Consider the following 57,671-nt stretch of genomic DNA (forward strand, 5'->3'; position numbering starts at 1 on the left):
GTTTATTATCAATGCCATATTGTTTATCGCCCATCAGCGATTCGCCGCTAAGTTTTAGTAGGATTCTTTTATAAGCCATGAGGTAGTTGAGAGTTTGTCAAAAATATAGAAATATAATCAGTGTTAAAATTTTATGTCGACTTTGTTAAGTAATCGACTTTTTTACGCCTCACCTAATCCTCTCCAAAGGAGAGTACTTATCTTCGCGTATTTTACAACCCTCTCCACCGGAGAGAGTAGGGTGAGGCCGTTAAGCATTGTTTGTTAAGTAATCACCCTTAAACACAGTTGCTTGTACCTCAAAGTGGGTATTAAAAACAATCAGGTCGGCATCAAAGCCTGCGGCAACTTTTCCCTTTTGCGGGAGCGAAGCTAACTGGGCAGGGTATAAAGAAGCCATATTAATAGCCTCGGCAAGGGTGATACCTGCATGCTCCACACAGTTTTGTACGGCTTTGAGCATAGTAAGGCTTGAGCCTGACAGCGTACCATCGGGCATAACGTAACGATCGCCGGTAAATTTATGCTGGTAAGCGCCTTCGGTTGCTGCGGTAACGGCATCCGTAATTAAAAATAGTTTATTGCCCAGTTCGCGCTTGGCTAAACGGATCATGGCGAAGTTTACATGGATGCCATCTGCAACGATGCTGGTGTAAGGGCGTTCCTCAAAAATTGCAGGTATGTATCCCGGGTCGCGGTGATGCATCTGCGGCATGGCATTAAATAAATGCGTTACTGCTTTAATGGGGTTGTTTAAAAATGATTTGCCCTGCTCATAAGTAGCATTGCTATGCCCGCTGGAGATAATAACCCCATGATCATTCAGGTAATCAATCACCTCCTGATCCTGCAGCTCTGGCGCAATGGTTATCATTTTAATCACACCATCGGCCTGCTCTATCCAGCTTTTAACTTCGGCAAGGGTAGCTTTTTTAATAAATTTTTCAGGATGTGCGCCGCGTTTTATGGGGTTAAGATACGGGCCTTCCAAATGCAGCCCCCAAAAGTTGCCTTTGCATTTATCACGGTATGTTTTAGCGGCTTCAATGCCTTGCTCAACTATTTGGTTGGTATTTGTACCTATGGTAGCAAAAAAGCCGGTAGTGCCCTGGCTTAACAGGTCGGTTTCCATACGCTCCAATGCCGCTACTTCCGGTGTTCCGGCAAATAGTTTGCCGCCGCTGCCATAAATCTGGAGGTCAATTAAACCGGGAGCAACAAATGCACCGTTAAGGTTTATCTTTTTAACGCCATCAGGCATGGCGCTTTCGTCAGTAATGGCAACTATTTTATCGCCGGTAATTAAAATTACCTTACCCTGGGTAATATGACCATCAGAGATGATCTGCAGGTTGTGGAAAGCTGTTATCATAACAAGTAAGATTAGCTATCGCTATTAGGCGGGAAAGTGAAAATTATTATTCCAAAAAAAATCCCCCTCGCTAAAAACGAGGGGGATAATATATTTAAGCTCCTAAAGCAACCCGCTTGAAGGCGGTTACAGTTAAACCTTTTTCAACAGTGCTCAAAAATTGGGCAACGTTTTTTGATGGATCTTTAACAAACTCCTGGTTTAATAAAGTTGAATCTTTGTAAAACTTGTTTAGTTTACCTACAGAGATTTTTTCAACCATTTCTTCAGGTTTGCCTTCTGCACGGATCTGATCTTTTGCAATTTCAAGCTCACGCTCAATTGTAGTAGCATCAATACCGTCTTTATCAATAGCAATAGGGTTCATGGCAGCAATTTGCATGGCAACGTCTTTACCTGCTTCATCAGCACCGGCAACGTTAGCACTTAAGCCAACCAATACACCTAAACGGAAGTTACCGTGAATGTATGCAATAACTTTTTCGCCTTCAACAACAGCGTATTTAGATACACCGATCTTTTCGCCGATTTTACCAGTTTTGTCGATGATAACTTCGCCAATTTTAGCGGTAGTTGAATCAACGTCAATATCAAGGTCATAAAGGGCTTCAATTGTTGCAGGTTTTGCTTCAACAGCTTTGTTAGCTATCAGGTTAGCAAATGCAATAAACTCAGCATTTTTAGCCACGAAATCAGTTTCGCAGTTTAATTCGATGATCACACCAAATTTACCATCGGCAGATGAACGTGCAATAACTACACCTTCGTTTGATTCTCTGTCCTGGCGGCTTGCTGCTACTTTAGCACCTTTTTTTCTTAAAAAATCGATAGCTGCTTCAAAATCACCATTGGTTTCAGTTAAGGCTTTTTTGCAATCCATCATACCGGCACCAGTTTGCTGGCGCAGTTTATTTACGTCGGCTGCAGATATTTGTACTGTAGACATTGTTTAAATTTTTAAAATGTTGTAGAAACTATAAAGGTTGCAGGCTGCAAGCAAAATATACCCGCAGCCTGCAACCTATAACAATTGAATTATTCTTCAGTTTTCTCAGCTGTTGGAGTAGTAGTATCTTCAACCGCAGCATCAGCTTCAACAGCTACTTTACGGTTTCTTTTTCCGCCTTCGTTAGCAGAACGGTCAACTACAGCCTCAGGCGCATCGGCTTTCGCTTTAGCAACTGCTGCTTCTTTTTCAGCTTCGTCTTCTTTCTCGCGTTTGCGCTCATCCAAACCTTCAATAATTGCCTGTATAATAATACCAGTAATTAATGAGATTGATTTGGTAGCATCATCATTCGCCGGGATAGGGAAATCGATGTTTGAAGGATCAGAGTTGGTATCAACCATAGCAAATGTAGGGATGTTCAACTTTAATGCTTCTGAAACTGCGATATGCTCTTTCTTAACGTCGATAAGGAACAATGCAGCAGGTAAACGGTTTAAATCCGCAATACCACCTAACAATGATTCTAATTTGATACGCTCACGTTGTATCATCAGTCTTTCTTTTTTAGAAAGGTTGCTGTAAGTACCGTCTTTAGTCAATTTATCGATGTTTGACATCTTTTTGATCGACTTACGAACGGTAGCAAAGTTGGTTAACATACCACCTAACCATCTTTCGGTGATGAAAGGCATGTTTACACTTTTTGCATAATCAGCAACAATATCTTTCGCTTGTTTCTTTGTAGCTACGAATAATACCTTACGGCCTGATTTTACAATTTGTTTTATAGCTGCAGCAGCTTCTTCAACCTTAGTTAAGGTTTTATTTAAATCTATAATGTGGATACCGTTACGCTCCATGAAAATGTACTGTGACATTTTCGGGTCCCATTTGCGGGTAAGGTGACCAAAGTGTACACCTGCATCCAGTAAATCCTGATATGTTGTTCTTGCCATTTTGTTGTCCTCCGTTGATTAGCGTTTACTGAATTGGAATCTCTTACGTGCTTTCTTGCGTCCTGGTTTTTTACGCTCAACCATACGGTCATCACGTGTCATTATACCTTTAGCACGCAGGGCTGGTTTCTTTTCAGGATCAAGTTCAACAATGGCTTTCGCTATAGCTAAACGAACGGCTTCTGCCTGTCCTTTAACACCACCACCTGCAACATTTACTTTAACATCAAATTTTCCGGTTGAACCAGAAACCTCAGTGCTCTGAGTTACGATGTATTGTAATGGCAATGTTGGGAAGTACTCTTTGTAATCTTTACCGTTTACGATAATTGCACCGCTGCCATCTACCAGATAGATGCGGGCAACAGCTGTTTTTCTTCTGCCTGAAGTGTTAGTTGTTGGCATTTTTTCTTTTCTCCTTTAAAATTAAAAGTTAAATGGTTGTTGGGTTTTGTGCTGTGTGAGGATGCTCAGCACCTGCATATACATGCAAATTGCCAAACAATGCTTTGCCCAAACGATTTTTAGGTAACATACCACGCACTGCTTTTTCAATTACACGTGTTGGATGTTTTGCCATTAACTCCTTAGGAGAAATGAATTTCTGACCACCTGGATAACCAGTGTAAGAAACATACTGCTTTTCGCTGAATTTGTTTCCGGTCAGTTTTACCTTGTCTGCATTGATAACTATTACATTATCACCGCAGTCTACGTTCGGGGTGAAATCTGGCTTAGTCTTACCACGTATGATCATTGCGATCTTGGTAGACAAGCGCCCCAAAATCTCGCCTTCTGCATCAACAACAACCCATTGTTTGTTGACGGTTTTTTTGTTGGCTGAGACAGTTTTGTAACTTAACGTATTCACTTGCTTTAAATTAAATTAATTAAACGTTTATTATACCCCGCATTTTCGGGACTGCAAAGATACGGGAATTTACTTTAATTGCAAATGCTTTTTGTGATTAGTTGATTGATGTTGATGAAGTTGCCCCGCCAGCTGTTTTTATATTGATTTATGCCTGCAACACCTATCCGGAGTAAACTTACCCTTCCGCCTCAACGTATAAATGCTTGTTGTTTTTAATTTGATGTTGCAGAAAAACAGTAACTTGTACAATAACAATCTAAATCATCATGACCAAAGCCCCTGCATCCCGTAATTATGGCCTGGATATTTTAAGGGTAATTGCCTGTTATATGGTAATACAGGCCCATGCCGGCGAGTTTTATTATATAGGCAATGGCGGAAAGATCACCAACACCGTTGATGCTTACTGGGTGGGCTGGTACAACCCGATATGTATTATATCTGTACCGTTATTTATAATGATCTCGGGGCTTTTTCTTTTCCCGGTAACTGATGTTTCTGCATTTTTTAAAAAACGGTTCAGTCGTATCTTAATCCCCTTTGTTATATGGTGCGTATTTTATGCACTTTATTATTACTTGCGGGGTTATGCTGATCTGGCCACCACGCTTACTAATATCAGCAATATCCCGCTTAATTATGGGGCGCACATAGGTCACCTTTGGTTTGTATATATGCTGCTGGGTATTTATTTGTTTGCACCAATTATTTCGCCGTGGATCCAAACGGCCAGCCGCAAAAGCATGGAGTTTTACCTGGTACTGTGGGCTGTTACCCTTACTGTTCCCTATATCCATTTATTGGTGCCTGAAATTTGGGGCGAAACTTTTTGGAACCGCACCCCAATGCTTTATTACTTTTCGGGCTTTTTGGGGTATGTAGTGATGGCCAACTATATTAAACGCTACCACATGGAACCCCGGCGATGGAACTACATTGCGGGTATTGCGCTGTTGATTGCAGGGTATGCCATAACGACCTACGGCTTTATATACCGCCTGCCCACCGAAAAATTTATAAGCAAGCTGGCGCTTACCTGGGGCTTTGAAACCATTAACGTTGCCATGATGACCGCCGGGGCATTCCTGATGTTCAAAAACATCAAGATAAAAAATCCTGATTCGGCCTTTATGCGGCTGATGATTGATATTGCGGCAAAAAGCTACGGTATCTACCTGGCCCATATCCTTATTTTAAATGCGGTACATTCTTTCTTTGATCATCGTTTGGGCAGCGCAGCCCTCAAAATACCGGTTATGGGCGTATGTACCTTTATAGCTACATTTATAGTAGTTAAACTATTGTCTTTTCTGCCTAAAAGTAAATGGATAGTGGGCTAAATTAATTTCGTGGTTTAAAACGGTAAAAAGCAGCTAAAAACTGCACACAGTAATTTCACAATATCCCGCAGTTTATTACTTTTACGGCACGATTATTAAGACCACTTTTAATAAAGAATAAGCTATATATGGTAATTATTAAAAACTACGCTGAGTTTGAAAGCCTTTTGGGTAAAGAAATTGGCACTTCGGGCTGGCATACCATTGACCAGCAGCAAATAAATAAATTTGCAGAGGCCACTATTGATCATCAATGGATCCATACCGATCCTGAAAGAGCAGCAACTGAAGGCCCTTTTAAGGCTACTATTGCACACGGTTACTTAACGGTATCACTATTGCCTTATTTTTGGCACCAGATAGCCGATGTACAAAACCTTAAAATGGAGATCAATTACGGTATTGAGAGCATCAGGTTTGCACAGCCGGTTAAAGTTGATAGCCAGGTTAGGTTGATAGCCAAGCTTGTTGCCATAGCTAACTTGCGTGGTATTACCAAAGCCACTATTGGCGTTACGATGGAAATTGATGGCGAGAAAAAACCGGCCTATACAGGCGAGGTTGTTTTCCTTTACCATTTTTTGAATTAGCGTATTAATTTATTGGGGTGGGGGGCCTAAAGTTACAACGGCCCCCATGTCATAAATTACCCAACGATCAAAGCCATAACTTGAATCCCCACGTTTTAATAAAGGGTTATATTCTTTAAGATAGTCATCAAATAATGATCGATAAATTGTATATTCTTCATTGTTGTTGTATGGGTCATATAAACCATCAATTAGCATAAAGTTTAAAGTAAATGGAATGAATGTATATCCCTTAAACTTTTTTTCTATTTTGGATTTTAAAAAATTAAAATCAGCTTCAAATTCCTTATAAGGCGAAACGGTCACAATGTTGATTGATGCATATTGTCGACGTTCATCTGTAATAATAGTTTCATCAAACCCATATATTGTAAAAAATGGACCTACAAGACTAACGGAATAGTGTAACTTTTTAAAATGTATTAAATCTTGATGCTTGTGTTTTGAAAGTATTAAGTTTGAACTAAAACTTGGCCTGAATGCACCTGTTACAGCTTCAGTTTTTTTCTTAGACTCAACTCTAATTTCTTTGTTGAAATCACTCCATCTTGATTTGTAGTTTTTCCGGTTATGGATGCTGTCAATAACAATATCACCCAATTCAATTTGTCCTGGAAACTTATCATAAGCGGGATCATCACCTTTAACACCAATAGGATAATATTTCAATATAGCATCAAATATTCGCCCATAAAAATCATTTTGTTGTTTAGTTAGCGGAAAATGGAATTTCATTTTTAAATTATTGTTTAACTTAAAGATATGAATATATTAAACTTATAGGGCCTGCTTTACAATAACCCCTCCCCAAAAAAACTTTACAATCTATCCACAAGCCCTTGTGTATTTTTGTGTTCATAAGTTATGGACACAAAAAACATCAGGCTAAGCGTTCTTGATCAATCGCCCATTCGTAAAGGCGCAACTGCCGAGCAGGCGATACAGGAAACCGTAGCATTAGCAAAATATACCGACAAATTAGGCTATACCCGCTTTTGGGTATCAGAACATCATAATACCAGCAGCCTTGCAGGCTCAACCCCCGAGGTACTGATGGCTCACCTTGCCGGGCAAACCAAAAATATCCGTATCGGATCGGGGGGCGTAATGATGCCTAATCATAGCGCCTTAAAAGTTGCCGAAAACTTCCGGATGCTGGAAGCCTTGTTCCCGGGCAGGATAGATCTGGGCATGGGCCGTGCCCCGGGTACCGACAGGATAACCGCATCCATGCTGAACCCATCGAACCAGTTTCGCGAGCAGGACTTTATCGAGCAGCTTTATGAACTCAATAATTATTTTCATGACAGGGGCGAACCCGGAACACCGCAGTTAAAGATCAGGGCAATTCCGCAGATCCAAACCGTGCCTGAGATGTGGCTGCTAAGCTCAAGCGGGCAAAGCGGGCTGTTTGCCGCGCATTTTGGTATGGGCCTTGCATTTGCACATTTTATAAATCCATTTGGCGGCCCCGAAGCTGTTGCTTTATATAGGGAGCGTTTCAAACCATCAGAAGATATGCCTAAGGAGCAGGCCAACCTTGCCATTTTTGTTTTTTGCTCAGAAGATGAAGAGAAAATAAGACAGCACCAGGCTTTAATGGATTACCGTTTTAACCAGTTTGAAAAGGGTGGTGGTTTAACGCCTGTTGGTTACCAGGATATTAAAGATACCGTTTATTCGCCGGCCGAAATGGACCGGATCCGATATAACAGGAGCAGGGTTGTTACTGGCACACCAACCGAAATGAAGCTGAAATTAAAGTGGCTGGCGGAGGATTATAAGGTGGATGAAATAATTGCAGTTACCATTACCGAAGACTTTGAGGACAGGCTTAATTCCTATAGGTTGTTGGCCGAAATATGCGATATTGGAAAATAAATATATTTTAAGTTAAATTTTAATCTTGGCAAGATAGTTGATTATGCTTTTATATACAAAAACTATCTATATGGAAACCATCGAAAAATCAATTGAAGTGTTAAATGATCTGATTGAGATCAATAACGACCGTGTTGCAGGCTTTGCACATGCTGCTAAAGAATTGGAAGCAAATGACAACGATCTGAAAATTATTTTTGAAACATTGAGAGACGAAAGTCGTGAAAATGTACATGAATTAACTAATGCCATTAACCAAAATGGTGGCGAAGCTGAAACAGGTACAAGCGGAAGCGGCGCACTGCACCGTGCATGGCTTGATGTAAAAGCTACCTTTACCGGCCACGACCGTAAAAGCATTTTAGAAGAATGCGAACGCGGTGAAGATGCCATTAAAAAAGCGTACCAGGATGCTTTATTGCCTGATAGCGGTTTGTCACCAGCGTTTACCAGCATTGTATCTCGCCAGCAGCAAGGTATAATAATAGCACACAATAAGATCAAAGCGCTACGCGATAGCCAGGCTTAATTGTCTGCATAATAATCATAAAAAAGGCCGGATGAACCGGCCTTTTTTATGATTATTATTTTATCCCGTAATGGTCGTTCATTAGTTTTTCAAACAATCCACCCGGTAGTATGGCTTTAAGTGTGGGTACAATAGTTTGCCCTATAGCGCCAACCAGGTAGCGGTGTGCCGGGCTTGAGGCATCAACTATCTGGCAAAGTTTTTTGCCGATCAGATCGGGGCTGGCACCTATGCTTTCGTCTTTTTCCATTGCGGCAACTGCTGCGTTGTACTCTTTCTCCAGCATTTCATTTTTTATAGGGAAAGGAACTTTTTCGCGGTTTTGGGTAAAGTCTGATTTAAAGTCGCCGGGATTGATGAGGGCTATTTTAATTCCTGTATTTTTCAATTCCATCCTTAAACTCTGGGAGTAACCTTCCACTGCATATTTTGATGCGCTGTACATTCCCTGGTAAGGCAAACCAAAAAGGCCCGCTAATGAGCTGATGTTAACTACTAAACCTTTTTTGGCTGCTATCATTTTTGGTAATACGGCACTGCTAACGCGCACCACACCAAAAAAGTTAACCTCAAATTGTTTTTTAGCAAAATCAACAGGCATGGCATAAGCCGGGCCTGTTACACCATTACCGGCATTATTTACCAGTACATCAATCTTTCCTTCGGCCTTAATAATTTTATCAATGGCAGCATTTACTGATGCATCGTCGGTAACATCTAATTGTATTGGCTTAAATGATACTGATTTAAGGCGGTTAACATCACGTGCCGAACCATAAACTGTATGCCCCTTAGCCTGTAGTGCGGTTGCACACGCCAAACCTATGCCAGACGAAGCGCCGGTTACAAGAATTACTTTACCCATTGTTTAATATGCTTAATGTATTGATTTATAATACTGAGCCGTAAAAATGCAAATTAATAGGGAAGTAGAAAAATTGTTTGTTGAATTTTAATTTAGTGAATTAATAACAAAGCGGTTAAATTGCCAACATGCAAACCCCGCTTCAAAAACTTTACGGCAATATTGATATTTACCTGTTTGATCAGTTATTGAAAGGCACTTATACTGCTTGCCATAAGGTACTGGATGCGGGTTGTGGCGGTGGCCGTAACCTTGTTTATTTTTTGCAGAACGGTTACGATGTTTATGGTATTGACCCAAACCCCGAGGCGGTTGAGGCCCTGAAGCAATTAGCAAAAGAGCTATCGCCCAAAAACAATAAAAAAAATTTTAAGGTTGCGGCTGCGGAAGACCTGCCTTTTGAGGATGCAACTTTTGATTTAGTGATTAGCAGTGCGGTGCTGCATTTTGCAAATAACGAGGCGCATTTTGATAGTATGCTGCTTTCCATGTGGCGGGTATTAAAACCGGGCGGCTATTTTTTTGCAAGGCTGGCCTCTGATATCGGGATTGAAAACCTGGTTGAGGATTTAGGCAACAGCCGGTATGTTTTGCCGGATACCTCCGTACGCTTCCTGGTGAATGAACAGCTATTGCTGGGCTATACCGAAAACCTTAATGCCTACCTGCACGAGCCTATTAAAACAACCAACGTACAAAACCTGCGCTGTATGACTACCTGGTGCCTGCAAAAGCTTTAAGCCTGTGGTTTAACCGGAGGGACAACGTCGAGGTCCATGTTTTTCATTACCACCCGGTTTAATGGCAAACTTTCGGGGTGGTTATCTCTTACAAACCTGATCAGCCCTTCGCGGATATAGCAGCGCAGATCAAACGCTTGTGATGAATCGCGGGCGCTCATCAATGCCCTTACTTCTATTGTTTTTTCTTTGGCATCAGTTACTTGTATAACTTTTACGCGCTTATCCCATAAAGGGGTTTTACTTAGCAGGTCATCAAATGCAATACGCAAAGCATCAATGGGTGTATTATAATCAAGGTATAAAAACACGGTACCCAATAACTCTGATGTAGTACGCGTCCAGTTTTGAAAGGGTTTTTCAATAAAGTAATTAATGGGGAGTATCAGCCTGCGCTGATCCCATATATTGAGCACTACATAAGTAAGTGTTATATCTTCCACGCGCCCCCACTCTCCCTCAACAACCAATACATCATCCAGGCGGATAGGCTGTGTAAAGGCTATCTGGAAACCGGCTAAGAAATTGGCCAATGATTTTTGAGCGGCAAAACCAATTATTATTCCGCCAATACCAACGCCCGTTAGCAGGCCGGCGCCTATCTTTCGCACGTTATCAAAGCTGAGCAAAATAACGGCTACGGTTATAAATATAATAAGCGTGGCCATTACCTTTTTTATAAACTGCATTTGCGTGCGTATTTTACGCTCTTTCAGGTTATCTGCTTTGTTTAGGTCATAAGTATGGTAAACAAAATCTTCAAAAACATCAACGGTGTTTATTAACAGCGTGGCAAATGATATAACCAAAGCTATTTCAACCACGCGGCTTAGCATAGCAATGTACTCAGGGCGCATATCCATCAGCGGGATCATCAGGTTCAGCACCAGGAGCGGCACAAAATGATTTAAGGGCCGGCTAAGGTGGGTAATTATACTACGAAACAGGGAGTAATCTTCTGTTTGCTTGTAAAAATTAAGCAGGCCTTTAATAATAAACTTAACAATTATGCCGATAATTATTGCTGCTGCAAAAATTATCGGATTCCAAACTAAAGGGTCAATTCTACCCGACCAGCTTTCAATTAATTTTTCCATACGATGCCAATTGCCCTTATAACACCGGGCTAATGATTTTGTTGGCCTTAAGTATATATGGGGTTTATCAGCGTAGAAGCATAGGTTAGGGAAGCCTTTTTTAATATAATCCCGATGAAAGTAATATCATATATTTAATACTTGCTTATTATGAAATATAAATGCCAGATGAAACTTAATTTATAGGTTTGCAGTGTATCAATTTTTACAGAAATAAAACTTTAAGTGAAATATGGGGCGAATTAAAATATTGGATGGTTTTAGATGTGTAGCAATATTGATTGTGATTTTATTTCATTTTACAAGCGTTTATGCAAACCAAAATACGCTGATCTATTGGCCATATATAGTAAAAAAGCTTTACCCGTATGGGTCTAAGTACGCCGGTTATTTTGAATTTGGACATTTAGGTGTACAGTTATTTTTTATGATCTCTGGCTTCGTAATATATATGACGCTCGAAAAAACCAACTCTTTTTCAAGGTTTATTATAAAACGTTTTTTGAGGCTCTTTCCATTGCTGTTATTATGTTCTATAATTACTTATATCGCTCCCTTTCTGCTTGATCCCGAAAAAAGATATTTAATTTTTCACAGGCCGGCGCATAACTTTTTGCCTAGTTTAAGTTTTACCGACCTTTGGATGTGGAATATAATTTTGAAAACAAAAAGTGTTGAGTATATATAATGTTTACTGGACATTAGGGGTAGAGATGAAATATTATGTGTATGCGGCCATCATATACTTCGTATCTAAAAAGAATTTTTTCAGGAACTGGCTTTATGTTAACCTGCTTGTAATTTGCATATACGCTTTTATAATATTTTTACTCCGGTCTCACCCGGGGTTAATGAGCATAAAAAAAATATTTGAGGTAGAATTTTTTGCAGAACAAATTATCTTTTTTACACTTGGTTCATGCTTTTATAGGCTTTATCAATCCATAAGCATTCAAAAGCAAGAGTATTTTTTAGTTATAATAGCAATAGTTATGTGCGCCAGCTTTTTGCATGTAAGTAGTTATGTGGCTATGTTTTTCTTTTCTGCATTATTCGTAACTTTTTAATGCAAGCCCGAGTACCTTGCTTTCATGTCGAGCAGGCCAATAGTATTTATTGGCTTAATCAGCTACCCCTTATATTTAATACACGAAAATATAGGCTTATTATTGATAAACTTTTTAGCAGATAAATCAGGGTTCAGGTTTTCCGAAATTTTTATATTGGTTGTGATCGTGCTGCTTATACTGTTTGCCTATATATTACATATATATGTTGAAAAACCCTCGGGCAGGCTGGCAAAAAAATATTTGTCATAGCATTAAATCAATGGCTTATGCCAATTTTAATAATTGCAGAAAGCACTAAAAACAGAAACGGGGCTGTATCTCTTTTGATACTGCCCCGTTTTGTTTCCCCACATGGACTCGAACCACGATTGTCTGAACCAGAATCAGAAGTGCTACCATTACACCATAGGGAATTATATGGTGTTTATTGAAAAGCTGTTACCGCCTTGCGCTGCAAATATATAAATAATGCTATTTATATGCTTACTTACCTGCTATTGATTTTTTGATAGGCTACCGCTAACAGTGTTACCGCGTAGGCAGCATCATCTTTTGTGCGGATATAAAAACTTATCCACCCCGAAATAGCAAAAGTGTGATGATCGCTGATCCTTCCCTCGGCCATCAGTTGCTGTTTCGCTTTTTTGCTGAGCAGTATATCCATTAAGCCATTGCTGTGGATATGACCAAGCTCGCGGCCCCGGCAATTAAACTGTAAACCGCCATATTTATGGATGCCGGTGCTCAGGCCCTGCCAGCATAAAACTTTGCTTTCAATTTCGTCAATATAATCAAGCAGGGTGGGGTGGGTTATCAGCGTCCATACCTTTAGCTGGCTGTCAAACACTTTTGCAACCAAAGGCACGGCCTTTAAAAAACCAAGGTATTTAATAATCCACTTAAACATTTTAGGGTTGTTCGCTTAATTCTTTAATGTGCTGCATGACCCTTAAATGTACATTGCGGGTAATGCTTTTTGCCCAAACATCATAATACCATATCGGGAACACGTACAATTTATACCAGCTGTTGCCAATTAAGGTAGTAGTGCCGTTGCCATTATCCTTTAATAAAAACTGACCGCGTTCAATATCAATATGATTCATGATCTCGGGGTCTTTAGGCTGATCAATCACATCAAAAGTAAGGTTCTGCCCCGGTTCATAGGTGGCTATCCGTTCGCCAAAAACATAGCCGTTGCTAAAAATACATTTGCGGCCCGCGCCTTTGTAATACCCTTCAACGGTTGATTCAATGGGGCTGGGCATCCCCATTTTAAACAGCCAGTAAGTAGTTGGCTCTTGGATCCGTTTAAAGGCCACTACATTTTTCCATACCTTATTGGGCGGGGCATTTACAATAATGGTATCTGATACCATATTTTCATACTCGTGCTTTGAAAGGGCATCACCCATAAAAATAAAGATCAGCAAGGCAAATACACTTACATTTAAGGTGTTATTATCCCTTTTATACATGTTGCGCCCTATAAATGCACCCGTTACTATAAAGCAAAGTATCAGTGGCGATACAATAACCAGGCAAATTATGCCCTCGCCTAAAAAAATTGAGCTCAGCACTATAGCCAGCAGGCCGTTATAGCAGGAGTAAACGGTGAGCTTTTTACTGCTTAACCTGAGATCCTGCCAAAACCAGCCGCTGATCATACCCATCAGGATAGGAACAATCACAAATTCCGAAAAAATAAAGATCCCGCCACCTTCCTGCGGGATGATATATTTTGACAGTCCGATAATAGCCATCCCTATTAAATTTGAGATCAAAAACCCCTTTACTTTTGAGCTGAGGATATTTTTAAGCATGGATTTTATTTTTTATGGTGATAGGATTTATTATGAATTGAACTTTCAGTAATAATTGAAATGTAAGGTGATAAAAAAAGATCTATTTAAAGATCTTAAAAATAGACTTCCAAAACCAGCTTTCATCAGCCTTTAACATGGTTTCCAATGTTTTGTCGACGTTTTTAGCCAGCTTGTTTATATCTGTTACTGATTTATTAAATGTTTTATAAGCCGGGTCTTTATTGTCGCCCTTTATTTTCGACAGTTCATCCAGTATTTTAATCACCGGGTCAAGCTCTCTTTTGCGGCGCTCTTTTGCTACCTGCCGGGCAATGTTCCAGGTATCTTTATCAGCAAAAAAATACTCTTTACGTTCGCCCGGCTTGTGCTGTTTTTCAACCAGTCCCCAGCCCATTAAATCTCTTAGGGTCATGTTGGCATTACCGCGCGATATGCTTAGCTCTTCCATAATCTCTTCGGTGGTCAATGCATCGGTTGTTACCAATAGCAGGGCATGTACCTGTGCCATGGTACGGTTTATACCCCATTCAGATCCCAGCTTGCCCCATGCCTCAATAAACTTTTGCTTTGCCTCAGGTAGTTCCATATACAAATATGGATAATGTTATTAAACTTTCAAAATATTTTGAAAGTTTATTTTTGTCACGTTTGTAACTATTTAAGCGTCATAGGTAAACAACACAAATTCGTTACGCTTAGCTATTGTAAATCAACAATCTATTATATAGATTTGATTACCCAACTGATCGAACCAATTAGTTCCAGACCTATAAAATATTTTTATTGAGATGAAAAATCAAACCGTTTCCAGGCGCCAGTTTATTGGCGTGGGGATGCTTGCTGCTGCAGGTATAGCCCTAACATCAAAAAGTTCGTTTGCAAGCTCCATACTTGCCCCAACCAAACCTAACTCCATGATAAATGGTGTACAGATAGGTGTAATAACTTACTCTTTTAGAAGCATGCCAGGCAGTGCCGAACAGTTGCTGCAATACTGCCTTGATTGTAACATAAATGCAATTGAGCTGATGGGTGATGCTGCCGAAGCTTATGCAGGTGCACCCAAATGGGATAGCAACGGTGGCTTTGCTGCTAAAATAGCCGACTGGCGCGCTAACGCCCCTATGGACAAGTTTATTGAACTGCGTAAAATGTACAATGATGCAGGCGTTAATATTTATGCCTGGAAACCCAATGCACTTGGCGAAAAAAACATCGATGCCGAAATTGATTACGCCTTTAACGCCGCTAATGCGCTTGGCTGTACCCACGTAACCGTTGAGTTGCCAGAAGATCCTGAACAAACCCAGCGCCTTGGTGATAAAGCTGCCGAACATAAAATAATGGTAGGCTACCACGCGCACGCACAGGCAACCCCTACTTTGTGGGATACCGCTTTGGCACAATCAGACTATAACGGGATTAATTTAGATATTGGGCATTATGTAGCAGGTACCAGCAGCAGCCCGGTTGATTTTATTATCAAGAACCATAAAAAAATTGTGAGCATGCACATTAAGGACCGTAAGTTTAAAGACGGGCCAAATATGCCCTGGGGTCAGGGAGATACCCCAATTAAAGAAGTGCTTGCTTTAATGAAAGCTAAAAAATATAAATTCCCGGCTACTATTGAGCTGGAGTACAAGATACCTGCAGGCTCTGATGCTGTTAAGGAAGTTATAAAATGCCGTGATTATGCACAAGGTGTTTTGGCTTAATAGCTTCAAGGCTTTTATAAAAATATGTAGTATTAAATTGCCCTGTAAGTACCGCCCGTTTTTGTTAAGGGCAGCACTTATAGGGCATTGTTCAATAGAACCCACCTCTCCTTCCCCAGGGAAGGAATCGCAGTTGGCCACCGCTTTTAAAAGCCTCACCTAAATCCTCTCCAAAGGAGAAGCCTTGAAAACTAATTCAATAAACTCTATAACATGCGCATGCAAATCAAAAGCGGGTAAAGGCCTGTCAGAAAAGCGGGCCTGGGTGTATGGCCTGCAGCAGGGAAGCTTTTTTCTGACTTGATCTTTGGTTAATTCCATCTAAGGGGAAGTAACTAACTCCCCGCGGCTATGAGCGGGACGATGATGTCATGAAGTATCAATATTTTGCAACGCCTAAAACCCCTACCTCCCCTTCCCGATGAAAGAATCGCACAGGGCCAGTGCTTTTAAAGCGTTACACACTGTTTTTATGATACGGCTTTTTCCAAATAATCAACTGCCATATCAGTTCGGCACTTGAGAGTACTGCAATTGCAAAAACTGCTGCCCATACCGCATTTCCGGCGGAAGAAAATGCACCTGCAAGGGCCACAAAATAAACTGTTACCGGTAATAACACCATCACACATAAACCGGTAACACCTAATGGGATCTTAAAAGGGCGGGGCATATCAGGTGCCGTTATCCGGAGTTTGATCAATGCTATATACTCTAATGATAAACCTGCCCCGTAAACGGTAACATCAATAATGAGCAGATCGGCAAAGGGCCAAAGGATCATCAGGCTTACAATTAAGGAGCATACAATAATAGATATATAAGGCGTTTGAAAACGTGCGTGCTGTTTGTTCAAAACCTTTGGCAGCAGGTCGTCATCAGCCATAACCTTTGGTACCCGGGATACCGAGAGCAGCACCGCCGCATAGATACCTAAACTGCTGGCCATACCTGCAAACGCCAGTAAACCGCCAAGCCATTTGCCGCTCAGTAATTCGCCAACGGCGGGGAAACCTTTAGTTTGCAGATCGGCGGCGCTGATTCCCGATTGCTGCGAAACCAGTATCACCAAAAAGTAAAGTACAATTACCAGCACAAAGGCCGAAAATACAGAGATGAGGTACGACCGTACCGGTTTTTCAACTTCTTCGGCATAAGTGGTAACGTTGTCCCAGCCAAGGCAATTCCACATCACGGTGTACAGCGCCATTCCCATCGACGGAAAAGGTATGCCCTTTAATGACGGCGACGGGATATTGATACTGCCCGTATGATGGTAAAAGAACAGCACAAACAGTATAATAAAAGGCGTTATTACCGCTGCACCCAAAAACAGCGAGGTTTTGCCAACAGGTACTATCCCTAAAATATTTAACCCTGCCGATGCCCATACCACACAAAGGCAAATAGGGATGCGGTAATCCATCAGTGGCGGATAAAAGTAGGAGGCGTAAAGCACAAATAAGCCAGGGTATATGGCCAGGTCCACAAAGGTATAAAGCCAGGTCCACCAGCCTTCGTAAAATCCCCAGCGGGTACCCAGAGCGTGTTTAACCCATTTGTAATAACCGCCGGTTATGGGCATCATGCTGTTAAGCTCCAAAACGGTAAATATGGCAGGTACATCCCATAACAATGGGGTAACTAACAGGATAAGCAAGGCTGCATGCTGGCCCGCATAGGTAAGCAACGACTCTAAGCCATAAGGCCCGCCCGAAACGGTGAAGAAGATAACAGCAATTAGCTGTATCGGTCTTATTTTACGTAGGGTGCGCGTTGCTGGCATAAGCTATAAAAATATTGTTTATGACCCTTAAAAGTTAAATTAGTTTTACTTTTTATGCTCACAGATGATAATAGCTTGTATTGTTACAATTATGAGCAGCCATGTGCTTGCCGGGCATTGCAAAAACCCCTTAAAAAGTTTAGTATTGTAGTGTTAGTAACAGTTTAAACAGACCCTATTATTTGATCAATCCCACTACATGAAAAAATGCCTTATCGCCTTTGCAGCCCTTTGCTGTTCCGCAAGCATGGTTATTGCCCAGCGTGCACCGTCTGAACCATCAAAAAACACACTACCCATTACCCGCAGCCGTATTTTACAGGTTGACTCGGCCGTGGTTACCAAGCATACGGTAACTATTAAAGGGCAGCTTGTGCCTTACACTGCCACTGCAGGCTGCATGCCCATTTGGGATGAAGACGGCAGGCCCATTGCCGGTGTATTTTACACCTATTATGAAAGAGATAACATTGCCGACAGATCAACCCGCCCGCTGGTAATTTCTTTTAATGGCGGCCCCGGTACACCATCTGTTTGGATGGAGATTGGCTATACAGGCCCAAGATTATTAAACATTGATAACGAGGGTTACCCTATACAGCCGTATGGCATCAGCGAAAACAAGAACTCGATACTTGACGTTGCCGATATTGTTTACCTCGATCCGGTTAATACAGGCTATTCGCGCATTGTAAATAAAGATACACCGGGCTCAAAATTTTTCGGTGTAAATGAAGATATTAAATACCTGGCCGAGTGGATAAACACTTTTGTTACCCGCAAAAACCGCTGGGCATCACCTAAATTCCTTATTGGCGAAAGCTATGGTACTACAAGGGCATCGGGACTGGCATTAGAGCTGCAAAACTCACAGTGGATGTACCTTAACGGAGTTATCCTGGTATCACCAACTGATTTAGGTATTGAGCGCAGCGGCCCGGTACAGGCAGCTTTAAAATTGCCTTATTTTGCTGCTACAGCATGGTACCACGGCATGCTTGCACCCGAATATCAGCAAAAGGACCTTACCGCCTTTTTACCCGAGGTTGAAAATTTTACCATTAATGAATTGATCCCGGCTTTGTCAAAAGGTGGTTTTATTGATGATGCACAGCGCACGGCAATTGCTGCTAAAATGGCTAAGTACAGCGGCCTGTCGCAAAAATTGTTTATTGACAATAACCTTGATGTATCGTACGACCTGTTTTGGAAAGAATTGCTGCGCGATAAAGGCTTTACCGTTGGCCGGTTAGATTCGCGTTACAAGGGGATAGACAGGCAGGCAGGTGGCTTAAGCCCTGATTATAACGCCGAGCTTACTGCATGGCTGCATGCCTTTACCCCGGCCATAAACATTTATCTCAGGAATGAGCTGAACTACAAAACCGATCTTAAATACAACATGTTTGGTGATGTTTGGCCATGGGATAACAAAAACAACCATGTAGGTGAAGATTTGCGCCAGGCAATTGCTCAAAACCCATACCTGCACTTATTGATCCAATCGGGGTACTACGATGGTGCCTGCGATTACTTTAATGCCAAGTACAGCCTTTGGCAGCTTGACCCAAGCGGACGCCTTAAAGACCGTCTTAAATGGGAGGGATATAAAAGCGGCCACATGATGTACCTGCGTAAAGATGATTTACCAACAGCAACCGAAAACCTGCGTAAATTTATCCTTGAATCTATCCCTAAACCAGGTACGCCTGCAAAGTATTAGTCAGGAATAAATAAGATAAAAAAAATCAGTAGTGCTGAGTCGATATAAAAATGACCCTACGCTACTGATTTTTTTATTTTAGGACTTATCCTGAAGCTTAGTTATTCTTTAACCCGATCCGGTGGTTGGTATAATCAAGTAAAAACTCGTTGCTGATAAAGAAATCGATACTAAAAATAGTACGCGGATCATTAGTGAACGATGGCTGCACCACCTGGGTTAAGTTATAAGCCCCAGTAGTAGTGTACGAATAGCTGAACCCGCCACTGGTAGTAACCTTAACCGTTGTGTTTGGCGGTAATATGGTATCAGCCTTTACGGCATTGCCATCGGCAATAATATAATAGGTTGGGTTACCGGTATCAAACACAATTATGGCGTTAATATCACTGCCGTTATAGTTAATGGTTGCCTTAATTTCTGATGAGTAGCCACCTACCGAATAATAGGTAAGCGGGTGCATCACAAAGCCAGATGATGAAGAAAGATCATCAGGTACCAGGCCAATGGTTAATAATCCCGGCACAAATGTGCCCTGGCGGCTAAACATTGACGAATTAAGCATTGATAGCTTAAAACCGCTTGTTTGTCCGTTACTTAATTTAAAATAGCTTAACGGGCTGCCAATAGCACTGTTGGTATAGCTTACACCCGGCCCTACGCCAAACACATCATTTTGATGCGGACCATAAATCTGCCCGGTAGTAATATTTTTTACCTGGTAATATAAAAATATTGGGATACGGGTGGTGGTAATATCATTGCCCGGCTCGCCAATAGTTACGGTGGTGTAGGCTAAGTTACCATATTCATCTACCTGGCCCTGGGCATTGCCATAACTCATGGTTGATTTTTTGTTGGTGATGGTAATACCATTTACCACAACCGAATCGCCGGTGAACTGAATACCTGAGCTGGTTATCATTGAAGCAGGTATTATGCCATTGGCATCAATAGTCATCCCGGTTGATCCGGTATCAAAAACACCATCGTAATTTACGGTTTGCGTACCCACTTTGGTAATAGGGATATAAGTAACCCTGCTTGAGTCAATGATTAGCTCAAACAAACCTAAGGTAGCCAGGCTGGTAGGCGGCGTAGGTGTGGGTGTGCTTTTTTTATCCTTTTTGCAGGATGATACCGAAATAATTAAAGATAATCCGCAGAAAAACAACGGAAGATACTTTGAGTAAATTTTTCCCATATTTTATTTTGTATTCAATTTAATTCCAGAGTAAACGCAATTTTGTAAGCTAATGTATAGCCATCCTATAAAATTATAAATAAAAACCTTTAGTTTAACTTAAATATAAATATGTAAACCTATACTATATACGCGGTTTGTTGTATAATGGGTTGCGTATTAGTGAATTAATTAAACAAAAAGGGCTAACAGTTTTAAACCGTTAGCCCCAATTTTATATACCGCCATCATCACATAAAAGTATTTAAAGTGATGGCTAATATTTTAACTTACATTAGTAACCGTCTTTTTTAACTGCGTTTCCAGGTTTTGCAGTTCGGTGTTAAGGGTTTGCCTGTTTTGGGTGCCTTCGTCGTGGATGCGTTTTACTTCGGTAAGGGTTTCAATTAACGAAGCTGTTGTTTGTTTAAGGGTATCTAACGATACCACTGTTTTTTCATTTTCTCGGGCTACGTCAATGCTGTTTTGTTTAAGCAGTTCGGCGTTTTTTTGCAGAATGGTATTAGTGGTATCAGAGATCTTTTTCTGCATCTCTACATTTTCCTTTTGCCTGTTGAGTGCCACGGCAATAGTAAGCTGATTTTTCCAAACGGGGATGGTGGTTGATACGATTGACTGTGCTTTTTCGGCAATGCTGGTATTGTTATTTTGCACCACACGGATCTGTGCCAATGATTGCATCATAATAAAACGTACTACCTTTAAATCAGCCAGTCGTTTATCCAGCCTGTTGGTAAAATCGCGCATATCGGCAATTTCATAGTCATTGTAAGCCGATGGGTTGGCATCCATTTGGGCTAACTGTTCATTAAGCTCCTTAAGTTTTAACTGGCCGGATATGATCAGCTCTTCCATCTGGTGGATATAGCTCACATTGCTGTCAAACATGGTTTGCAGCGAGCTGTTATCCTTAATAGAGTTTACACGGCCCGCTTTGATCTTATTGGTGATCTTATCAATATTATCAATAACGGTATCGTATTTCTGAAATAGTTTTTTGGCATCAAAAACCAGCTTTTTAACAAATGGAATGTGCGATATGAACGAGGTAAATGCATTTTGATTCAACTCATCCACATCTATATAGTTCAGTTCGGTAAGCAGATCGTTGATCAGTAAACCAACCTCGCCAGAGTTATAGGTACGTACAGAAGTTAAAAAAGTATTGCTATACTTTTCCATAGAGTTTTGTACATCGGTACCAAAGTTTAGGATGGAGTTAACATCCTTGGGATTTATTGCTTTGGCTATTTCACCATATTTTTTTTCTTCTTCGCTGCTGATGTTGGTCAGGTCGATATTGCCGTCCTTATCCATTTTAACCGGGGTGGCATCCAGTCTTACCGGTGTTATATTCAGCTCTTCATTATTTGGTATGCTTTCCATAATTTATTCTTTTTTAAATATATTATCCTGTTTAAATACACCCGGATCTGCCATTTAAACCCTGGTGCAGTATTGTTTTATAAATAGTTTTGTGCTACCGTTCGCACTGTTTCTTCCAGTCGTTTATCCAGGGTTGGTTCGCCAATGGCATTAAATTTCCAATCGCCATTCCTTTTGTAAAACACACCCATCACCATTGATACGTGCCCGGCAAAATCTTTGCTGTGTGCAATATCATAAGTGGCAAAAACTTCATTTACTCTTTTAGGCGTACCTTCATAAATGCGGATGGATGCAAAAGGGATGGTGCCAAAATCCTGCCCACGGAAACTGTTCAATACAAAAGCCACGTAATTTACAGCGGGGCTCAGCAGTGAAAAATCAACGGTGATCACTTCATTATCCAGGCCATCATCGCCATCCATATCCCCGGTAAGGTCGTCGCCGCTATGTTTTACAGATCGGTCCCTTGTGCTCAGGTTACCAAAATAAACGGTTTCTAAAAGCTTTTTATTCTCATCAAATAACGCACAGCTGGCATCAAGGTCAACCGCTTCCTTGGTATCGCCAAACAAAAAGAATCCCTTTTTTACAATGGCGCCCCAGTTAATGCCTACACAAACCATTTGCAGTTTGCTGCCATTACTTTTTTCAAGATTAATGCGCTGCCCTTTTTGGAGATTGATTGACATGCTTAGTTATATTTGGTTAAATAATCCTGCAGGCCGCCTTTCATTCCGGCACCTACGGCTTCAAATTTCCAGTTATTATCGCGTTTGTAAATTCGGCCAAACTCAACAGCTGTTTCGATCGAGAAATCCTCGTCAAGTTCATAGTTTAAAATATCGGCATTGGTAGCGGTATCAAAAATACGGATGAAGGAGTTGCGCACCTGCCCAAAGTTTTGCCTGCGGCTTTCGGCCTCATGTATGGTAACCACAATACAGATCTCGGTAGCACGCGGATCAATTTTTGAAAGGTCAACCTTTATCTGTTCATCATCGCCATCTCCTTCGCCGGTAAGGTTATCACCGGTGTGTTCAATTGCCCCATCAGGCGATTTCAGGTTATTATAGAAAACGAAGTAATCGTCAGCAAGCATTTTTTTGTTTTCGCCCAATACAAAAACAGAGGCGTCAAGATCAAAGGCGGCGCCTGTAGATGAGCTGTTGGTATCCCAGCCCAGCCCGATAGTAAATTTAGGCGCGTTAATAGCTTCACGCTGGCCTTTTTGCAGGTTAATTGCCATGTTGTATTAATTTATGGTTGTTTATAAATAGGTAATTGGTAATAAAGTTAAGGTTTTTGGCATAGGCATCAATAGTATGGTAGCCATTGCCTAAAGCCATATCATAAAGCAGGTTAACAAAATCACTGCTTTGGTTTTCAATAAATATGCGGAAGCTTTCAAAATCATAGTTAAGTATATACTTTACTATGCGGGTATTGATAGCAAAACTGCCGCTTTTAATAACCACCTCCAGATCAAAAATTGATTTTACCTGGTGATAGTTTAAATAGTTTTCAATGTTTGGGTGGATGGTTTTATTAACCAGCTCGGCAAAGTACAGCATGTAAATGTCGTTATGCAGGCTGTATTCGCCCACCATCTTCATGATCATCCTTTCGTGGCTGCCGGTAATTTTAATATCATCTAAAAAGATGAGCGTTTTGCCGGCTAAAAAATCCTTGTCAATATGAAAAGAATCATTGCCTATCAGGCTGATCCTTTGCTCGGCATTCAGTTCGCCATAATCTTCTTTATAGGTAATGGTGCGGTGTACTTTGGTTTCCTGTACTACCAAATAGCCGTTGGCAGCCAGCCAGCGGTTAAGGGTGTAAACAAACCAGTTTTTCATGGCAAAGGTAGCTGTAGGGATAAATGAATACGGACTTGAGATAACCACTATTTGCTGCTCAATGGGCCTGTGCTGTAAATGCTGGCGGATAAAGCCATTTGCCAAAGCCGTACCAAAGTTTTTTGAAACGGCATCGTCGCCAAACTTAAAGCGGCTATAGTCGTCGGGGTTAAACCCGAAGCTATCGGCATTGTCAATATGGTGAAGCGCGTATGTGGTAAGCATTAATTGATCAGACTTGTGATTGATATATTGTTTGAATTGATGAGCAAGCTTTTTATCCCTGCTGCATCTGCACCCTCAACATCAGCTTTGGGGTTATCGCCAATATGAATAATATTTGCTAAACTTATCTGTTTTTGAGCATTAACCTGTTTAATATTCTTAATCATTAAGTTAAATAATCCGGGATTAGGTTTTGACATCCCCACCTCGTCAGAATATAGCTGAAAATCAAAAAAATCATGCAGTCCCAATGCTATAAGCACCTTACGTAAGGTTACCCCTTTTATAAAAGCCGTATTACTTAAAATACTCATGGTGCAATTGCCTTTTTGTTTTAGATGCGCCAATACCTCAATTGTTTCATCAGCGTATAAAATAGGCATATTGGCCAGTACCAGTGCTTCCATATCGTTATACAGTTTGGCGGTATCAATGCGTAGCAGATCAAACTCGTTATCATTGATCAGGCTGATGACCATCAGGTGCATCTCGTCCGAATCAATGTTTTTGCCGGTGCGCTCATTAATGGCATTGCACATCAGGTCAACCTGCCTGAAAGCTTTTGCTACCTCGTCAATACTTTTATTAGCCGGGTTATAGTCACGGTGGAAGATCCTGGTGCGCTCGGTTTTAAAGCCGGGGTTTGATTTGATCAGGGTTAACCACAGATCGAACGAGTAATGCTGATAATAGGTATAGGACAATGTTGCTGGTTTAGAAACGGTAGCTGTTTATAGTACTGATAAAACGTACCCGGTATTTGCTTTGCCCTGCCAGCGCAGCATAACCGGGTGCGTTTTAAGCGATTTATTTAAACCGTGTAATTGGGTAAAAGATCCAAAAACGTATCAGTATTATGCGGCTCGCCGATGGCCCTGAATTTCCAGGTACCATCCTTACGGTAAACCTCGGCAAATACCATTGAGCACATACCGTTATAAGCTGAATCGCCGGACAGGCTGAACTTCACGATCTCTTTACCATGGTTATCAACCGCGCGGATAAAAGCATTATCAACCATGCCAAAATGCTGGCGGTTTTTACGCCCCTGGTAAATGGTAACCATAAATAATATCCTGTCGAATTTAGGGTCAAGTGCATCAAGCTTTACTATAATCTGCTCATCATCGCCATCACCTGCACCTGTGCGGTTATCACCGGTAAGCCATATATTGCCCGTTGGGTGCCTCATGCTGTTATAATAGATCACATCGCCTTCAAACAGCCTGATGGTACGGCCATCGGTCGCCTGCTTATCGCGGCCAAGGTTAGCAACCTTTCCATTTTTATCTAACAAAAAAGCAATAGCATCAAGGTCATATTCTTCCTCTTCAGCACCGCCGCCACCGAATAGTTTTCCTAAAAAACCACCACCGCCACCACTCTGCCTTACATCCCAGCCCAAACCAATGGTAACTGATGACAGGTCATAGCTTTCGCCCTTGTCGTTTTTACGAAGGTCAATAGTTTGACCTTTTACTAAATTTATAGCCATTTTTTTACTATTTGATAATTTGTCCCTTAAAATATTTACTTAAAAAGAAGGCAAGGTCCTCTTTATATCCAACGCCCGATGCCTCAAATTTCCACTGGCCATTTCGTTTATATAAACGGCCAAACTCAATAGCTGTCTCTATAGAAAAATCCTCGCCAAGCTCATACTTACATACTTCACTGCCGGTTGAGTCGTCAATAATGCGGATATATGAATCGCGCACCTGCCCAAAGTTTTGTCTGCGTGCGGTAGCCTCATGTATGGTTACCACAAACAATATCTCCTGGATCTTTGCGTCCACCTTTGCCAGCTCCACGTTGATTGATTCATCATCACCGCCATCGCTGTTACCACCAGTTGGGTCATCGCCAGTGTGATGCACAGCAGTATCCGGCGAATCAGGATTATTATAAAAAACAAAGTATTCATCCTCGGGTACAAAGCGGTTAGCATCAATCATAATTGCTGATACATCCAGGTCAAAATCATAACCTGTTCCTTCGTGCGGGTTCCAGCCTAAACCCACGGTCATTTTTGATAGTCCGATGTCTATTTTCTGACCTTTTTGTAAATTAATAGCCATAACGTAAAATATTCATTTTTATAAAACAGGCGATAAATAAAGCATCGCCATGATATTAGATTTAATTATTGAACTAAGATATATTATTTAAAATTGTTGTAATGATTATTTGTTTGACAATAATTTCATGCCATTGTTACAGGTATGCCTTAGCATAACCCTTGCACTTAAGATAGAATTTAGGGATGGATTTAAAGTAGTGCAGAGTGCGATTCCTTCCCTGGGGAAGGGGGGTAGGGGTTATCTTCGTTTTGAAGATATTTTATGGTAAACAACAATCATCGTCCCGCTCATAGCCGCGGGGGCTTAGTCACTTTTTCCTTAGATGGAAAGTAACCAAATATCAAGTCAGAAAAAAGCTTCCACCCTGCAGGCCATACTCCCAGGCCCGCTTTTCTGACAGGCCTTTACCCGCTTTTGATTTGCATGCGCATGTTATAGAGTTTATTGAATTAGCTTCCAAGTCCTCTCCTCTGGAGAGGATTTAGGTGAGGCCTTTTAAAGCAGGTGGTAGGTTTTCACCAGCATACTTTTAAAGTCCTCTCCTTTGGAGAATATTTAGGTGAGGCTTTTTCAGCACCGTGTTAACACTGAATCTGATACGTAGTATTACGTGAGTTTTTAATTACCCAACCGCCCATTTTTTATTATATGTGCTGATAATGAAATAATTACAGGTTGTGATGCTTTTTTTAAATTTTTATCCAACCTTGCCCCTATTTTGAAATAACAACTTAATAATCTTAGTTTTATGGTAACTATTAACTAAACCCAAACAATTTAAGCAATGGAAACAACACAAATTTTAACCGGAAAAGAGGGGGAAGATTTTGACCTTGAACTGGCAGCAAGCTGGACACAAAACTACAGGCACAAACATCCCGGCGAAACACAGTCACATTTTTTTGGTAAAGAGATACTGCAAAAGATCCTGGATCAGGAAGGCTGCATGGGGATCCGTTTTTACCATGCACATAGCAAGCCGCTAAGCAGCTGGCAACGGTCAATGGTATCATTAAGCAAATTTTTATTGAATGTAGTTGGCAATGTTGAAGGTGAAAAACATATTATTATAGCAGGCGCCACCCGCGATGGTAGTGATATGCTAAACACCAAAACAGCCCCGCAGCCTTTGGGCCGTACCGAATTAAAGGCAGTAGCACTAATGCCGCTTGATATTGTAGGGCAGCAATCAATGCCATGCCCCGGCTCTCCCGGATGCCCTAAAAATCTAATGTCTGTTTCAAAATCAGAATTATAATAAACAGGTTATGTCTGTAAGTAATATTTTATATCTGTCCATTATATCTGGTGCTTTCCCGGTTATTGCAGCAATATATAATTATAGGCACCTGGATAAAGTTTTAAAAATTGTAGCCGCATTTTTATTAATATCGGTACTGCTTGATTGGGGTTTGGAGATTGCGAGCCATCATCATGTAACCAATAATTTTCCGGCAATACACCTTTTTATTGCAGTAAATGTATTGTTCTTTGGGGCTGTTTATTACTATGCATTTTTTAGCCCCTTATTAAAAAAAATAGCGATAGTGCTTATTGCAGCCGCTTTGCTGGCTATGATATGCAGCACTGTTTTTATAGAGGATATTTGGGAGTACCCCTCGGTTTCAAACACTATTTTAAGCTTGTTGCTCATTTTTTTTTCGCTCGTATATTTTTACCAGCTGTTTACCCGGCAGGAGTTTGTACATATTGAAAAACAAGGGTTGTTTTGGGTAAATGCAGGCATCCTGTTTTACTACTCCACTAACATATTTTTGTTTATGCTTTTTCAACGGATGCTAAGCGAGCACCAGGAAGATTTTTATATCATCCATAACGTCACCAACATTATTGCTAACATTATATTTTCAGTAGGATTACTTTGCAAACCACAGACAACAGCCTGATACCCGTACTCATAATTGGTACACTTATTATCGTTATCCTGCTTGTTTTTTTATTCTTTTTCGTGATCATCTATCAGCGTAAAATGATAAAGAACCAGGTAGAGTTACGCAAACTGCATGATGATAAACAAACCGACCTGCTTAATGCCGTTTTTGAAACCCAGGAAAGCGAACGTAAACGCCTGGCCGAAGATCTGCATGATAGTGTGGGGCAGGTACTATCGGCCATTAAGCTCAATTTACACCGCCTTAATAAAAACTGTGTTAACGATGCATCCCAACCCCTGCTGGCCGATACCCGCAAGCTTACCGACGAATGTATACAGGAGATAAGGAATATTATTCATAACGTACTGCCGCCAGTGTTAACAGATTATGGCCTTAAAGAAGCTATTGAAGGTTTATGTATTAAAGTTGCGCAAACTACCAACGTTAAGGTGGAGCTTAAAAAAATGCTGGATGATGAGCGGCCCGCACCCGAAATTGAGCTTGCTTTTTACCGCATAGCACAGGAGCTTTTCAGCAATGCCATAAAACATTCAGAAGCTACCATTATTCACCTCACTATAACTAAAGATGCCGGGTGGCTGATAATGGAATTTAAGGATAACGGCAAAGGCTTTAATATGGACGAAGTAAATAAGCATGGGTTTGGTTTAAAAAACCTGCAGAGCCGGGTGCAGCTCATCAATGGGGAAATAAATGTATACACCAAGCCAAAAAATGGCACCATAACTATTATTAGAGTAATGGTTTAATTATGAGGTTTTTAATTATATTTATTGCCTGTTAGTTAACTATGGAAAAGATCAAATTAGCTATCGCAGATGATCATAAGATCTTCAGGAATGGTTTAAAGGCCACGCTGGAGGATTGTACCGATTTTGACCTTGTGCTCGAAGCATCCAACGGTAAACAGCTGTTAGCCATGCTGGCAACAGTTACGCCCGATGTAATACTGATGGATATTAAAATGCCCGAAATGGATGGCATACAAACCACCGCTCAGGTAAAGCAGCTTTATGGCAAAATAAAGGTGCTTGCCCTATCCATGTTTAACGAGGATAAATATATTGTTGATATGATGAAGGCAGGTGCGTCAGGCTACCTGTTAAAAAATGCCGAGCCCGAAGAGATCATTAATGCGGTATCAACCGTTTTTTTGAAGGACTATTATTTTAACGAACATCTTTCTATCACCCTTATTAAGCAATTAGCCGGCAACACGCCAACCGGAATTGGCACCCAAACCCTTGCCGATTTTAACGAACGTGAAATTGAAGTACTGCGCCTTGTTTGTAAAGAATATTCAAACCAGGAAATAGCCGATAAGATTTGCCTAAGCGTACGTACCGTTGAAGGCTACCGCGCACGCCTGTTTGAAAAAACAAGGTCAAAAAACTTAGTGGGCCTGGTTATCTTCGCCATTAAAACCGGGATCATCAATGTATGATCTCCCTGGCGATTTAAGTTGTTAACCCCGGGTATAAAGTTCTACTTACATACCCGGGTATATGCTTTAACTAAACCTGTTCTACCGAAACTTTTTCGCCAATCTGTTGCCTCCACATTGCATAGTACAAGCCTTTTTGCGCAATAAGATCAAGGTGTTTGCCTGATTCAACTATATTGCCTTTTTCAAGCACATAAATATTATCAGCATGCATAATGGTAGACAAACGGTGGGCTATCAGTATCGTAACATGGTTATCCAGTACAGAAACATCGCGGATGGTTTCGGTAATTTCTTCTTCTGTAATTGAATCTAACGATGAAGTTGCTTCATCAAATACTAAAATATCTGGTTTGCGTAGCAGGGCACGGGCAATTGACAGGCGTTGTTTTTCGCCGCCAGATACCTTTACGCCACCTTCGCCAATAACGGTGCTCAGGCCTTTATCAGCCCGGGATAGCAGGGTTTGGCAAGCCGCACGCTGCAATACTTCCATACATTCCTCATCGGTAGCACCGGGACGCACAAATTGAAGGTTCTCGCGGATGGTGCCCGAAAACAATTGCGTATCCTGGGTTACAAACCCTATTTTTTCGCGCAGCTGATCAAGATCAATCTCCTTGCTTACAATATTGTTGTATAAAATATCACCATCCAAAGGCTGGTAAAGCCCTACCAACAGCTTAACCAGTGTAGTTTTACCCGAACCTGATGGCCCCACAAAGGCAATCGTTTCGCCTGAATTTACTTCAAAGCTGATATTGTTGAGGGCGTTGCGGTTGGCGGTTAAATGTTTAAAGGTAACATTGTCGAAGGTAAGTGTCTTAACCTTTTCAAGCAGTATAGGTTTCTCCGGTTTTGGATCAATCGGAATGCTTAATATGCTTTTAAAATTAGCCAATGATACCTGGGCTTCGCGCCAGGCCTGCATCACGTTGCCCAGCTCCTGCAAGGGGTTAAACAGGAAGAAAGAGTAGAATAAGAACTTAAAGTAATTACCGGGTGTTAATGTGCCTTTAAAAATAAGCATCAACAGCACAACAACCATTGCGCTGCGCACCAGGTTAACCGTAGTGCCTTGCACAAAGCTCATGCTGCGTACAAACTTTACTTTCTTTAGTTCCAGGTCAAGAATTTTGTAGGTAGTTTTATTTAAGCGTTCAATTTCCTGCTTGGCAAGGCCCAGACTCTTTACCAGCTCAATGTTTCTTAATGATTCGGTGGTTGATCCGGCTAATGCAGTTGTTTCTGAAACTATTTTTTTCTGAATGGTTTTTATGCGTTTGCTCAAAACAATGCTCACTACGGCTATAATAGGTATGGCCGCAAAATAAACCAGCGTTACTTTGTAGCTTACGGTTAGGGAGTATACAATTACAAATATCATCCCCACCAGGCTCACAAAAAGTACGCTGATAAAGGCGGTAATAAATTTTTCGCAATCAAGGCGCACCTTTTGCAATATGCCTAAGGTTTCGCCGCTGCGCTGATCTTCAAATACCTGGTATGGCAGTTCGAGTGAGTGTTTTAACCCGTCAGAATACATTTTAGCACCTACCTTTTGTACTATGATATTAGTAAAATAATCCTGAAAGTTTTTGGCTATACGCGATACCATTGCAGCACCAATGGCTAAACCAACCATCCCTAATGCGCCATAAAAGCGATAGTCGAAAGTATAGTTTTTTCCATCTTTAGGGATCATGTATTTATCAACTATATTCCCGGTTATCATGGGATCTAACAGCGAAAAACCAATATTAAAAGCAGCCAGAATAAGTGCAAGTACAACCAGCCAGCGATGTTTTGAAAGATATGATAGGAGTATTTTCATTGAAAATTGATAAATGTTAGCGCTCCGTTAATTTCCCCGGTTGCGTAATTCTGCAAAAATAAAAAAACAGAATGGCTAAGTTACTCATCTACTTTAATTTGACATTATGACCATTTTAAGGGGGGGATTGGGTGGTAAATGAAATCATCGTCCCGCTCATAGCCGCGGGGGTTCCCTTTAAGCAAAATTTGCTATACCCCGGCCTCCCTTAAGGCCTTCACTGTTATACCTGCTTTCGGCCCAAGCTGGTCTGCTGAGGGGAAAGGCCTCACCTAAATCCTCTCCAAAGGAGAGGACTTGAAAGCTAATTCAATAAACTCTATAACATGCGCATGCAAATGAAAAGCGGGCAAAGGCCTGTCAGAAAAGCGGGCCAGGGAGTATGGCCTGCGGGGGAAAGCTTTTTTCTGACTTGATCTTTGGTTACTTTCCATCTAAGGGAAAGTAACTAAGCCTCCGCGGCTATGAGCGGGACGATGATTTCATTTACCAGAAAATACCCTTTCAACGCATAAACCCCTACCTTCCCTTCCCCGGGGAAGGATCGCACGGAGCCAAGCGCTTTAAAAAAAGACACTGATAAACAAAAAAGCCATTCCGTTTTTGCGGAATGGCTCTTGAATATCAAAACACGGTTATTTAAACCGTCATAATATCTTTTTCTTTAGCTTCAGAAAGTACATCAACCTTAATGATATAAGCATCGGTTAATTTTTGAATTTCACCTTCGCCAGTTTTCATTTCATCTTCTGATACACCTTCAGTTTTCAGTTTCCTGATTTTTTCGTTGGCATCCTTACGAATGTTACGGATAGCAATTTTACCGGTTTCTGCCTCGCCCTTTGCTTTTTTAACCAGGTCGCGGCGGCGCTCTTCGGTTAAAGGTGGAACATTGATACGGATAATTACACCATCATTTTGCGGGTTAACACCCAGGTTAGCTTCCATAATGGCTTTTTCAATAGCGCTCAGTAATGATTTTTCCCAGGGCTGTACTACAATGGTACGTGCATCGGGTGTGTTAACACTACCTACCTGGCTCAATGGTGTCGGACTACCATAGTAATCAACCACAATATCATCCAGCATTGAAGGGCTTGCTTTACCCGCCCGTATTTTATTTAATTCGTTATCGCAATGATCTATAGCCCTATCCATATTGGCTTTGGCTTCAGTAACTTGTTTTTTAATGAGTTCGCTCATTGTTTGTTGGTTTTTGACAAAAATAATAAAAAGGTTCAATTTACCGAGATAAATAAGGAAAGGGACTGTCGGTACTAACAAACAGGCGAATTAAGATCAGTTATAATGATCCGAATAACCCATAAACTTATAAAATATGTATATTATTTAGCACCCGGAAACTGCTGAGACACCAGTTTTTCAACGGGATAGCCCATCGCTTTACATTTAGCTACAATCTCATCGTGCAGGGTTTTATCCATTTCGGGCTTGCGGCTCATGATGAATAAAAAGCGATGATCGGGGTGGCCTACTACTGCCCATGAGTAATCGGGTGCAAGGTCTATTACCCAGTAATCAACCTTAATTGGCCAAATAAACTGCGCTTTCATTTCGCCGTTTGTGGTACCGTCAACCCTGAATATTTTTGATTTTACGGTGCGGATATCGCCCTGGTCATTTTTTTTGCAAGTGGTTACCACATCGTAATAACCATCTTTATTTAAGGTATAATGCGTGGTAGTTTCGCGGCTGCCCTTATCAAACATAGTAGGGATAGAGTACAGCGAGTACCAGGTACCTGCAAATTTTTTACTGTCAACACGGTCGACCGTTTTATTGGGCGAGTCTGAAAAAAAAGTTAAAAAACTTATCAGTAAGATGCTTATTGCCTTCATAATGGTAATGTTTATTAAAGGTTATTACGTAATTAATTTAAAATAGGATTTACAGCGAGGGCAAATTTTTTTGACCGGAGCCCCTTTCTTTCATGGGAAATTTTGGAGCAGCGAACTTTTGCTTTTGCCATTACCTGCACCGTTTATACGCGTAAAATCGTCCGCAAGCATACATTAACTGTACGAAAACGAACGGTTTCGTAGATTGGCTTATTTTTAATTTATTTATAATCAGGTATTTATATTATAGGTATCAATATTGGCATGGCTATGTAAAACAATAAAGATCATGACTACCGATATACGTTTAACCCAAATGTGGGAAGGTTGCTTAAAAAACGACCGTAAACAACAGGAGCTGTTATATAAAACCTTAGCACCCAGAATGCTTGCTGTTTGCATGCGCTATGCCCACGATAAAGACGAAGCCCAGGATATTTTACAAGAGGGTTTTATAAAAATGTTTAAGAATGCACACAATTACCGTGGCGAGGGTAACCTTGAAGGCTGGATACGCCGAATTATGGTTCATTGTGCCATATCGCGCTACCGCAAATTAAAACCAATGGTGCTTGTTGAGGATTTTACCGAAACTGAAAATGCTTTGAGCAGCGGCGGCTATAATGCACATGGGCTGGAAGCTAAAGATCTGCTGAAAATGATCCAGAAATTACCGCAGATGTACCGTTCAGTATTTAATATGTATGCTATTGAGGGATATTCGCACCAGGAGATTGGGAGTAAATTAGGGATCACCGAACTTTTATCGCGCACTAACCTGCACCGTGCCCGTACTATTTTAAAAGATATGGTGAACCAGCTTACCACCCGCGAAATGCATTATATGGCAGGCTGATTTACCAGGGTTTAGCCTTTAGCTTATTAACAACTGTTTAAAATTTAGCCTGTTGAACAGACTGCTATACCTAAAATATTACCTTTCAAAGATTTTTTGATTGATAAATTTTAGGTTATTTTGCATCCGTAATATTTTTGTTACGTTTTGATTGCCTTTTCACTAATTAAATGAATAAACTGTTGTTCACCATTACTATGGTGATCATTTTATCAGGCTGCAGAAAAGAACTTTCTACGCCTTATTTAAGCCCGGTTGCCGGTAATCCGGCAAATACAGGTAGTAGTTCGCCCGTTGCCGTTTTTATTGACCAAAGCCAAAAGGGCATTAATATTCCTTCAACATTTCAGGGCTTTAGCTATGAAACAGGCATGCTTGCCGAAAACCCCGATTTTTTAAACGTAAATAACAAAGTACTTATCCAGCTGATAAAAAACCTTGGCCCCGGCATACTGCGTATTGGTGGCGATAGCAGCGATGAAACTATATGGACAGGCAAGGCACGAACTGATAAAACTACGGCAGATTCTATTACCACTACCGATATTGATCATTTGGCTGCCTTTGCCCATGCTACAGGCTGGCATGTTTTATTTGGCTTAAACCTGGGGCATTACAACCCTGCTAAAGCAGCTAATGAAGCACGCTATGTACATAATAAGTTAAAGGGTGATCTTTTTGCTTTTCAATCAGGCAATGAGCCCAATGTGTTTTTCAGAAAATTGAGGCCCGATAGTTACCACTATCCTCAATATCAAAAAGAGTGGGATACCTACCTGAGTACTGTGCGTAAAGCTGTGCCTAACGCGCCTTTTGCAGGCCCCGATATTACGCCCTTTGATCCGGGTTGGTTAAAGGCATTTGTTAAGAATGAACGGGGTAGTATAAAACTCCTTGATGCACATTTTTATGTTAAGGGCCCGGCTTCTGATCCGTTAATAACCTGTGATGATATATTATCGCCGCAAAACAAGCTTAAAGATTATTTAACAGCATTTAGCGGAATAGCATCCGCCCATAATTTGCCTTTCCGCATTTCAGAATGTAACAGCATCTGGGGGCATGGTAAACCGGGAGTGAGTGATGTTTTTGCATCCTCATTATGGGCTTTGGATTTTATGTGGACAGTAGCCGAATATAACGGGCAGGGTGTAAATTTTCATGGCGGTGGCAGTAACTTCATTTATTCGCCGGTGGCCGGTGAAAATGGTGTATTTACGCCCAAGCCGGAGTATTATGCTATGCTGGCCTTTAAATATGCTGCTACCAATGCTACAATTATACCCGCAACATTTCCGGTTCAGCCAAAAGAGAACTGCAGCGTTTACGCTTGCGAAAACACAGGCAATACTTACAGCATTACCCTGATAAATAAAGAGGTTAATAAGGATATTACCTTTGCCATACAACTAAGCAAATCGGCAACTTCCGTAGGAGTTGCAAGGCTTATGGCGCCATCTATAACCGCAAAAACAGGCATTACCTTTGCAGGCAGCGCCGTAGATGCCGATGGTAACTTTACAGCAGGGGAACCCGAACAATACCGGGTTGTTAAAAATACATTTACCGTTAAAGTGCCTGCCGGTAGCGCTGCCGTTGTTACCGTAAAGTAGTGTTATTTTAAATCTTCTTTATCAATAAAAGTAAAGCGCCGCTATGCAGATTCTGCATAGCGGCGCTTTGTTGTTAGCCTAAATTACTTATTGGGATACCCTATGCTTATTTATGCTTAGGCCCCATAACAAAGGTTATTTCGCCGCCATTCATAATATCTGCATGGCTTAAAAACATAGTATTGTGTGGCTGCCCGTTAAGGGTTATTTTTTGAATGAAAACATTTTTATCGCTTTGGTTCTTCACGTTTACGGTAAAGGTTTTACCATCGCCAACCTGTATCACGGCGTGGTGAACTGCCGGGCTGCCTATGGCATATTGGTCTGATGCCGGGGCAACCGGGTAAAAGCCTAAGGAGCTGAATATGTACCAGGCACTCATTTGGCCGGTATCATCATTACCACCTAAGCCATCAGGGGTAGGCTTGTACATTTTAGGTAGTATCATGCGGATCTTTTCCTGCGTTTTCCAGGGCTTGTCGGTCCAGTCGTACAGGTAAGCAACCTGGTGCGATGGCTCATTACCATGCACATAGTTACCAATTATACCGTCTTTGGTAATATCCTCGGTTTCAGCAAAATATTTATCGGGCAGGTTATAGCTAAACAAGCTGTCTACATAAGTAATAAAGCGTTTATTACCACCCATAGTTTGTATTAATCCAACCGGATCATGCGGAACATAAAGGGTATAGTTCCAGGCATTGCCCTCAATAAAACCCTGGTTAATGGTAGTGAACGGATCAAACGCTTTACGGAAGGTGCCGTCGCTTAGCTTAGGGTGCATAAAACCACTTTTAGGGTCGTACACGTTTTTCCAGTTCTGTGAGCGTTTTATAAACTCATCATAAATTGGCTGGTTATTCAGTTTTTTAGCCATTTGTGCTATACACCAATCGTCATAAGCATACTCTAATGTTGATGACACCGAGTTGCCATCCTTTTCATCAGGAATATAACCCATATCCATGTAGTAACCAATACCCTCATAACTGCGGTGGCGTGCGGTTGTTACGCAAGCCATCAAAGCCTTGTTGGCATCAAAGGGGGCATTGCCTTTAACCACGGCATCAGCCAAAACTGAAACGCTGTGATAGCCGCTCATACACCAGTTTTCGTTAGCCGAGTTGCTCCATATAGGCAGCATGTGCTCCGGGCTTTGATCAAAGTGCGCCATCATGGATTGGACCATGTCCGAATTTCTTTTCGGATCGATGATGTTAAACAGCGGATGCAGGGCGCGGTGCGTATCCCACAAACTAAAGGTAGTATAATTGGTAAAACCTTCAGCTTTGTGTATATTTTGATCTAATCCTTTGTACTGTCCATCCACATCCATATAAATGGTTGGGTTTATCATGGCGTGGTACATGGAAGTATAAAAGTTCAGCTTATCATCTTTGCTGCCTTCAATAACAATTTTATGCAGTTCGGTTTCCCATTGTGCCTGGCCATCGTTTTTAACCTTATCAAAATCCCATCCCGGTATTTCAGTATGCATGTTGTTTAATGCGCCATCAATACTTACCGGCGATATGGCAAACTTTATCTTTATTTTTTCGCCCTCTTCAGTCTTAAAATCAAAGTAAGTTTTTAGCTGTCGGCCTGCCAGATCCGGAAAGTTTTTTTCGCGGGCAAATTTGCCCCAAAAGCCACCGTATACTTCGCGCTTGCTGTAGTTTTTATAACCCATCTGTATAAATGGTTTATTAAACGTCATGGCGAAATACAATGTGCGGGTACGTGCCCAGCCATTGGTTGAGCGGTAACCCACCACCGTGCTGTCATTAACCATACGCAGGTAGGTCCACACGTTTTTATCCGGATAGTTGTAGATACCGGCCATCAGATCTAAGATAACATGCGCGTTATCTGATTTTGGGAAGGTGTACTGGTGGAAACCTACGCGTGTGCTGGTGGTCATTTCGGCAATTATACCGCTGGCATCAAGCTTAACTTTATAGTAATTGGCATCGCTCACCTCGTTGGAATGTGAAAAAGCCGACCTGTAACCACTTCCCGGTTTATTGGCAAGGCCCGGGTTTAGTTGCAGTTTACCTACGGTAGGCATAATTAAAAAGTCGCCAAGGTCAGAGTGCCCGGTACCGCTAAAGTGCGTATGGCTAAAACCTACAATGGTTTTATCATCGTACTGGTAGCCTGCACAGTATTTGTAAACATCCGGATTGTAATGGCCGTTAAGCTCATAGCTGGCCGTATCTGTTTCAGGGCTTAACTGAACCATGCCGAAAGGAACGGTAGCACCGGGATAAACGTGCCCCATACGCTGCGTGCCAATAATAGGCTTAACGTATTGAACCAGGTTTTCGGGCTGTTGGGTTTGTGCTGTCGCGATGAGCGTTGAACAGCTAAGAATGGCGATAAATATTTTCTTCATTTGCTGAATACGGAACGTTGTTTTAACCTATAAAAGCCAAATATAATCTGAAATAATTAAGCACCGCACATAACATACCCTATAAATGTAATTATGATGGTTGTAACGGGTTTTTGACAAAACCTGATAGTATTTTACCTCTACAGGTTGGCATTTAATATAATGAGGGCCACTTTTAACTGTTACTAGGGCTTAACTTTACCATTAGCCTCATAATTTTTTGTAATTTTGATTAAGGCTTATGGGGTTGTATATTAATGGATGAAAACCGGCTAAATATTTTAAATGCTAGTAACCGCATGCTCAGCAAGCTGCAATTGCTTTCTGTTTATTTTAGCGAGGATATTATTTATAAAATTTACCTGCGCAGCCAGGTTATTCATAAGCTGTTTGAAACCAATCCCGACCTGGATATTAACAAGCTGGATCTTTTTCACCTGCAATTTACGGCAAGCCTGATTGACCTGCTTCGCAAAATAAAAAAGAACAACGAGAACAATATAAGCCTGCTTTTTGACGAGATACAGCTAAACAAGGAGATGATTGATAAGCTGAATGATGCTGTTTATACCGAAGGTAATTATAACCTTGATAAACAGCGGCAATCGTTAAAGATCAATCTTTCGCTGCGCAAACTGTTCCAGGTATTGTCTGACGATTCAACCGACAGCCCTTTTTCAAAAAACATCAATGCATTCAGTTCCCGCTTTGCGGCCGACTTTTTTTACGCTATTGAGCCCGGTCTTTTTGATGACCTGATCACTTATAACCCTGCCGAAGTTTATAAAAACAGCTATGCTACCATTCAGAAAAAGCTGATGGGCTTATTGTGTAAGTATGATTTTAAAACCGAGTTTTTCTGCGGGCTAAAAACGGGCAGCCAGATAATTGAGGTATACAAGTTTGTAGATACCGACCGGCATTTTTTATATTTTCCCTCCGGTAATTTATTTCTATTTTGCGATATTACCAAGATCAACACTATCGACTGGACCAACAATCTGTCGAAAAAAGAAAATCTGATCCAGGAATTAAAAAACAAGAATGATAAATTGCAAAGCAGCGCAGCGGCCATGAAAGCTAATATGCCTGCCGAAATTAAGACCCTGTTAGCCGAAGATTATAAAAAGATTGAGGATATTAACTTTTTGCAAAACCTGAGCAATGTTGATATACAGGCCAATATTTTAAAAACAATGTTAAACACAGATATTATCTGATCTATATGGATTTTTTACACCAGATTTTGGGCAGCGATATTAAAGCGGGCCTGCTTATTATTTTAAACCTGATAGTAATTGAAAGCTTGCTCTCGGTTGATAATGCGGCAGTATTGGCCACCATGGTGCTCGATCTGCCTAAGCCGCAACGCAGCAGGGCCTTACGCTATGGTATTATCGGTGCATACGTATTAAGGGGCGCCTGTTTGTTCCTTGCGTCGTGGCTGGTGAAGATCTGGTGGCTAAAACCTATAGGTGGCTTATACTTGCTATACCTGGCTTTCAACTATTTTAAGGGCAAAATACAGGCCGCCAACGGCGGTGGCGATGAATCAATTGATAAGAGCCAGAACTGGCTTTACAAAGGCACTGTTGGTGTGTTTGGCGTGTTTTGGGCTACTGTAGCTATTGTTGAGCTGATGGATCTTGCCTTTTCGATAGATAACGTATTTGCAGCCGTTGCCTTTACCGATCATGTAGTTTTAATTTACATTGGCGTATTTATCGGGATCCTCGCTATGCGTTTTGTAGCGCAGGCATTTGTTAAGCTGATGGAGAAATTTACTTTTTTAGAAACCGTAGCCTTTATAGTGATCGGCGTTTTGGGGATAAAACTAAGCTCGTCTATTTACATTCACTTTTATCCGGATGCAACCTTTTCAAAAATGATGGAAGGTGAAAAGGCCGATATCATTACTTCGGTATTTACGGTTTCCATTTTCCTGATCCCGGTGATCACTTCCTTACTTTTCAACTTTCCTAAAAAGAACATCATTGAACCTGAAATAGCCGAGGCCGCTGAAGATGTGCTGGATAAATCATAAACGCTGAGAAGTGCCAGGCCCTGTGCGATTCCCCTTTTGAGAGGGGTGGAGGGGTGTGTTTATGAATAGATGCATGTTGTAGAATAACCCACCCCATCCACTTCACAATCCTTGCGCTCCCCCTCCAGGGAGGAGGTCTGAAAACTAAAAGCCGATCCCGCACGATTAACTAAGGGCTTACTACGCCTTAAGCCCCTTTTTTCTCGTTTCTACATAAACAGCGCCGGCTAATGCTAATATTAACAATGCCGAACCTGCAAGCGAAATGCTTTCGCCGGTATAGTAGGATGCCGGGTGGAAAATAAACTCAATCTTGTGACTTCCTGCCGGGATAGGTGCTGCACGCAATAAATAATCAGCACGGAAATAAGGTTTCTCCTGCCCGTCAACCAGCATCTTCCAGCCTTTGCTATAATAGATCTCTGAGAATACGGCAATCTGCGGCGTTGTGGTGCTGCTTTGATAAACCAAATGATCGGGGTTGTAGCTGATTAGTTTTATCGTCCCTGCGGTATCTGTAGTAACACCTTTTTCGCTGGCTAATTGGCCGTACTGCTGATCAACAATAGCTAAATTCTTTGCATCAAAGCTGGTAATGGCCTGCATTTCGGCATCAGCACCCTTTACAAACCTGATGTCTTTTACAAACCAGGCATGGCCACATGCCGTATAATTGGTATGCACCACCGGGCTTTGTGTTTTCGCATCAGCCGTGATAATATATTTGGTGTTCAGCATATTCAAAACGTTTTGATTAAGGTTTTGGCTAAACTGGCTCGATTGTAATTCATCATAACGCTTAAGCTTGGCAGCGTGATACCCACCTATCGACTTGTGAAAGTAAGATGTACTTGCATTGGTAAAAGGATCGCCGCCTGATAGGTCAAGCACTCGGTAGTCCGGGTCTTTATCCTGGTTAATGGCATTATCAACATCACGGGGCTTAGGGGCTTGTACATCCTCCCTGGCGCTAAAATGGTCGTCGTTTAAAAAACGCTTGTCAACGCTCCATAAATCAACCAATACCAATACAAACAACACCATTGAAAGCACATTGGCATTTATTTTTTGCTTGATAAATGCCCATAGCAAACCAAAAGCTATGGCTATAAAAACAAACGAGCGCAGGGCATCCATGCGTGCAAATGAAATACGATCCTGCACTACGGCGTTAGCTATTGAATTGGCCAATGCTGTATCACCGCGGAAAAACTGGGTAAGCTGATCAACCATTCCCTGGTTTGAACTGTTCCTGAACGAAAAGAAAAGATCGGGCAGTAAGCCGATCAACAGGGTAATGCCACCTGTAATATAAAATGCAAGCAATGCCTTTTTTAAAGCGGGCGCTTTATCTTTTGCGGTAATTATCTCGTTAATGGCCAACAGGGCAAGCATGGCAAAACATAGGCCTGTTATACCCAAAATAGAGTCAACCGACCTGAATTTATTATACAGCGGGAAGTAATTAAAAAACAGATCAGACAATAAAGAAAAATTCTTTCCGAATGACAGCAGTGTGGTAAGCACAACGGTAGCTAACAGCCACCACTTGAGCCTGTTTTTTACAAAGATCAACCCGAACACAAAAAAGAAACAGATTACGGCACCAAAATAAACAGGCCCCTCGGTAAACGGCTTTTCGCCCCAGTATAAAAACGATTCTGCTATCTGCGATGCATATTGCTGCACCTGGTCTGGCGCTATGCCTTTATCGCCGAGGGCCTGTGCAATGTTTGAGTTATCGCCAAGTTTAACAACCGAACCGCTGCCGTACATATTGGGCACCAAAAAGGTCATGGTTTCGCCAACGCCCTGGCTCCAGGCAAAGGCGTATTCTTTACTTAACCCGTTGCCCGGCTCGGTAGTATGCTGGGTTAGGTTTGATTTACCACGATTGGTTTCCAGCCCGTACTCATAGGTGGTCCAAAGCATGGAGGCGTTTACCGCCAATGCCAAAAGGGTAGCTGCACCTAAATACATTATGGCTTTTGTAAACGGCCTTGTGTTTTTTGTTTTGATGGCATGATATAACTCAGCCCCAACCAATATAGCTACTGCAAACAGCAGGTAGTAGGTCATTTGGATATGGTTTGCCCTAATCTCCATTGCTAAAAAGAATGCTGTTAATGCCGCACCAAGTAAATATCTTCCGCGCAGCGTTAATAGTATACCTGCTAATATTGGTGCAAAAAAGGCTATGGCAAATGCCTGGTTAGCATGCCCGGCATCCAGCAAAATAATATTATAGGTTGAAAAGGTAAAAGCTATGGCGCCTGCACCTGCCAGCCAGGGATTTAGTTTTAATACACAAAACAAAAGGTAAGTGCCCAGCAAAAACAAAAGTACGGTATCAATTGGGGTTGGAAACGTGGCTTTAAGCGCATTTACCACGTATGAGGTTATGTTATGCGGATAAGGCGTCCAGATCTGGAAGGCGGGCATACCCCCGAAGAGCTGGTTGGTCCACAATATAGTGGTGTCCCGGCTATGGTAATCCATAATTTCCTTTTGGGTAGCCTGCGCACGTATCACATCGCCCTGGTTAAGTACTTTACCCTGAAAAGCAGGATTAAAGTAGATAAAGCTGATAGCTAAAAAGATCCCAATAATGGCTAAATGAATGCCGTTTTGTTTAAACCAATTGTTCATTAAGTTAAGTATATGAGCATCAAAAGTATGAATTTGAACGACAATAAAAACCAGCAGGGCTACAGAAGTAATGCTTTAGCGTTTATTGTACATATTAGTTTTAAATATCACGCCTCCTGAATATTCGCGTGTTAACTAATAATTACAATTTTATTTCTCTATATTTAAGATAAATTTTTTAATTAATAAAACGACATAATAGTAGTAACGGCTATTTATTAAAGCCGTGCTTGTGAAAAAATATAGCTTATTTGAAAAAAGGCTATATATTAAAATCATAAATAAACATAACGTTATCAGGGCTCATGATCATTATTGCGGAACAATTTTATAACGATTTCCGTATAAGGGGTACCTTGGAATTAAACAATTACAAGGTTTATTAATGGATATATAATGATCATATTAGCAGGTCGTGAACCGTATCTGTATGTTTTAAATAATATGAAACATTAAAATATTTGATAAAGTTTATGAGGTTACGCCTGCTGATATTCTTTTTTTTAATATTGTCACTTAAGGGATATGGGCAATCCTGTACATTAAGTGTGAGTTTAACACAATCAGCTCCAACAATCTGCTCAGGTAATAGCGTAACCTTAACAGCAACAACCTCAGGCGGTACCGCACCCTTTACCTTTACGTGGAGTACGGGAGAAACAACCCCGTCAATTAACGTAAATAAAGCAGGAACTTATACGGTTACTGTAAGTGATAAAACAGCCGGTTGCCAGCCGGTTACTAAAAATATTACGGTTACTACAGCTATAACACCTGGCGCCCCTGTTGCCAACAGTGCTGTTGTTTGTTTAAACAGTAGTGCAACCCTTACGGCTACCTCTCCCGGTGGCTCATACGAGTGGTACGATTCGCCGGTTGGCGGTAATCTTTTAGCCAGCGGGGCTACTTTTACAACCCCGCCAATTACCGCACCAACTACTTATTATGTACAAACAACATCAAACGGATGTACAAGTACCCGAACATCTGTAAGTGTTTTTTTAAGCGGAAACCCTACTGTTGCCAATGTGGGTATATGTGCCGGTAATACGGCAACATTAACAGCTAACGGCGGAAATAATTATACCTGGTATGATGCTGCTACAGGCGGTAATATTGTTAGTAACAGCCAAAGCTTTACCACCCCGCCTTTAAATACAAATACAACATATTATGTTGTTGCTATAGTTAATGGCTGTACCAGCGCCCGTACCCCCGGAACTGTATTTGTTAATGCAGCCCCGCAGCCCCCTACTGGGAGTAATTTGTCTGTCTGTTCCGGGTCTGTTGCAAATTTGCATGCCGATGTATCTGCGGGGGTAGTTGATTGGTTTACTCAGCCAACTGGCGGCACCTCGCTTATATCAAGCCCGGATTATACAACCCCAGCGTTAACAGCTACAACAACTTATTATGCGCAAACAACCAATAATGGGTGTATCAGCTCCCGTACCCCTATTACAGTAACCGTAAATGCGTTACCACAAACACCCGCATCACAAACAGATTCAACCTGTTACAACACCAGTATAACACTAACCGCATCAGCAACCCCTACCGATACTTACAACTGGTACGATTCTGCTTCGGGAAATAACTTACTTGCCACCGGCAATACTTTTACAACCCCGGTACTAACCAACTCAACAACCTATTACGTACAGGCAGTCAATGCCACCTGTACCAGCGCGCTTAGCCCTGTAAACGTTATTGTAAAAAAAGCTGTAACACCACCTTCAGTATCGGGCGCTTTTGTTTGTTCGGGATCTGCGGCAACATTAACGGCAAACTCTCCGGGGGGCACCTATCAATGGTTTGATGCTGTTACTGGAGGTAATTTATTATCAACAGGAGCAAGCTATACCACACCGGCACTGGTAGCCAATACCACTTATTATGTACAAACTACCATAGGCGGCTGTACCAGTACCCGTACAGCGGTAACCGTTTCAATACTTCCGGTAGTGGCAGCTCCAACTGCTGTCGATGCCACAATTTGTTCGGGCAGCCAAGCCATACTTACAGCAAACGGTGCAGTTAATAATTATTCGTGGTATGATGCTGCAACAGGAGGCAATTTATTATCAAATGCCCAGGTATTTGTAACACCGGCATTGACGGTTACCACCGTGTATTATGTTGAGTCATCGGCCAATGGCTGTACAAGCACACGTACAGCGGTAACGGTTAATGTAAACCCTGTGCCCCCGGCACCAACTGCAAGCAATGTATCCATTTGTCCAAATACATCGGCAAGCTTAACAGCAACTGCGCCATCGGGTACAATAGAGTGGTACGATGCACCGGGCGGCGGCAATTTATTATTTACAGGCAACACCTACAATACGCCCGTTTTAAACTCAAATAAAACTTATTATATACAAAATACAGCAGGATCATGCTCCAGCGGCCGTACAGCGGTAACTGTAACTATAAATGCTAAATATAATCCTGGTTTTCAGTACTCTTCGGGTACATTTTGTTTCAGCAGCCCTAATCCAACGCCTGCTATTATTGATCCCGCAGGCGGAACTTTTAGCGCAGCCCCTGCCGGTTTGGTTTTTAACAGCTCAACTACCGGCGAAATAAATATTGCTGCAAGTACGCCGGGTAAATATGTAGTATCGTTTGTAAGTAATGGCTCCTGCTCGGGAACCACAAGTGCGATCATATCAATAGTAACCACTACTGATGCTACATTTACGTATAATGGCCCATATTGTCAGGATGGGGCAAATCCATTTCCAATGGCAGGCAATTTAGCTACGTTCGGTAACTTTAGTGCAGTACCAGCAGGCCTGGTATTTGTAAATACAACCACCGGTGAAATAAATCTTGCTGCCAGCAAAGCGGGTACCTATACGGTAACCAATACCATTTTGGCCAGCGGGCAGTGCCCGTCAAGCGTGGCTTCATCAACTGTAACAATTTTTGATAGGGTATTGGTTAATGCCGGGCCAAACCAAACGGTAATAACGGGCACCCCGGTTCAGTTAAATGGAAGTATCAGTAGTGGCGCAACAACCGGAACATGGTCTGGCGGAACTGGCTCTTTTTCCAGCTCATCAGCACTTAATGCTGTATATACTCCGGGCTCTGGTGAAAATACGGCGATACTTACCTTAACATCGTCCGATCCGCCTGGGCCATGCGGTGCAAAACAGGCCCAGATAGTTATTAGCTTTATAACTGGTCCGCTTACACCAACCGCACAAAGTACTTCTGTTTGTGCAGGCAGCCCGGCATCATTGTCGGCAACGGCGCCGGGCGGCACCTACCAATGGTATGATGCACCAACAGGGGGTACATTACTGGCAACGGGGCCGGTTTACACTACGCCACCCTTATTGACAACTACTAATTATTATGTACAAACAACAAAAAACGGACTAACCAGCGGCCGTACCACTGTGGTTGTTACCGTAAATGCAACAGCAACAGCCCCGGTTTGCCCCAGCCAGATAGTTTGTCAAAACAGCTCGGCCGCACTCACGGCAACCAGTACTGCCGGGAGTACCTTTGAGTGGTTTGATGCCGTTGCCGGAGGTAACCTGGTATCAACCAGCAGTACTTATACAACGCCGCCTATTTCGGCCAATACATCCTATTATGTGCGGGCATCAATAAACGGCTGTACCAGCCCGCTTACTAAAGTTGATTTAACAGTAACACAGGTGCCAAATATAACCAGCGCCGCTACAGGCAGTATTTGCAGCGGCAATGCGCAGAACTATACTATTACTGCTGATATAGCAACAGCAACCTTTTTATGGAGCCGGGCACAAATAGCAGGCATAAGTAATCCGGCTGTAACGGCACAAACATCAGCAAATATTAATGAAGCACTTATAAATACAACGGGAGCAGCCATTAACGTAACGTATGTTATTACACCTATGTCTGGCAATTGCTCGGGGCCGGCTTTAAATTATATTGTTACGGTATATCCAACGCCAACAGTTACAAGTGCTGCAAAGGCAACCATATGTAATGGCGCTACTGATAATTACGACATTGTATTTAACACACCCGGAACTAACTTTTCGTGGAGCAGGGCTGCAGTTACAGGTATAAGTAATGCCCCGGTAAGCGGACAAAGCGCTGCCACCATAAGAGAAGTATTGTATAATACTACCAATGCACCAGTTGATGTTACCTATGTAATAACCAGCAGTAGCGCAACATGTACAGGTACTACTTTTAACCTTGTTTTTACAGTTAATCCGCAGGGAATAGTTACAAGCCCGGCACTTACTACGGCCTGTAGCGGGTATGCCGAAGATTATGTAATAAAATCAAATATACCTAATGCCACTTTCCGCTGGAGCAGGGGGGCTTTACCCTATATAACCAATCCTGCAGTTACCGATCAAACCTCCGTAACTATTAATGAAACCCTTAACAGTACCGTTAGCTACCCCGCAGGTGTTTATTATACCATTGTACCCATAGTTAACGGTTGCGATGGCACCCCGTTTTTGTATACTGTTCAGCTTAACCCGGTAGTGCCGCTTCCTGTTGCAAATGCAAATTCGCCGGTATGTTTGGGCAGCACCGTGCATTTACGGGCCAGCAATATTCCAAATGCAACTTTTTTATGGACGGGCCCAAATGGTTATACCTCAACAGCTCAAAACCCCGATATTACAAATGTGAGCAAAGCAAATGTGGGTACTTATACTTTAGTTGCCATGGTTAATGGCTGCTCCAGCCTAAGCGATACGGTTAGCGTTGCGGTAAATGATCCGCCCGTATCAAATGCAGGGCCTGATCAAACTGTTTGTATTAGCGTAAACTCCGTATCGCTAAATGGAAAAATATCAGGCGGTACCACCACCGGGATATGGACAACTGCCGGCACCGGCACATTTTTACCTGCAAGCGATAACCTGAATGCGCAATATATTCCATCAGCTGCCGATAAAGCAGCAGGATCGGTTGTGCTTAGTTTAGCATCAACCAGTAAAGATGATTGTACCATTGCCACATCCAGCCTTACGGTAAAATTCGGGCCACTTCCGGCTGTTGATGCCGGGCCTGATCAGGATATTTGTTCGCAATCAACAACCGTACAGCTTGCCGGTAAAGTACTTATTGCAGGCGGAGGCAAATGGAGCACATCAGGAACAGGAACCTTTAGCCCCTCGGCTACCCAGTTAGATGCTGTTTATATGCCAAGTGTGGCAGATGAGCAAAACGGATCGGTAGAGTTAACGCTGCTGGCTATCAATGCCGGGGTGTGTGACCTGTCTACCGATAGTATGAAAGTAACATTTACCCCGCCACCAACGGTAAGTGCCGGCGGAACAAGGTATGTGCTGCATGGCCGAACCATAACATTAACCCCAACCGTAAGTGATAGTAATGTAAAGTATTTATGGTCGCCTAATATTGGTATAAATGATGCCACTGCAAAAAATCCTGTTATAACAGGCAATGTTGACATTACCTATAGATTAACCGTAACCGATAGCCGGGGATGTGTTAGCAGTGATACGGCCTTTATCAAGGTATCGCCCGAGGTGATCATCAATAATACCTTTACGCCTAATGGCGATGGTGTAAACGATCTTTGGGTTATAACGGGATTAATAGCTTACGCTGATGCCACGGTTGATATTTATACCCGCTATGGTACCCAGGTTTATCATTCAATTGGGTATGCCAAAGCCTGGGACGGTACCTTTAATGGCAAGCAATTACCTGTTGGAGTTTACTATTACGTAATTAACACCAAGCAATTTAACCAGGTACTATCGGGGTATGTAACTATATTGCGGTAAAGCAGCGGGTTTATTTATGCTTTTGTCCAGCGTTTGCTTCGCCATTCTGCACGTTCCTCTTCACTAAAAAATGTCCATGCAACAATGCGGCTTACCTTTTGGCCCTGCGCCATGCTGATAGTTTTAACTTCGGCCACCTTTGCATATTCAAGCGTTTTATAAATACCGGGCAGGGTTTGTTTTTTTGATACCAGGGTGGTAAACCATAAGCTGGTTTTAGGTATCAGGGCACTTTGCTCAGCCATCCGGTTAATAAATGCAGCCTCGCCTCCATGGCACCACAGCTCGCCGTTTTGGCCGCCAAAGTTCAATACTGGTTTTTGCTCCTTGCTTAAGCCCAGGTTGGTCCACTTTTTTACAGTTCCGGCCATCGCCTCTTTTAATGAGGAATGGAAGGGCGGGTTACACATGGTAGCATCAAACACTTCGCCAGGTTTAATTATATCCTTAAAAATATCAGTAGCATAAGTTTGCAGGCGGCACTCAATGCGGTTATCAAGGTTGTTTTGGGTAACAATCTTCCGCGCTGCATTAATGGCCCGGTTGTCAATATCAGTACCCACAAAATGCCAGCCGTAAACACTATTGCCTATTAATGGGTATACACAATTGGCACCAACGCCAACATCCATAATATTTACTTTTTGCCCTTTGGGGATATCGCTTTTTTTACCGTTACCCAGTAAATCAGCAATGTAATGAACATAATCTGCCCGGCCTGGTATAGGCGGACAAAGGTACCCTTCAGGAATATCCCAAAAACTTACGCCGTAAAAATGTTTTAACAACGCTTTGTTTAATGTTTTTACAGCTTCAGGGTCACTAAAATCAATAGAGCTTTCTTTATTAGGCGTTGTTGAAACAAAGGCCGCCAGTTCGGGGCTGCTTTTACAAAGTTGTTTAAGGTTATACCTGCCGCGGTGTAAATTGCGTGGATGTAGACTTTCTTTTTCTGCGGATGGTTGTTTTGAACTTTCGGCCATTAATAAGGGTGTGGCTTATTTTGGATAAGCCTACCGCTACAAAAGTAACTATTAAATTTTAAAGGCAGTTTCAATACTTAAATGATGTAAGCTTAGTAAAAAACAAATAGATACGATACTTAATATAGTTCTCATCTCGCCTTAACTTACCGATTAATATATTATTTTTGGATATATACAACCAAAATATTAACCAATGCCAGATAAATCCCCGTCTATCACGTCCGACCTTTCTTTTTTGTCTGGAGGCGGTGAAATGGGGCAGCTTACACGCTCATTTAATTGGTCTGAAAATATTTTAGGCCCCTCTGAAACGTGGCCGCAAAGCTTAAAAACCACGCTAAGTATTATTTTAAATTCAAAATTCCCCATGTTTTTATTTTGGGGAGCACAGCATATATGCTTTTATAATGATGCTTACAGGCCAAGCCTTGGCAATAATGGTAAGCACCCTTTGCTTTTAGGTGCATCAGGAGCCGAGGGCTGGCAGGAAATTTGGCCAGTAATAAAGCCATTAATTGACCAAGCGCTTACAGGCGATGAAGCAACCTGGAGCGAAGACCAGTTGATACCAATTTACCGCAACGGAAAAATGGAGGATGTTTACTGGACGTTTAGCTATAGCCCTGTAAAGGACGAGTCAGGTACCCCTGCCGGGGTTTTTGTAGCCTGTGCCGAAACTACAGTAAAGGTGTTGTCGCTTAAATCATTAGAGGAGAACAATAAACAGCTCCGGCTATCAATGGAGGCAGAAGCCTTATCGCAAAGAAAAGTAAAAGAAAATGAGCGCAACCTGCGTTTAATTATTTTGCAGGCTCCCGTAGCTATTGCCATTTTTAAAGGACCGGATCATGTGGTTGAAATTGCCAACTCGCGTGCGCTTGAATTATGGGGCCGCAGTTTTAATACAGTAGCAAACAAACCCATATTAGAAGCCATGCCCGAGCTGCAGTTGCAAGGCATTCAACAATTACTTAATGAGGTTTATCAAACCGGGAAGCCGTATTCGGCGGAGGAGATGCCTGTTCAGCTATTACGGCAGGGAAAATTAGAAACCGCCTACATCAACTTTGTTTATGAAGCACTTTTTGACCTTAATGGTAAAATAAATGGATTAATAACCATTGGGGTTGACGTGACCGACCAGTTTTTAGCCCGGAAAAAGATAGAGGAAAGCGAAGAACGTTTCCGGATAATGGCCGAGGGCACCGATGTTATGATAGCTGTTGGCAACGAAGCCAGCAATGCTATTTATTTTAACAAAGCCTGGGCAGATATGACCGGCAGATCAGTTGCCGACCTGCTGTCAATTGGCTGGGTTGACCTAGTGCATCCTGACGATAGGGAAAGGTATGTAAATATTTATCTGTCGGCATTTAGAAATAAAGTGCCTTTTACAGGCGAGTTTAGGGTGTTGAGTAAAAATGGAGATTACCGCTGGCTGCTGGCCAAAGGTCCGCCGCGTTTTCATCCCGACGGTTCATTTGCAGGGTATATCAGCTCGTGTATTGACATTACTGAACAAAAAAAGGCCGATGAGGACAGGCTGATGCTTATTGCCGAATTACAGGCGATCAACGAAGAGATGGTTGTGGCTAATGAGGAACTGGCTGCCACCAATGAAGAGTTAGCCGAAACACAGCAAAGCCTGCAAAAAATGTTTGCTGCTTTGATAGAAAGCGAAACCAATTTCCGCAATATGATTTTGCAGGCGCCGGTGGCTATGGGGCTTTTTAACGGCGATGATATGGTTTTGGAAGTTATTAACGATAAGTTTTTGGAGCTGTGGGATAAAGACAGATCGGTTATTGGCCAGCCGATTTTAAAAGCATTGCCTGAACTTGAGGGCCAGCCTTACCTGCAAATTATGAAGGATGTGCTGCAATCGGGTACTACTTATTACGGCAGTGAGGCAAAGGTTATTTTGCACAGGCAGGGCAGGCATGATGAAGGCTATTACAATTTCATTAACCAATCGTTCAAAGATTCCGAAGGAAAGATGTCGGGCATTATTGTAGTGGCTAATGAAGTAACCGAACAGGTAAATGCACGCAAGGATGTGGAACGTGCTGAAGAAACCCTGCGCCTGGCCCTGGAGGCGGCTAACCTGGGTACCTGGTTTATCCATTCAGAAACAAAAGAACTAAAAACCACAGTTAAGCTGCGGGAGCTATTTGGTTATGACCCGGATAAGGAGATGACCTATGACGAAGCCATTGGGCAGGTTACGGATGAATATCGCGATAAAATTATCACTGATATTGAAAATGCCATCAATAACGGCGGCACTTATGATATTACTTATACCATGCACCGCTTTGATGATAACAGGCTGATTTGGCTAAGATCGGTAGGGAAACTTACCCGCGATGATGATGGAAAACTAACTACGTTTTCGGGCGTGGTTATGGATATTACCGAACAAAAAATAGATGAACAGCGCAAAAGTGATTTTATTGGCATGGTAAGCCATGAGTTAAAAACGCCGCTTACATCGCTCACTGCTATTGTGCAGGTATTAAATACCAAGCTCAAAAACAACGAAAATGCGTTTATTGCCGGGGCTATGGACAAGGCCGGGATACAGGTGAAAAAGATGAGCAACATGATCAACGGGTTTTTAAATATCTCCCGCCTTGAATCGGGCAAGATCCTGATCGCCAAACAAAAGTTCGACCTTAATAACCTGATCAATGAAATGATTGATGAGATCAGGCTTACATCTGCTGCCCACTCCATCAGTTTATCCGTTTGCGATCCAATTGAAATTTTTGCCGACCGGGATAAAATTGGCTCCGTTATTTCAAACCTGCTCAGCAATGCTGTGAAGTATTCGCCTAAAGGCAAACAGGTAGCTATAAATTGTAAAATAACAGGCCGGTTTGTGCAGGTAAGTATCAAGGATGAAGGTATGGGTATAAAACAAAGCGACCTGGATAAAGTATTTTTGCGCTATTACCGGGTTGAAAGTAAGCATACTTCGCATATTTCGGGCTTTGGGATAGGACTGTATCTGAGTGCCGAAATAATTGAACGCCATAACGGTAAAATATGGGCCGAAAGTGAAAACGGTGTTGGCTCCACGTTTTACTTTACCCTGCCTGTTGAGGGTTAACCAGACTGCAACGATCTTCTTAACCATAGCGGAATCAGTAATAAAGCCATCAACACGCATGCAAACAGTGCTGAATAACTCAATACATGATACCTTTGATCGGTAATGCCATCGTGAAAAAGCACTTTTAGCTGCGAGCCCGAAACAATTGCCCCCAAATAACCAAAAGTCCGTACCAACCCAAACGATACCCCCTTTTGTGCGGCAGGTGCCTCCTTGTTGAGCAGGGCCTGGTTGGCAATTATACTTATGCCCTCGGCTATACCCATTACCATTGAAACGGCCACTATAAAAAAAACACTTACATGCTTATTAATAAAAAACAAGCCGATACAACCAGCCAGCAGGGCAAGGGTACCCAATAAGTTTTGCGTAAACAGGTTTTTGCTTTTAGCTATCAGCAATCCAAAAACAAGCGCCATAACCGAGTTGGGCAGCATAATTAAACCTGTTGCCGCTGGTTGTATATCTTTTACCCCTTGCAACCATTGCGGCATTGAATACATAATGAGGTATAAAATATAGCAAAGAATAAAAAAGCGGATATAAACCAAAGATAAGGCAGGTTTATTAGCCAAAAGCCTTACATCAATAAAAGGGCTTTGCTGTTTACGCTCCCAAAGTATGAGCAGTAAAAGCAAGGTAACCACAGGTATTATATGCAGCCAGTTAAACTCGTGCTGGATGAGTAAAAACAAAAGCGAAAGCAGGAACAAGCTAAACAGAATGATACCCACCGCATCAAGCCGTTTAAATAAACTAATACCTTTTTTTGCTGCCGCGGGTTTATAATCAGGAATTGATTTTGACAGGTAAACAGATATAATTACCCAGGGAATATTGATAAAAAAAATACCCCGCCAGCCCAGCCATTGTGTTAAAAGCCCACCTAACACCGGCCCAAAAACCATACTTACCTGGCCCGACATAGCTACTATACCCAATGCACTGCCCGGCACGGCTTTGTGTGCATTAGCGTATTTTTTATTTATAAGCGCAATAGCCGACGGATAGGCCGCCGATGTACCTAAGCCTAATACAATGCGCGATACTATGAGCCAGCCAAAGCTCGGGGCAAATACACCAATAAGGGCCGCAATAAATACCAGCACAAACCCAAGCGTATTGATCTTTTTGGGGCTGAAAATATCGGCCAGCCGCCCCATAAGCGGCTGCGCAACGGTTGAGGTAACGTACAGCGAGGTAATTAAGATAGCCCCCGAACCAATACTTATTTTAAATGAATTGCACAGCGTGATCAATGCTGTGGCCAGCATGGTTGAGTTTAACGGATTCATCATGGTGCCCAACACCAGCGGCAGCATAAACCTGTACGAAACCTTTTCTTCTTCTTCCTTTACTTCCCCGTTCACTAAACTTTCCTCACTCATTTACCATAAAAATTAAGCTTTATGCTTGCGTTGAAAGCCTATACTAAGCTGAATGCTCATTGCTGCAACACCTGCAAAACACGTTAGTCGCGGCAGCAAGCTATCGTCGCTTACATGCCCGCTTCTGAATAATAAATACCCGATCACCATATTAAACAAAGCCCATACCACATTGAGTGTTGGTGACGATAAACCAATTCCCCTCGGCTTTGAAAATGGGGTTGGAAATTTATCGCCCGCAATGCCATAAACAAAATGCGGAACCGAGTTTGCTAAAAAAGCACCCGCAAAAAAAGCAGCTAAATACTGATACCATTCCATAAAAAGTGTAATTAAAAAGTTTTTTTTAACACCACAAAATTGCAGCATAATAAAAACTTTTACCTGCGACAATAGTCACATAATGAACTCAATTATTTTTTTCGGCGGATACGGCTCAATGTTTCGCGGGTAACGCCCAGGTATGAGGCGAGTTGAGATAGCGAAACGCGCTGTAAAAGCCCGGGTTTGTTTTTTTCAATATACTGATAGCGCTCGGCAGGGGTATATATTTTAAACAGGGTGCTGTGCTCTTCTAAATCAATAAGCATATTGCTCAGCAAACGCCTGCTGAAAAGCATTATCTCGGGCGATAGGGCACAGAGTTCATTTAGCCCGGCGCGGTCAATTATCCAAATATCTGAGGCTTCGCCCGCTTCAATGGTATAGGCCGAGGGCTGGCCCGATTTAATGCTTTTTAAATTTGTGACCAAGCCGCCTTCAAAAGCAAAATGGGTATTAATATCAACCCCATCCTTATGGTAAAACGTACGCAAATAACCCGATTGAACAATGTAATTTGCCGCGCAAACCTGCCCGGCTTTTAATAAGCACTCACCCTTTTTTAGTTTTTTGCTGATGGATATTTTTTGCAGTAGCTCAAATCCTTCGTCCGAAAGTGGAGCCACCTTGTTTACATATTGCCTGAAGTCATCCTTCTCCATCAATCCAAATATAGTAAATATGCTGCAAAGGCATCAGGCGCTACATTTTTGCGGCACAACTTTTAATTTTTACCGGCTTTGAAACTATATTTGTACAGCAGCCATGAATAACGACAATTTAACACTTATAAGAACCGACTCCGAAAACGTTGATTTTATTGCTTTAGTGGCCTTATTAGACAAAGATCTGCTCGACAGAAATGGCGATCAGCAGGATTTTTATGGCCAGTTTAATAAATTGGATCAAATTAAAAATGTGGTGCTTGCTTATATAGGCAATATACCAGCTGGCTGCGGCGCGTTTAAACAATACGATACCCATACGTTAGAAATTAAAAGAATGTTTGTTGCCGACGCTTACAGGGGCAGGGGAGTTGCCAAAGCAATTATAAATGAGCTGGAAACCTGGGCCCGCGAATTAAACTATAACACCAGCGTATTAGAAACCAGTAAGGCCCAGCTTGAAGCCATAGGCCTTTACCTGAAACATGGTTTTGAGATCACTGAAAATTACGGGCAATACAAAGGCATTGAAAACAGCCTTTGCATGAGGAAGGCCATCGGGTAAATTATTTATCCGCCATTTTTTTAATGATCAGCTGTCCTTTAATAATGGTGTCAATATTATTCAACGCATCCATATTAAGTAAGGGGTTGGCGTTCAACAATAATATGTCAGCATCTTTCCCTTTTTCAATGCTTCCGCTTTGTGCATTCAGTTTCATTAAAGTTGCAGGTATAATGGTAGCGGCGCGTATGGCATTTAACGGGTTAATCCCAAGCTTTGCATAGCTTTGTATCTCGGTGATAACTGTCCCTTCGTTATCTGTACCGGCAACAATGGGTATGCCGTAATCAAAAAACAATTTGATAAGGATATTGTAAAAGGGGATCTTTTTATCGCCGGTTAAGGTGTATACATTAAGGGTAGGATCTAAGTAGATCTTTTTTTCAATCATTTTATCCAGCAATGCTTTATTATCGGCCTTAAGATCCTTGCCACCAAATTTTAAATTATTCATAAAATAATGAATATGGCTTATACTGTTCATACCATTATCAATAAAATAGCCAACGGTATACCCTATCGGCAAATGGCCCACAACATCCATATTATAAAGCCGGGCTTCTTTTACTATGGTTATAAAATCATTCTTTTTAATGTAGCTGTATATTTTAATCTGGTTAAAGCCTGCATCATGGTACTTTTTTACATTCGCTTTAATCTCGGCCTCGTTTGTGGCCCGCATTATACCTAAGCTGTTTGACGAATTTCCGTCAAGCAAACCTGCATTTAAAATATGTGGTGCCGGAAAGTTCTTTGCACTTACCGCTTCTTTTAAAGCCGTAATAAAGTCAAACTCATTCCCCATATCCCTAACGGTGGTTACACCCGAGAGCAGTTCGTTGCGTAAATATTGCGGATGAAACAGGTGCACATGCATATTCCATAAGCCCGGGATCAGAAACTTATTGCTCGCATCAATTACCTGCGCCCCCGCCGGGATTATGGCTTTATCAATGTCGCCAATATAATCTATCTTCCCGTTTTTAAGCAGCAGCATGCTGTTGTAGCGCACCTTGCCGCTATCTGTAACATCAATTATGTTACCACCTACAATAGCAATGTCATCAAAAGCTTTACCTAGCTCTTTATTATCAGCGAGATATTTTTTAATGAGGTATTGGTTGGATTGATGGTTGAAAGTATTAAAGTGAGCCTGGTAATTATCGTTGATCACTTCTCTTTTATCGCCCTCGGCATCGCAGGTTGATAGGTATATGGAGCTGCCCTTGTCATCAATCCAAAACACTTCATCCAAATCATCCTTAATTGCTATTACAGTAAGGTCGGTATTATGCAGTGGATCTTTTTCTTTACCCATAACCTCGATATTAACTCTATTTCCATTAATTGCAGATGGGATAAAAGCGGGCCGTCCGGCTTTGTTCCAAAAAGAAACCAGAAGTTCCCTCATTTTAATTGATCCGTTTTTACTACATGGAAAACTGCCGCCTATTGAAAAAGCAGTATCAATATTTTCAGTTGTAAACCTTGACGTATTTCCATTAGAGGTGTATTTGACGGTATTGTTTACTGCTGTATACGATGCTTTGAGCATTAATGCCGAACCGCGGTCGTTTGTGATAATGCTGATATTTTCGGCAGTTGAGTTATCCTGCAGGCTGGATGATGCTACCTCCTGCCCGATTTTATTTTCGAGTTTATATACCGAATAGCTTGTGGTGGTTTGACAAAAGCAGAGGTTAGCAGTGGCAACAAATCCTAACAGCACAAAATTAAACAAACATCTTTTTTTCATAAAAATAGCAGGTTTAAGCTGATGTAAAGAAAAGCATTAACCCCAATAAAATAAAGAAGGCATAGTATTTTAGAGTGCTTTTGTTGGGGGGTATTTATAACCCACAACAATCTCTTTCAAGTTAAACTTGCGGTACTTGCAATTTTTAGTTAATCTTGAAACTAACGCAACCCCGGCGTAAACCGGCTACCAATTTAGCCTTACATAAACATTCTATGAGTATAAATAACAGTAGTCCCGACATTTTGAAAACTAAACATCATTTTGAAATTCTTGACGGGTTAAGGGGTGTGGCTGCGGTAGCAATTGTCACTTTTCATTTTATGGAATGGGTTATTTCCGACTATAGCAAAAACTTTATCGGGCATGGCTTTTTGGCTGTCGACTTTTTTTTCTGCCTGTCGGGAT

Annotated in this window: 51 protein-coding genes (2 of these 51 running past the window's edge); 20 read left to right on the forward strand and 31 right to left on the reverse strand. The window is 41.7% G+C overall.

Going from position 1 to position 57,671, the window contains the following annotated elements:
- The 6 genes from pyrH to rplM form a co-directional block, all read right to left on the reverse strand.
- Positions 1 to 79, reverse strand: partial view of a UMP kinase gene (gene pyrH / locus ACQY4U_RS04010; RefSeq protein WP_428328100.1) — the 5' end (the start) only. The gene continues 626 nt to the left of window position 1, outside the view; the window shows 79 of its 705 coding nt (coding positions 1–79); its start codon is at positions 77 to 79; its stop codon lies off the left edge, out of view.
- Between the two features lie 171 nt (positions 80 to 250).
- Complete coding sequence (gene nagA / locus ACQY4U_RS04015; protein ID WP_428328101.1) at positions 251 to 1,372, reverse strand: N-acetylglucosamine-6-phosphate deacetylase; 1,122 nt, start codon at positions 1,370 to 1,372, stop codon at positions 251 to 253.
- A 94-nt stretch (positions 1,373 to 1,466) separates the two neighbouring features.
- Positions 1,467 to 2,318 (reverse strand): translation elongation factor Ts, encoded by an 852-nt coding sequence (gene tsf, locus ACQY4U_RS04020; RefSeq protein WP_428328102.1) that lies wholly within the window; start codon positions 2,316 to 2,318, stop codon positions 1,467 to 1,469.
- An 89-nt stretch (positions 2,319 to 2,407) separates the two neighbouring features.
- A complete protein-coding gene (gene rpsB, locus ACQY4U_RS04025) occupies positions 2,408 to 3,277 on the reverse strand; it encodes a 30S ribosomal protein S2 (protein WP_428328103.1) in 870 nt (289 codons plus the stop codon).
- A gap of 18 nt (positions 3,278 to 3,295) precedes the next feature.
- Entirely contained in the window at positions 3,296 to 3,682 is a 387-nt protein-coding gene (rpsI, locus tag ACQY4U_RS04030) for a 30S ribosomal protein S9 (RefSeq protein WP_428328104.1), read from the reverse strand.
- Between the two features lie 28 nt (positions 3,683 to 3,710).
- Positions 3,711 to 4,148, reverse strand: a complete 438-nt coding sequence (gene rplM / locus ACQY4U_RS04035) for a 50S ribosomal protein L13 (protein ID WP_428328105.1) — start codon at positions 4,146 to 4,148, stop codon at positions 3,711 to 3,713.
- Between the two features lie 269 nt (positions 4,149 to 4,417).
- Here rplM and ACQY4U_RS04040 point away from each other — a divergent pair, with 269 nt between their 5' ends.
- The gene (locus ACQY4U_RS04040; protein ID WP_428328106.1) at positions 4,418 to 5,491 is read left to right on the forward strand and encodes an acyltransferase; all 1,074 of its coding nucleotides are present in this window, start codon (positions 4,418 to 4,420) and stop codon (positions 5,489 to 5,491) included.
- Between the two features lie 128 nt (positions 5,492 to 5,619).
- Positions 5,620 to 6,081 (forward strand): MaoC family dehydratase, encoded by a 462-nt coding sequence (locus tag ACQY4U_RS04045; protein WP_428328107.1) that lies wholly within the window; start codon positions 5,620 to 5,622, stop codon positions 6,079 to 6,081.
- Between the two features lie 9 nt (positions 6,082 to 6,090).
- Here the strand turns inward: ACQY4U_RS04045 and ACQY4U_RS04050 are convergent, their stop codons facing one another.
- Positions 6,091 to 6,816 (reverse strand): hypothetical protein, encoded by a 726-nt coding sequence (locus tag ACQY4U_RS04050; protein ID WP_428328108.1) that lies wholly within the window; start codon positions 6,814 to 6,816, stop codon positions 6,091 to 6,093.
- A 129-nt stretch (positions 6,817 to 6,945) separates the two neighbouring features.
- Here ACQY4U_RS04050 and ACQY4U_RS04055 point away from each other — a divergent pair, with 129 nt between their 5' ends.
- Positions 6,946 to 7,962, forward strand: a complete 1,017-nt coding sequence (locus tag ACQY4U_RS04055) for an LLM class flavin-dependent oxidoreductase (RefSeq protein ID WP_428328109.1) — start codon at positions 6,946 to 6,948, stop codon at positions 7,960 to 7,962.
- A gap of 70 nt (positions 7,963 to 8,032) precedes the next feature.
- The gene (locus tag ACQY4U_RS04060; protein ID WP_428328110.1) at positions 8,033 to 8,491 is read left to right on the forward strand and encodes a PA2169 family four-helix-bundle protein; all 459 of its coding nucleotides are present in this window, start codon (positions 8,033 to 8,035) and stop codon (positions 8,489 to 8,491) included.
- Between the two features lie 55 nt (positions 8,492 to 8,546).
- Here the strand turns inward: ACQY4U_RS04060 and ACQY4U_RS04065 are convergent, their stop codons facing one another.
- Positions 8,547 to 9,356, reverse strand: a complete 810-nt coding sequence (locus ACQY4U_RS04065) for an SDR family oxidoreductase (RefSeq protein ID WP_428328111.1) — start codon at positions 9,354 to 9,356, stop codon at positions 8,547 to 8,549.
- Positions 9,357 to 9,484: 128 nt separating this feature from the next.
- On the opposite strand from ACQY4U_RS04065, the gene ACQY4U_RS04070 reads away from it, so the two are divergent.
- Positions 9,485 to 10,096 carry a class I SAM-dependent methyltransferase gene (locus ACQY4U_RS04070; protein WP_428328112.1) on the forward strand — a complete coding sequence of 204 codons (612 nt, stop codon included), beginning with the start codon at positions 9,485 to 9,487 and terminating at the stop codon, positions 10,094 to 10,096.
- Here the strand turns inward: ACQY4U_RS04070 and ACQY4U_RS04075 are convergent.
- Positions 10,093 to 11,193 (reverse strand): mechanosensitive ion channel family protein, encoded by a 1,101-nt coding sequence (locus tag ACQY4U_RS04075; RefSeq protein ID WP_428328113.1) that lies wholly within the window; start codon positions 11,191 to 11,193, stop codon positions 10,093 to 10,095. The two genes, ACQY4U_RS04070 and ACQY4U_RS04075, sit on opposite strands and share 4 nt — an antisense overlap.
- Before the next feature lie 232 nt (positions 11,194 to 11,425).
- Here ACQY4U_RS04075 and ACQY4U_RS04080 point away from each other — a divergent pair, with 232 nt between their 5' ends.
- Positions 11,426 to 11,881 (forward strand): acyltransferase family protein, encoded by a 456-nt coding sequence (locus ACQY4U_RS04080; RefSeq protein ID WP_428328114.1) that lies wholly within the window; start codon positions 11,426 to 11,428, stop codon positions 11,879 to 11,881.
- 869 nt (positions 11,882 to 12,750) lie between these two features.
- Here the strand turns inward: ACQY4U_RS04080 and ACQY4U_RS04085 are convergent.
- The 3 genes from ACQY4U_RS04085 to ACQY4U_RS04095 form a co-directional block, all read right to left on the reverse strand.
- The gene (locus tag ACQY4U_RS04085; RefSeq protein WP_428328115.1) at positions 12,751 to 13,170 is read right to left on the reverse strand and encodes a luciferase family protein; all 420 of its coding nucleotides are present in this window, start codon (positions 13,168 to 13,170) and stop codon (positions 12,751 to 12,753) included.
- Position 13,171: 1 nt separating this feature from the next.
- Positions 13,172 to 14,086: a hypothetical protein gene (locus tag ACQY4U_RS04090; RefSeq protein WP_428328116.1), complete on the reverse strand. Its 915-nt coding sequence runs from the start codon at positions 14,084 to 14,086 to the stop codon at positions 13,172 to 13,174.
- Positions 14,087 to 14,168: 82 nt separating this feature from the next.
- The gene (locus ACQY4U_RS04095) at positions 14,169 to 14,675 is read right to left on the reverse strand and encodes a GbsR/MarR family transcriptional regulator (protein WP_428328117.1); all 507 of its coding nucleotides are present in this window, start codon (positions 14,673 to 14,675) and stop codon (positions 14,169 to 14,171) included.
- 202 nt (positions 14,676 to 14,877) lie between these two features.
- On the opposite strand from ACQY4U_RS04095, the gene ACQY4U_RS04100 reads away from it, so the two are divergent.
- Positions 14,878 to 15,807: a sugar phosphate isomerase/epimerase family protein gene (locus ACQY4U_RS04100; RefSeq protein ID WP_428328118.1), complete on the forward strand. Its 930-nt coding sequence runs from the start codon at positions 14,878 to 14,880 to the stop codon at positions 15,805 to 15,807.
- A 457-nt stretch (positions 15,808 to 16,264) separates the two neighbouring features.
- Here the strand turns inward: ACQY4U_RS04100 and ACQY4U_RS04105 are convergent, their stop codons facing one another.
- Entirely contained in the window at positions 16,265 to 17,593 is a 1,329-nt protein-coding gene (locus ACQY4U_RS04105; RefSeq protein ID WP_428328119.1) for an APC family permease, read from the reverse strand.
- A gap of 199 nt (positions 17,594 to 17,792) precedes the next feature.
- Between ACQY4U_RS04105 and ACQY4U_RS04110 the strand changes: the two genes are divergently transcribed.
- A complete protein-coding gene (locus ACQY4U_RS04110) occupies positions 17,793 to 19,316 on the forward strand; it encodes a S10 family peptidase (RefSeq protein ID WP_428328120.1) in 1,524 nt (507 codons plus the stop codon).
- Positions 19,317 to 19,413: 97 nt separating this feature from the next.
- On the opposite strand, the gene ACQY4U_RS04115 is transcribed toward ACQY4U_RS04110, so the two are convergent.
- From ACQY4U_RS04115 to ACQY4U_RS04150, 8 genes are all read right to left on the reverse strand, one after another.
- Positions 19,414 to 20,520 carry a hypothetical protein gene (locus ACQY4U_RS04115; RefSeq protein WP_428328121.1) on the reverse strand — a complete coding sequence of 369 codons (1,107 nt, stop codon included), beginning with the start codon at positions 20,518 to 20,520 and terminating at the stop codon, positions 19,414 to 19,416.
- Positions 20,521 to 20,784: 264 nt separating this feature from the next.
- The gene (locus tag ACQY4U_RS04120) at positions 20,785 to 21,906 is read right to left on the reverse strand and encodes a toxic anion resistance protein (protein WP_428328122.1); all 1,122 of its coding nucleotides are present in this window, start codon (positions 21,904 to 21,906) and stop codon (positions 20,785 to 20,787) included.
- Between the two features lie 77 nt (positions 21,907 to 21,983).
- Complete coding sequence (locus ACQY4U_RS04125; protein WP_428328123.1) at positions 21,984 to 22,598, reverse strand: TerD family protein; 615 nt, start codon at positions 22,596 to 22,598, stop codon at positions 21,984 to 21,986.
- Positions 22,599 to 22,600: 2 nt separating this feature from the next.
- Positions 22,601 to 23,155 carry a TerD family protein gene (locus ACQY4U_RS04130; RefSeq protein ID WP_428328124.1) on the reverse strand — a complete coding sequence of 185 codons (555 nt, stop codon included), beginning with the start codon at positions 23,153 to 23,155 and terminating at the stop codon, positions 22,601 to 22,603.
- On the reverse strand, positions 23,145 to 23,990 hold the full coding sequence (locus ACQY4U_RS04135) for a phosphoribosyltransferase family protein (protein WP_428328125.1): 846 nt from the start codon (positions 23,988 to 23,990) through the stop codon (positions 23,145 to 23,147). Before ACQY4U_RS04135 ends, ACQY4U_RS04130 begins: the two co-directional genes overlap by 11 nt.
- The gene (locus ACQY4U_RS04140; protein ID WP_428328126.1) at positions 23,990 to 24,694 is read right to left on the reverse strand and encodes an HAD family hydrolase; all 705 of its coding nucleotides are present in this window, start codon (positions 24,692 to 24,694) and stop codon (positions 23,990 to 23,992) included. Before ACQY4U_RS04140 ends, ACQY4U_RS04135 begins: the two co-directional genes overlap by 1 nt.
- Positions 24,695 to 24,801: 107 nt before the next feature.
- Positions 24,802 to 25,485, reverse strand: a complete 684-nt coding sequence (locus ACQY4U_RS04145) for a TerD family protein (protein ID WP_428328127.1) — start codon at positions 25,483 to 25,485, stop codon at positions 24,802 to 24,804.
- Between the two features lie 7 nt (positions 25,486 to 25,492).
- Positions 25,493 to 26,068, reverse strand: coding sequence for a TerD family protein (locus ACQY4U_RS04150; protein WP_428328128.1), 576 nt, complete (start codon positions 26,066 to 26,068; stop codon positions 25,493 to 25,495).
- 787 nt (positions 26,069 to 26,855) lie between these two features.
- Here ACQY4U_RS04150 and ACQY4U_RS04155 point away from each other — a divergent pair.
- From ACQY4U_RS04155 to ACQY4U_RS04170, 4 genes are read left to right on the forward strand one after another with little or no spacing between them, the layout of a single operon-like run.
- Positions 26,856 to 27,329 carry a hypothetical protein gene (locus ACQY4U_RS04155; RefSeq protein WP_428328129.1) on the forward strand — a complete coding sequence of 158 codons (474 nt, stop codon included), beginning with the start codon at positions 26,856 to 26,858 and terminating at the stop codon, positions 27,327 to 27,329.
- A gap of 10 nt (positions 27,330 to 27,339) precedes the next feature.
- Entirely contained in the window at positions 27,340 to 27,978 is a 639-nt protein-coding gene (locus ACQY4U_RS04160; RefSeq protein ID WP_428328130.1) for a hypothetical protein, read from the forward strand.
- The gene (locus ACQY4U_RS04165; RefSeq protein WP_428328131.1) at positions 27,954 to 28,736 is read left to right on the forward strand and encodes a sensor histidine kinase; all 783 of its coding nucleotides are present in this window, start codon (positions 27,954 to 27,956) and stop codon (positions 28,734 to 28,736) included. The genes ACQY4U_RS04160 and ACQY4U_RS04165 overlap by 25 nt, the downstream gene beginning before the upstream one ends.
- 41 nt (positions 28,737 to 28,777) lie before the next feature.
- On the forward strand, positions 28,778 to 29,431 hold the full coding sequence (locus ACQY4U_RS04170) for a response regulator (RefSeq protein WP_428328132.1): 654 nt from the start codon (positions 28,778 to 28,780) through the stop codon (positions 29,429 to 29,431).
- Positions 29,432 to 29,501: 70 nt separating this feature from the next.
- Here ACQY4U_RS04170 and ACQY4U_RS04175 read toward each other — a convergent pair whose 3' ends face one another.
- The 3 genes from ACQY4U_RS04175 to ACQY4U_RS04185 all read right to left on the reverse strand — a co-directional run bounded on the left by ACQY4U_RS04175 (position 29,502) and on the right by ACQY4U_RS04185 (position 33,124).
- Positions 29,502 to 31,265, reverse strand: coding sequence for an ABC transporter ATP-binding protein (locus ACQY4U_RS04175; protein WP_428328133.1), 1,764 nt, complete (start codon positions 31,263 to 31,265; stop codon positions 29,502 to 29,504).
- A gap of 639 nt (positions 31,266 to 31,904) precedes the next feature.
- Complete coding sequence (gene frr, locus ACQY4U_RS04180; protein ID WP_428328134.1) at positions 31,905 to 32,468, reverse strand: ribosome recycling factor; 564 nt, start codon at positions 32,466 to 32,468, stop codon at positions 31,905 to 31,907.
- A gap of 143 nt (positions 32,469 to 32,611) precedes the next feature.
- The gene (locus tag ACQY4U_RS04185) at positions 32,612 to 33,124 is read right to left on the reverse strand and encodes a lipocalin family protein (RefSeq protein ID WP_428328135.1); all 513 of its coding nucleotides are present in this window, start codon (positions 33,122 to 33,124) and stop codon (positions 32,612 to 32,614) included.
- 289 nt (positions 33,125 to 33,413) lie between these two features.
- Here ACQY4U_RS04185 and ACQY4U_RS04190 point away from each other — a divergent pair, with 289 nt between their 5' ends.
- Both ACQY4U_RS04190 and ACQY4U_RS04195 read left to right on the forward strand, forming a co-directional pair.
- A complete protein-coding gene (locus ACQY4U_RS04190; protein WP_428328136.1) occupies positions 33,414 to 33,980 on the forward strand; it encodes an RNA polymerase sigma factor in 567 nt (188 codons plus the stop codon).
- Positions 33,981 to 34,150: 170 nt separating this feature from the next.
- Positions 34,151 to 35,593 carry a glycosyl hydrolase family protein gene (locus tag ACQY4U_RS04195; protein ID WP_428328137.1) on the forward strand — a complete coding sequence of 481 codons (1,443 nt, stop codon included), beginning with the start codon at positions 34,151 to 34,153 and terminating at the stop codon, positions 35,591 to 35,593.
- A gap of 106 nt (positions 35,594 to 35,699) precedes the next feature.
- Here ACQY4U_RS04195 and ACQY4U_RS04200 read toward each other — a convergent pair whose 3' ends face one another.
- On the reverse strand, positions 35,700 to 37,991 hold the full coding sequence (locus tag ACQY4U_RS04200) for a GH92 family glycosyl hydrolase (RefSeq protein WP_428328138.1): 2,292 nt from the start codon (positions 37,989 to 37,991) through the stop codon (positions 35,700 to 35,702).
- A gap of 257 nt (positions 37,992 to 38,248) precedes the next feature.
- On the opposite strand from ACQY4U_RS04200, the gene ACQY4U_RS04205 reads away from it, so the two are divergent.
- On the forward strand, positions 38,249 to 39,211 hold the full coding sequence (locus ACQY4U_RS04205) for a hypothetical protein (protein ID WP_428328139.1): 963 nt from the start codon (positions 38,249 to 38,251) through the stop codon (positions 39,209 to 39,211).
- 5 nt (positions 39,212 to 39,216) lie between these two features.
- A complete protein-coding gene (locus ACQY4U_RS04210) occupies positions 39,217 to 40,035 on the forward strand; it encodes a TerC family protein (protein ID WP_428328140.1) in 819 nt (272 codons plus the stop codon).
- Between the two features lie 180 nt (positions 40,036 to 40,215).
- Here the strand turns inward: ACQY4U_RS04210 and ACQY4U_RS04215 are convergent, their stop codons facing one another.
- On the reverse strand, positions 40,216 to 42,684 hold the full coding sequence (locus ACQY4U_RS04215; RefSeq protein ID WP_428328141.1) for a YfhO family protein: 2,469 nt from the start codon (positions 42,682 to 42,684) through the stop codon (positions 40,216 to 40,218).
- A 473-nt stretch (positions 42,685 to 43,157) separates the two neighbouring features.
- On the opposite strand from ACQY4U_RS04215, the gene ACQY4U_RS04220 reads away from it, so the two are divergent.
- Positions 43,158 to 48,467 (forward strand): PKD-like domain-containing protein, encoded by a 5,310-nt coding sequence (locus tag ACQY4U_RS04220; protein ID WP_428328142.1) that lies wholly within the window; start codon positions 43,158 to 43,160, stop codon positions 48,465 to 48,467.
- 14 nt (positions 48,468 to 48,481) lie between these two features.
- On the opposite strand, the gene rlmF is transcribed toward ACQY4U_RS04220, so the two are convergent.
- Positions 48,482 to 49,450 (reverse strand): 23S rRNA (adenine(1618)-N(6))-methyltransferase RlmF, encoded by a 969-nt coding sequence (rlmF, locus tag ACQY4U_RS04225; protein ID WP_428328143.1) that lies wholly within the window; start codon positions 49,448 to 49,450, stop codon positions 48,482 to 48,484.
- Positions 49,451 to 49,646: 196 nt separating this feature from the next.
- On the opposite strand from rlmF, the gene ACQY4U_RS04230 reads away from it, so the two are divergent.
- On the forward strand, positions 49,647 to 52,565 hold the full coding sequence (locus tag ACQY4U_RS04230) for a PAS domain S-box protein (protein WP_428328144.1): 2,919 nt from the start codon (positions 49,647 to 49,649) through the stop codon (positions 52,563 to 52,565).
- Here ACQY4U_RS04230 and ACQY4U_RS04235 read toward each other — a convergent pair.
- From ACQY4U_RS04235 to ACQY4U_RS04245, 3 genes are all read right to left on the reverse strand, one after another.
- Entirely contained in the window at positions 52,562 to 53,956 is a 1,395-nt protein-coding gene (locus ACQY4U_RS04235) for an MFS transporter (RefSeq protein WP_428328145.1), read from the reverse strand. The genes ACQY4U_RS04230 and ACQY4U_RS04235 overlap by 4 nt on opposite strands.
- A gap of 12 nt (positions 53,957 to 53,968) precedes the next feature.
- Positions 53,969 to 54,277: a hypothetical protein gene (locus tag ACQY4U_RS04240; protein WP_428328146.1), complete on the reverse strand. Its 309-nt coding sequence runs from the start codon at positions 54,275 to 54,277 to the stop codon at positions 53,969 to 53,971.
- Positions 54,278 to 54,369: 92 nt separating this feature from the next.
- The gene (locus ACQY4U_RS04245) at positions 54,370 to 54,939 is read right to left on the reverse strand and encodes a Crp/Fnr family transcriptional regulator (protein WP_428328147.1); all 570 of its coding nucleotides are present in this window, start codon (positions 54,937 to 54,939) and stop codon (positions 54,370 to 54,372) included.
- Between the two features lie 103 nt (positions 54,940 to 55,042).
- Here ACQY4U_RS04245 and ACQY4U_RS04250 point away from each other — a divergent pair, with 103 nt between their 5' ends.
- Positions 55,043 to 55,507 (forward strand): GNAT family N-acetyltransferase, encoded by a 465-nt coding sequence (locus ACQY4U_RS04250; RefSeq protein ID WP_428328148.1) that lies wholly within the window; start codon positions 55,043 to 55,045, stop codon positions 55,505 to 55,507.
- Position 55,508: 1 nt separating this feature from the next.
- On the opposite strand, the gene ACQY4U_RS04255 is transcribed toward ACQY4U_RS04250, so the two are convergent.
- Positions 55,509 to 57,263, reverse strand: a complete 1,755-nt coding sequence (locus ACQY4U_RS04255; protein ID WP_428328149.1) for an amidohydrolase family protein — start codon at positions 57,261 to 57,263, stop codon at positions 55,509 to 55,511.
- Positions 57,264 to 57,478: 215 nt separating this feature from the next.
- On the opposite strand from ACQY4U_RS04255, the gene ACQY4U_RS04260 reads away from it, so the two are divergent.
- Positions 57,479 to 57,671: the beginning of an acyltransferase family protein gene (locus ACQY4U_RS04260; protein WP_428328150.1), read on the forward strand. Its footprint extends 896 nt past the window's final position; the window shows 193 of its 1,089 coding nt (coding positions 1–193); it begins with the start codon at positions 57,479 to 57,481; its stop codon lies off the right edge, out of view.

Source organism: Mucilaginibacter sp., assembly GCF_965277465.1.
In the GTDB taxonomy this organism is placed as follows: domain Bacteria; phylum Bacteroidota; class Bacteroidia; order Sphingobacteriales; family Sphingobacteriaceae; genus Mucilaginibacter.

Bases quoted from the DNA above. Each gene is read 5' to 3' on its own strand.
- ACQY4U_RS04250 (WP_428328148.1), top strand. From the start codon at position 55,043: ATGAATAACGACAATTTAACACTTATAAGAACCGACTCCGAAAACGTT.
- ACQY4U_RS04065 (WP_428328111.1), bottom strand. From the start codon at position 9,356: ATGGGTAAAGTAATTCTTGTAACCGGCGCTTCGTCTGGCATAGGTTTG.
- ACQY4U_RS04255 (WP_428328149.1), bottom strand. From the start codon at position 57,263: ATGAAAAAAAGATGTTTGTTTAATTTTGTGCTGTTAGGATTTGTTGCC.
- ACQY4U_RS04075 (WP_428328113.1), bottom strand. From the start codon at position 11,193: ATGGAAAAATTAATTGAAAGCTGGTCGGGTAGAATTGACCCTTTAGTT.
- ACQY4U_RS04090 (WP_428328116.1), bottom strand. From the start codon at position 14,086: ATGCTTAAAAATATCCTCAGCTCAAAAGTAAAGGGGTTTTTGATCTCA.
- ACQY4U_RS04200 (WP_428328138.1), bottom strand. From the start codon at position 37,991: ATGAAGAAAATATTTATCGCCATTCTTAGCTGTTCAACGCTCATCGCG.
- ACQY4U_RS04050 (WP_428328108.1), bottom strand. From the start codon at position 6,816: ATGAAATTCCATTTTCCGCTAACTAAACAACAAAATGATTTTTATGGG.
- ACQY4U_RS04195 (WP_428328137.1), top strand. From the start codon at position 34,151: ATGAATAAACTGTTGTTCACCATTACTATGGTGATCATTTTATCAGGC.
- frr (WP_428328134.1), bottom strand. From the start codon at position 32,468: ATGAGCGAACTCATTAAAAAACAAGTTACTGAAGCCAAAGCCAATATG.
- rpsB (WP_428328103.1), bottom strand. From the start codon at position 3,277: ATGGCAAGAACAACATATCAGGATTTACTGGATGCAGGTGTACACTTT.
- ACQY4U_RS04185 (WP_428328135.1), bottom strand. From the start codon at position 33,124: ATGAAGGCAATAAGCATCTTACTGATAAGTTTTTTAACTTTTTTTTCA.
- ACQY4U_RS04230 (WP_428328144.1), top strand. From the start codon at position 49,647: ATGCCAGATAAATCCCCGTCTATCACGTCCGACCTTTCTTTTTTGTCT.
- ACQY4U_RS04135 (WP_428328125.1), bottom strand. From the start codon at position 23,990: ATGCTTACCACATACGCGCTTCACCATATTGACAATGCCGATAGCTTC.
- ACQY4U_RS04205 (WP_428328139.1), top strand. From the start codon at position 38,249: ATGGATGAAAACCGGCTAAATATTTTAAATGCTAGTAACCGCATGCTC.
- ACQY4U_RS04070 (WP_428328112.1), top strand. From the start codon at position 9,485: ATGCAAACCCCGCTTCAAAAACTTTACGGCAATATTGATATTTACCTG.
- ACQY4U_RS04080 (WP_428328114.1), top strand. From the start codon at position 11,426: ATGGGGCGAATTAAAATATTGGATGGTTTTAGATGTGTAGCAATATTG.
- ACQY4U_RS04190 (WP_428328136.1), top strand. From the start codon at position 33,414: ATGACTACCGATATACGTTTAACCCAAATGTGGGAAGGTTGCTTAAAA.
- ACQY4U_RS04100 (WP_428328118.1), top strand. From the start codon at position 14,878: ATGAAAAATCAAACCGTTTCCAGGCGCCAGTTTATTGGCGTGGGGATG.
- ACQY4U_RS04130 (WP_428328124.1), bottom strand. From the start codon at position 23,155: ATGGCAATTAACCTGCAAAAAGGCCAGCGTGAAGCTATTAACGCGCCT.
- ACQY4U_RS04040 (WP_428328106.1), top strand. From the start codon at position 4,418: ATGACCAAAGCCCCTGCATCCCGTAATTATGGCCTGGATATTTTAAGG.
- ACQY4U_RS04160 (WP_428328130.1), top strand. From the start codon at position 27,340: ATGTCTGTAAGTAATATTTTATATCTGTCCATTATATCTGGTGCTTTC.
- ACQY4U_RS04155 (WP_428328129.1), top strand. From the start codon at position 26,856: ATGGAAACAACACAAATTTTAACCGGAAAAGAGGGGGAAGATTTTGAC.
- ACQY4U_RS04115 (WP_428328121.1), bottom strand. From the start codon at position 20,520: ATGGGAAAAATTTACTCAAAGTATCTTCCGTTGTTTTTCTGCGGATTA.
- ACQY4U_RS04125 (WP_428328123.1), bottom strand. From the start codon at position 22,598: ATGTCAATCAATCTCCAAAAAGGGCAGCGCATTAATCTTGAAAAAAGT.
- nagA (WP_428328101.1), bottom strand. From the start codon at position 1,372: ATGATAACAGCTTTCCACAACCTGCAGATCATCTCTGATGGTCATATT.
- ACQY4U_RS04095 (WP_428328117.1), bottom strand. From the start codon at position 14,675: ATGGAACTACCTGAGGCAAAGCAAAAGTTTATTGAGGCATGGGGCAAG.
- rlmF (WP_428328143.1), bottom strand. From the start codon at position 49,450: ATGGCCGAAAGTTCAAAACAACCATCCGCAGAAAAAGAAAGTCTACAT.
- ACQY4U_RS04145 (WP_428328127.1), bottom strand. From the start codon at position 25,485: ATGGCTATAAATTTAGTAAAAGGTCAAACTATTGACCTTCGTAAAAAC.
- ACQY4U_RS04210 (WP_428328140.1), top strand. From the start codon at position 39,217: ATGGATTTTTTACACCAGATTTTGGGCAGCGATATTAAAGCGGGCCTG.
- ACQY4U_RS04175 (WP_428328133.1), bottom strand. From the start codon at position 31,265: ATGAAAATACTCCTATCATATCTTTCAAAACATCGCTGGCTGGTTGTA.
- ACQY4U_RS04120 (WP_428328122.1), bottom strand. From the start codon at position 21,906: ATGGAAAGCATACCAAATAATGAAGAGCTGAATATAACACCGGTAAGA.
- ACQY4U_RS04150 (WP_428328128.1), bottom strand. From the start codon at position 26,068: ATGGCTATTAATTTACAAAAAGGTCAGAAAATAGACATCGGACTATCA.
- ACQY4U_RS04055 (WP_428328109.1), top strand. From the start codon at position 6,946: ATGGACACAAAAAACATCAGGCTAAGCGTTCTTGATCAATCGCCCATT.
- ACQY4U_RS04170 (WP_428328132.1), top strand. From the start codon at position 28,778: ATGGAAAAGATCAAATTAGCTATCGCAGATGATCATAAGATCTTCAGG.
- ACQY4U_RS04110 (WP_428328120.1), top strand. From the start codon at position 17,793: ATGAAAAAATGCCTTATCGCCTTTGCAGCCCTTTGCTGTTCCGCAAGC.
- ACQY4U_RS04245 (WP_428328147.1), bottom strand. From the start codon at position 54,939: ATGGAGAAGGATGACTTCAGGCAATATGTAAACAAGGTGGCTCCACTT.
- ACQY4U_RS04085 (WP_428328115.1), bottom strand. From the start codon at position 13,170: ATGTTTAAGTGGATTATTAAATACCTTGGTTTTTTAAAGGCCGTGCCT.
- ACQY4U_RS04060 (WP_428328110.1), top strand. From the start codon at position 8,033: ATGGAAACCATCGAAAAATCAATTGAAGTGTTAAATGATCTGATTGAG.
- rpsI (WP_428328104.1), bottom strand. From the start codon at position 3,682: ATGCCAACAACTAACACTTCAGGCAGAAGAAAAACAGCTGTTGCCCGC.
- ACQY4U_RS04045 (WP_428328107.1), top strand. From the start codon at position 5,620: ATGGTAATTATTAAAAACTACGCTGAGTTTGAAAGCCTTTTGGGTAAA.
- tsf (WP_428328102.1), bottom strand. From the start codon at position 2,318: ATGTCTACAGTACAAATATCTGCAGCCGACGTAAATAAACTGCGCCAG.
- ACQY4U_RS04240 (WP_428328146.1), bottom strand. From the start codon at position 54,277: ATGGAATGGTATCAGTATTTAGCTGCTTTTTTTGCGGGTGCTTTTTTA.
- ACQY4U_RS04105 (WP_428328119.1), bottom strand. From the start codon at position 17,593: ATGCCAGCAACGCGCACCCTACGTAAAATAAGACCGATACAGCTAATT.
- ACQY4U_RS04235 (WP_428328145.1), bottom strand. From the start codon at position 53,956: ATGAGTGAGGAAAGTTTAGTGAACGGGGAAGTAAAGGAAGAAGAAGAA.
- ACQY4U_RS04215 (WP_428328141.1), bottom strand. From the start codon at position 42,684: ATGAACAATTGGTTTAAACAAAACGGCATTCATTTAGCCATTATTGGG.
- ACQY4U_RS04220 (WP_428328142.1), top strand. From the start codon at position 43,158: ATGAGGTTACGCCTGCTGATATTCTTTTTTTTAATATTGTCACTTAAG.